The sequence below is a fragment of the Burkholderia sp. LS-044 genome, from assembly GCF_004803625.1.
GTDB classification, from domain to species: Bacteria; Pseudomonadota; Gammaproteobacteria; order Burkholderiales; family Burkholderiaceae; genus Burkholderia; species Burkholderia cepacia.
Map to the genome: position 1 here is coordinate 399,973 of NZ_SSWO01000001.1, position 57,316 is coordinate 457,288.

At 66.8% G+C, this 57,316-nt stretch carries 53 protein-coding genes (2 of these 53 running past the window's edge); 28 read left to right on the forward strand and 25 right to left on the reverse strand.

Going from position 1 to position 57,316, the window contains the following annotated elements; translation table 11 throughout:
* Positions 1-1,178, reverse strand: the 5' portion of a protein-coding gene (locus tag E9536_RS01740) for an acetyl-CoA hydrolase/transferase family protein (RefSeq protein ID WP_136469166.1). It extends 337 nt beyond the left edge of the window; the window shows 1,178 of its 1,515 coding nt (coding positions 1-1,178); the start codon lies at positions 1,176-1,178; the stop codon falls past the left edge of the window.
* A gap of 654 nt (positions 1,179-1,832) precedes the next feature.
* Between E9536_RS01740 and E9536_RS01750 the strand changes: the two genes are divergently transcribed.
* The 8 genes from E9536_RS01750 to E9536_RS01785 all read left to right on the forward strand — a co-directional run bounded on the left by E9536_RS01750 (position 1,833) and on the right by E9536_RS01785 (position 9,754).
* The gene (locus E9536_RS01750; RefSeq protein ID WP_021162080.1) at positions 1,833-2,513 is read left to right on the forward strand and encodes a CDP-alcohol phosphatidyltransferase family protein; all 681 of its coding nucleotides are present in this window, start codon (positions 1,833-1,835) and stop codon (positions 2,511-2,513) included.
* Positions 2,510-3,319: a 2OG-Fe(II) oxygenase gene (locus tag E9536_RS01755; protein WP_059485097.1), complete on the forward strand. Its 810-nt coding sequence runs from the start codon at positions 2,510-2,512 to the stop codon at positions 3,317-3,319. The genes E9536_RS01750 and E9536_RS01755 overlap by 4 nt, the downstream gene beginning before the upstream one ends.
* Complete coding sequence (locus E9536_RS01760; protein ID WP_027791323.1) at positions 3,316-4,317, forward strand: HpnL family protein; 1,002 nt, start codon at positions 3,316-3,318, stop codon at positions 4,315-4,317. Before E9536_RS01755 ends, E9536_RS01760 begins: the two co-directional genes overlap by 4 nt.
* Before the next feature lie 36 nt (positions 4,318-4,353).
* Entirely contained in the window at positions 4,354-5,121 is a 768-nt protein-coding gene (locus E9536_RS01765; protein ID WP_027791322.1) for a phosphocholine cytidylyltransferase family protein, read from the forward strand.
* Entirely contained in the window at positions 5,118-6,803 is a 1,686-nt protein-coding gene (gene aepX, locus E9536_RS01770; RefSeq protein ID WP_060315171.1) for a phosphoenolpyruvate mutase, read from the forward strand. The genes E9536_RS01765 and aepX overlap by 4 nt, the downstream gene beginning before the upstream one ends.
* Positions 6,800-7,981, forward strand: a complete 1,182-nt coding sequence (gene aepY, locus E9536_RS01775; RefSeq protein WP_136469168.1) for a phosphonopyruvate decarboxylase — start codon at positions 6,800-6,802, stop codon at positions 7,979-7,981. The genes aepX and aepY overlap by 4 nt, the downstream gene beginning before the upstream one ends.
* Positions 7,981-9,045, forward strand: coding sequence for a 2-aminoethylphosphonate aminotransferase (locus tag E9536_RS01780; RefSeq protein WP_027791320.1), 1,065 nt, complete (start codon positions 7,981-7,983; stop codon positions 9,043-9,045). The genes aepY and E9536_RS01780 overlap by 1 nt, the downstream gene beginning before the upstream one ends.
* Before the next feature lie 244 nt (positions 9,046-9,289).
* The gene (locus E9536_RS01785; protein ID WP_247873403.1) at positions 9,290-9,754 is read left to right on the forward strand and encodes a lysozyme inhibitor LprI family protein; all 465 of its coding nucleotides are present in this window, start codon (positions 9,290-9,292) and stop codon (positions 9,752-9,754) included.
* A 454-nt stretch (positions 9,755-10,208) separates the two neighbouring features.
* On the opposite strand, the gene E9536_RS01790 is transcribed toward E9536_RS01785, so the two are convergent.
* Positions 10,209-10,703 (reverse strand): GNAT family N-acetyltransferase, encoded by a 495-nt coding sequence (locus E9536_RS01790; RefSeq protein WP_168799487.1) that lies wholly within the window; start codon positions 10,701-10,703, stop codon positions 10,209-10,211.
* A gap of 216 nt (positions 10,704-10,919) precedes the next feature.
* Between E9536_RS01790 and E9536_RS01795 the strand changes: the two genes are divergently transcribed.
* Together E9536_RS01795 and E9536_RS01800 are read left to right on the forward strand one after the other, a co-directional pair.
* Entirely contained in the window at positions 10,920-11,489 is a 570-nt protein-coding gene (locus tag E9536_RS01795; RefSeq protein WP_136469170.1) for a GNAT family N-acetyltransferase, read from the forward strand.
* 131 nt (positions 11,490-11,620) lie between these two features.
* The gene (locus E9536_RS01800) at positions 11,621-12,445 is read left to right on the forward strand and encodes a multidrug ABC transporter ATPase (RefSeq protein ID WP_186468174.1); all 825 of its coding nucleotides are present in this window, start codon (positions 11,621-11,623) and stop codon (positions 12,443-12,445) included.
* A 36-nt stretch (positions 12,446-12,481) separates the two neighbouring features.
* On the opposite strand, the gene E9536_RS01805 is transcribed toward E9536_RS01800, so the two are convergent.
* The 8 genes from E9536_RS01805 to E9536_RS01840 form a co-directional block, all read right to left on the reverse strand.
* Positions 12,482-13,633 (reverse strand): acyltransferase, encoded by a 1,152-nt coding sequence (locus E9536_RS01805; RefSeq protein WP_124838321.1) that lies wholly within the window; start codon positions 13,631-13,633, stop codon positions 12,482-12,484.
* A 233-nt stretch (positions 13,634-13,866) separates the two neighbouring features.
* Positions 13,867-14,106, reverse strand: coding sequence for a hypothetical protein (locus E9536_RS01810; protein ID WP_136469171.1), 240 nt, complete (start codon positions 14,104-14,106; stop codon positions 13,867-13,869).
* Positions 14,103-14,744: a DUF2589 domain-containing protein gene (locus tag E9536_RS01815; RefSeq protein ID WP_059696478.1), complete on the reverse strand. Its 642-nt coding sequence runs from the start codon at positions 14,742-14,744 to the stop codon at positions 14,103-14,105. The genes E9536_RS01810 and E9536_RS01815 overlap by 4 nt, the downstream gene beginning before the upstream one ends.
* Before the next feature lie 4 nt (positions 14,745-14,748).
* A complete protein-coding gene (locus E9536_RS01820; protein ID WP_136469172.1) occupies positions 14,749-15,600 on the reverse strand; it encodes a hypothetical protein in 852 nt (283 codons plus the stop codon).
* Positions 15,601-15,661: 61 nt separating this feature from the next.
* Positions 15,662-16,972 carry a DUF2589 domain-containing protein gene (locus E9536_RS01825; protein WP_136469173.1) on the reverse strand — a complete coding sequence of 437 codons (1,311 nt, stop codon included), beginning with the start codon at positions 16,970-16,972 and terminating at the stop codon, positions 15,662-15,664.
* Between the two features lie 110 nt (positions 16,973-17,082).
* Positions 17,083-17,445 (reverse strand): hypothetical protein, encoded by a 363-nt coding sequence (locus E9536_RS01830; RefSeq protein ID WP_059696483.1) that lies wholly within the window; start codon positions 17,443-17,445, stop codon positions 17,083-17,085.
* A 168-nt stretch (positions 17,446-17,613) separates the two neighbouring features.
* Positions 17,614-17,769 carry a LuxR C-terminal-related transcriptional regulator gene (locus E9536_RS01835; protein WP_230942755.1) on the reverse strand — a complete coding sequence of 52 codons (156 nt, stop codon included), beginning with the start codon at positions 17,767-17,769 and terminating at the stop codon, positions 17,614-17,616.
* A gap of 7 nt (positions 17,770-17,776) precedes the next feature.
* Positions 17,777-18,025 carry a helix-turn-helix transcriptional regulator gene (locus tag E9536_RS01840; RefSeq protein ID WP_059696484.1) on the reverse strand — a complete coding sequence of 83 codons (249 nt, stop codon included), beginning with the start codon at positions 18,023-18,025 and terminating at the stop codon, positions 17,777-17,779.
* A 289-nt stretch (positions 18,026-18,314) separates the two neighbouring features.
* Here E9536_RS01840 and pip point away from each other — a divergent pair, with 289 nt between their 5' ends.
* A complete protein-coding gene (pip, locus tag E9536_RS01845; protein ID WP_136469174.1) occupies positions 18,315-19,247 on the forward strand; it encodes a prolyl aminopeptidase in 933 nt (310 codons plus the stop codon).
* Positions 19,248-19,430: 183 nt separating this feature from the next.
* On the forward strand, positions 19,431-20,318 hold the full coding sequence (locus tag E9536_RS01850) for an alpha/beta hydrolase (protein ID WP_060315302.1): 888 nt from the start codon (positions 19,431-19,433) through the stop codon (positions 20,316-20,318).
* 72 nt (positions 20,319-20,390) lie between these two features.
* On the opposite strand, the gene E9536_RS01855 is transcribed toward E9536_RS01850, so the two are convergent.
* From E9536_RS01855 to E9536_RS01885, 7 genes are all read right to left on the reverse strand, one after another.
* Entirely contained in the window at positions 20,391-20,663 is a 273-nt protein-coding gene (locus tag E9536_RS01855; protein ID WP_027791308.1) for a hypothetical protein, read from the reverse strand.
* A gap of 184 nt (positions 20,664-20,847) precedes the next feature.
* Positions 20,848-21,897: a transglutaminase family protein gene (locus E9536_RS01860; RefSeq protein ID WP_136469175.1), complete on the reverse strand. Its 1,050-nt coding sequence runs from the start codon at positions 21,895-21,897 to the stop codon at positions 20,848-20,850.
* Positions 21,891-24,497, reverse strand: coding sequence for a circularly permuted type 2 ATP-grasp protein (locus E9536_RS01865; protein WP_136469404.1), 2,607 nt, complete (start codon positions 24,495-24,497; stop codon positions 21,891-21,893). Before E9536_RS01865 ends, E9536_RS01860 begins: the two co-directional genes overlap by 7 nt.
* A gap of 214 nt (positions 24,498-24,711) precedes the next feature.
* A complete protein-coding gene (locus tag E9536_RS01870) occupies positions 24,712-28,125 on the reverse strand; it encodes a transglutaminase family protein (protein ID WP_136469176.1) in 3,414 nt (1,137 codons plus the stop codon).
* Positions 28,126-28,221: 96 nt separating this feature from the next.
* The gene (locus E9536_RS01875) at positions 28,222-29,199 is read right to left on the reverse strand and encodes a transglutaminase family protein (RefSeq protein WP_060171225.1); all 978 of its coding nucleotides are present in this window, start codon (positions 29,197-29,199) and stop codon (positions 28,222-28,224) included.
* 8 nt (positions 29,200-29,207) lie between these two features.
* The gene (locus E9536_RS01880; RefSeq protein ID WP_021162096.1) at positions 29,208-30,149 is read right to left on the reverse strand and encodes an alpha-E domain-containing protein; all 942 of its coding nucleotides are present in this window, start codon (positions 30,147-30,149) and stop codon (positions 29,208-29,210) included.
* Positions 30,150-30,213: 64 nt separating this feature from the next.
* Positions 30,214-31,629, reverse strand: a complete 1,416-nt coding sequence (locus E9536_RS01885) for a circularly permuted type 2 ATP-grasp protein (RefSeq protein WP_168799488.1) — start codon at positions 31,627-31,629, stop codon at positions 30,214-30,216.
* 587 nt (positions 31,630-32,216) lie between these two features.
* On the opposite strand from E9536_RS01885, the gene E9536_RS01895 reads away from it, so the two are divergent.
* The 9 genes from E9536_RS01895 (at position 32,217) to E9536_RS01935 (ending at position 44,751) form a co-directional block, all read left to right on the forward strand.
* Positions 32,217-33,215, forward strand: a complete 999-nt coding sequence (locus E9536_RS01895) for a LysR substrate-binding domain-containing protein (RefSeq protein ID WP_027791302.1) — start codon at positions 32,217-32,219, stop codon at positions 33,213-33,215.
* Positions 33,216-33,942: 727 nt separating this feature from the next.
* Positions 33,943-34,353 (forward strand): hypothetical protein, encoded by a 411-nt coding sequence (locus tag E9536_RS01900; RefSeq protein ID WP_027791301.1) that lies wholly within the window; start codon positions 33,943-33,945, stop codon positions 34,351-34,353.
* Positions 34,354-34,416: 63 nt separating this feature from the next.
* Positions 34,417-35,214 carry a hypothetical protein gene (locus E9536_RS01905; protein WP_136469178.1) on the forward strand — a complete coding sequence of 266 codons (798 nt, stop codon included), beginning with the start codon at positions 34,417-34,419 and terminating at the stop codon, positions 35,212-35,214.
* Between the two features lie 105 nt (positions 35,215-35,319).
* A complete protein-coding gene (pgaA, locus tag E9536_RS01910; RefSeq protein ID WP_136469179.1) occupies positions 35,320-37,698 on the forward strand; it encodes a poly-beta-1,6 N-acetyl-D-glucosamine export porin PgaA in 2,379 nt (792 codons plus the stop codon).
* A gap of 15 nt (positions 37,699-37,713) precedes the next feature.
* On the forward strand, positions 37,714-39,804 hold the full coding sequence (gene pgaB / locus E9536_RS01915) for a poly-beta-1,6-N-acetyl-D-glucosamine N-deacetylase PgaB (protein ID WP_027791298.1): 2,091 nt from the start codon (positions 37,714-37,716) through the stop codon (positions 39,802-39,804).
* A complete protein-coding gene (gene pgaC, locus E9536_RS01920) occupies positions 39,801-41,072 on the forward strand; it encodes a poly-beta-1,6-N-acetyl-D-glucosamine synthase (RefSeq protein WP_060172567.1) in 1,272 nt (423 codons plus the stop codon). Before pgaB ends, pgaC begins: the two co-directional genes overlap by 4 nt.
* Positions 41,050-41,538, forward strand: a complete 489-nt coding sequence (locus E9536_RS01925; protein ID WP_027791296.1) for a hypothetical protein — start codon at positions 41,050-41,052, stop codon at positions 41,536-41,538. Before pgaC ends, E9536_RS01925 begins: the two co-directional genes overlap by 23 nt.
* Before the next feature lie 127 nt (positions 41,539-41,665).
* Positions 41,666-43,489: a glutamine--fructose-6-phosphate transaminase (isomerizing) gene (gene glmS / locus E9536_RS01930; RefSeq protein WP_136469180.1), complete on the forward strand. Its 1,824-nt coding sequence runs from the start codon at positions 41,666-41,668 to the stop codon at positions 43,487-43,489.
* Positions 43,486-44,751, forward strand: a complete 1,266-nt coding sequence (locus E9536_RS01935) for a hypothetical protein (protein ID WP_136469181.1) — start codon at positions 43,486-43,488, stop codon at positions 44,749-44,751. The genes glmS and E9536_RS01935 overlap by 4 nt, the downstream gene beginning before the upstream one ends.
* Positions 44,752-44,797: 46 nt before the next feature.
* Here the strand turns inward: E9536_RS01935 and E9536_RS41270 are convergent, their stop codons facing one another.
* A complete protein-coding gene (locus E9536_RS41270; RefSeq protein WP_168799485.1) occupies positions 44,798-44,953 on the reverse strand; it encodes a hypothetical protein in 156 nt (51 codons plus the stop codon).
* A gap of 302 nt (positions 44,954-45,255) precedes the next feature.
* Between E9536_RS41270 and E9536_RS01940 the strand changes: the two genes are divergently transcribed.
* Both E9536_RS01940 and E9536_RS01945 read left to right on the forward strand, forming a co-directional pair.
* Complete coding sequence (locus tag E9536_RS01940) at positions 45,256-46,092, forward strand: cytochrome c (protein ID WP_124838301.1); 837 nt, start codon at positions 45,256-45,258, stop codon at positions 46,090-46,092.
* 29 nt (positions 46,093-46,121) lie between these two features.
* Positions 46,122-46,604, forward strand: a complete 483-nt coding sequence (locus tag E9536_RS01945) for a GNAT family N-acetyltransferase (RefSeq protein ID WP_136469182.1) — start codon at positions 46,122-46,124, stop codon at positions 46,602-46,604.
* 87 nt (positions 46,605-46,691) lie between these two features.
* On the opposite strand, the gene E9536_RS01950 is transcribed toward E9536_RS01945, so the two are convergent.
* From E9536_RS01950 to E9536_RS01960, 3 genes are read right to left on the reverse strand one after another with little or no spacing between them, the layout of a single operon-like run.
* The gene (locus tag E9536_RS01950; RefSeq protein WP_124838299.1) at positions 46,692-47,957 is read right to left on the reverse strand and encodes a Zn-dependent hydrolase; all 1,266 of its coding nucleotides are present in this window, start codon (positions 47,955-47,957) and stop codon (positions 46,692-46,694) included.
* Complete coding sequence (locus tag E9536_RS01955) at positions 47,950-48,474, reverse strand: L-2-amino-thiazoline-4-carboxylic acid hydrolase (protein ID WP_021160901.1); 525 nt, start codon at positions 48,472-48,474, stop codon at positions 47,950-47,952. The genes E9536_RS01950 and E9536_RS01955 overlap by 8 nt, the downstream gene beginning before the upstream one ends.
* A gap of 54 nt (positions 48,475-48,528) precedes the next feature.
* Entirely contained in the window at positions 48,529-49,695 is a 1,167-nt protein-coding gene (locus E9536_RS01960; protein ID WP_060172555.1) for a branched-chain amino acid ABC transporter substrate-binding protein, read from the reverse strand.
* Between the two features lie 177 nt (positions 49,696-49,872).
* Here E9536_RS01960 and E9536_RS01965 point away from each other — a divergent pair, with 177 nt between their 5' ends.
* From E9536_RS01965 to ahpF, 5 genes are all read left to right on the forward strand, one after another.
* Entirely contained in the window at positions 49,873-50,769 is an 897-nt protein-coding gene (locus E9536_RS01965; RefSeq protein ID WP_021160899.1) for a LysR substrate-binding domain-containing protein, read from the forward strand.
* 90 nt (positions 50,770-50,859) lie between these two features.
* A complete protein-coding gene (locus E9536_RS01970) occupies positions 50,860-51,078 on the forward strand; it encodes a hypothetical protein (protein ID WP_021160898.1) in 219 nt (72 codons plus the stop codon).
* Positions 51,072-51,437, forward strand: coding sequence for a type II toxin-antitoxin system VapC family toxin (locus tag E9536_RS01975; protein ID WP_021160897.1), 366 nt, complete (start codon positions 51,072-51,074; stop codon positions 51,435-51,437). The genes E9536_RS01970 and E9536_RS01975 overlap by 7 nt, the downstream gene beginning before the upstream one ends.
* Before the next feature lie 327 nt (positions 51,438-51,764).
* Positions 51,765-52,328, forward strand: coding sequence for an alkyl hydroperoxide reductase subunit C (ahpC, locus tag E9536_RS01980; protein ID WP_006488685.1), 564 nt, complete (start codon positions 51,765-51,767; stop codon positions 52,326-52,328).
* A 128-nt stretch (positions 52,329-52,456) separates the two neighbouring features.
* Complete coding sequence (ahpF, locus tag E9536_RS01985) at positions 52,457-54,055, forward strand: alkyl hydroperoxide reductase subunit F (RefSeq protein ID WP_136469183.1); 1,599 nt, start codon at positions 52,457-52,459, stop codon at positions 54,053-54,055.
* Between the two features lie 94 nt (positions 54,056-54,149).
* On the opposite strand, the gene E9536_RS01990 is transcribed toward ahpF, so the two are convergent.
* From E9536_RS01990 to E9536_RS02005, 4 genes are all read right to left on the reverse strand, one after another.
* Entirely contained in the window at positions 54,150-54,935 is a 786-nt protein-coding gene (locus E9536_RS01990) for an extensin (protein ID WP_136469184.1), read from the reverse strand.
* Positions 54,936-55,095: 160 nt separating this feature from the next.
* Complete coding sequence (locus E9536_RS01995) at positions 55,096-55,650, reverse strand: carboxymuconolactone decarboxylase family protein (RefSeq protein WP_060315218.1); 555 nt, start codon at positions 55,648-55,650, stop codon at positions 55,096-55,098.
* Between the two features lie 29 nt (positions 55,651-55,679).
* Positions 55,680-57,014: an aspartate aminotransferase family protein gene (locus tag E9536_RS02000; protein WP_136469185.1), complete on the reverse strand. Its 1,335-nt coding sequence runs from the start codon at positions 57,012-57,014 to the stop codon at positions 55,680-55,682.
* 15 nt (positions 57,015-57,029) lie between these two features.
* Positions 57,030-57,316, reverse strand: the 3' portion of a protein-coding gene (locus E9536_RS02005; protein ID WP_136469405.1) for a C45 family peptidase. It continues 763 nt past the right edge of the window; the window shows 287 of its 1,050 coding nt (coding positions 764-1,050); the start codon falls outside the window, past its right edge; its stop codon occupies positions 57,030-57,032.

Consider the following 57,316-nt stretch of genomic DNA (forward strand, 5'->3'; position numbering starts at 1 on the left):
GCGAAGTCGCCCGAGCCGCCGATGCCGTTCTGGATCTTCGTGCCCATCACGTGCGTCGAGTTCACGTTGCCGTAGATGTCGGCCTCGATCATCCCGTTCATCGCGATGCAGCCGAGACGGCGCACGAGTTCCGGATGGTTGCTGATCTCCTGCGGGCGCAGCACGATCTTCTCGCGGAACGTCGCGATTTCGTCGGCGAAGCGCTGCACGGCGGCCGGGCTCAGCGACAGCGCGGTGGCCGATGCGAAGCTCAGCGTGCCGTCCTGGAGCAGGTCGAGCATGCCGTCCTGGATCACTTCGGTGTACGCGGTCAGGTTCGAGAAGCCGGCCGAGCTGAGCTCCGCGAGCACCGCGTTCGTGATGTTGCCGACGCCCGACTGCAGCGGCAGCAGGTTTTCCGGCAGGCGGCCGCGCTTCACTTCATGGCGCAGGAAATCGATCAGCTGGTGCGCGATCTGCTTCGACGTCACGTCCGGCGCGGAGAACGCGTTGCTGCGATCCGGTGCATCCGTCTCGACGATCGCAACGATCTTGTCGGCCGGGCAGCGCAGGTACGGCTCGCCGATCCGGTCGTCGCTTTTCGTCAGCGGAATCGGCTTGCGGTGCGGCGGCAGCGCGGTGCCGTAATAGACGTCGTGCATCCCGTCGAGGCCGAGCGGCTGGCGCGAGTTGACTTCGAGGATCACGTGCTTCGCGCGTTCGAGCCACGTCTTGTTGTTGCCGATCGAGGCGGACGGAATCAGCAGCCCGTCCTCGCGGATGCCCGCGACTTCGACGATCGCGACATCGAGATCGCCGTACAGCCCGAACCATGCGTATTGCGCGACGTGGCTCAGGTGGACGTCCTGGTAGTCGACTTCGCCGCCGTTGATCTTGTCGCGCAGCGTCGGGTCGGACTGGTACGGCAGGCGCATCGAGATGCCGTTGGTGCGGGCGAGCGCGCCGTCGAGTTCCGGTGCGGTCGACGCGCCCGTCAGCACGTTGATCCGGAAGTCCTCGCCGCGCGCGTGCGCCGCGTCGATGTGGGCGGCGAGCGCGGCCGGAACGGCCTTCGGATAGCCCGACCCCGTGAAGCCGCTCATGGCGACGGTCATGCCGGGACGGATCAGCGCGGCGGCTTCGTCGGCGGTGCGGACGAGCGAACGCAGGGCGGGAGCGAGGATGCGTGATGAAGACATGGCTGGATTCTGATGCTTTGGTCTGTCGTTGACGTCGCTGGGGGTGTCTCCTGAGCGACATGAAGCCCTTGTGGCCGCGACGGGCGGCCGGCACCACAGGCATGGTCGGAGTATCTCAGAGGCGGTCGCCGCGAAATGTCCGCCGTATGAAAAAGATCGTTGCCGGATTTGCCGCGTATCGAACGGCCGTTCTGTGACAGGCGCCCCGTTCAATTCGAATGCACGTGAAAGGTGCACGAAAGCATCGAACACAACGACCGGTCGACGATCACCAATCCGCACACATCAATCGACGGATTTTCATTGCGATTCATCGCCTGTCGATCGGCAATGGTCGATGCCGCATCCGGCGCGGCCAATTGTCACCCGATGCCGGTTGTGCCGGCCTGACGCACGTCAAGCTCGCACGCGCCGCGCGTCTCCCGCCGGGAAGCGCGAAAAACACCGCCGCACCGGCCTGTGAGGCCCGTCCGCCCTTGACAGGCGCGCGACGCGAACCACACTGGAATACGGATCCCGCAGCCCCGTTCGGCCGCCCTTTCGCGCACGCGCTTTTCGGTCGGCCGATCGTTGCAAGACGCGGTAACACTCGCTCATGTCAGGACATTGATCGAATAAAAAGCAACAAATTACAATTCCGTATATATTTCGCCGATGGACCAAAGAAAAACCGCCACACGTTCCGAACCGCCCCTGCCACGCACCTGGGATGCGCGGCTCGCGCGCTCGCTTGTCCGACCGCTCGTCGACACGCCCGTCACCCCGAATCACCTCACCACCGTTCGTCTGCTGATCGGCCTCGCCGGCGCCTGGTGCCTCGCGCACGGCGGCTTCGGCTGGAGCAATGCCGGCGCGTTCCTGATCGTGCTGTCGAACTTCGTCGACCACACCGACGGCGAGCTCGCCCGCATCAGCGGGAAATCCAGCAAGATCGGTCATTTTTACGACCTCGCGGCGGACGCGCTCGTCACGATCGCGCTGTTCGTCAGCATGGGCCTCGGCATCGTCGCCCAGGGCGGCCAGATGGCCGCGTCGCCGGTGCTGCTCGGCGCGGTGGCCGGCGCCGCCGTCGCGCTGATCTTCTTCCTGCGCATGCGGATCGAATCGATCGCCGGCAAGGCCGGCACCAAGCAGGCGTTCGCCGGCGGCTTCGAAACCGAAGACGTGCTGTACCTGCTGCCGCTCGTGACGCTCTTCGACGGCGTCGAACCGTTCCTGCTCGCGGCGTCGATCGGCGCCCCGCTCTTCGCCGCATGGGTCGTGATCGACTGGTGGCGCATCGTCCGGCGCGGCAACGTCGCGCAGAATCCAACTGAAATCCAGGCTTCCAAATGACTCCTAGCACGCGCGACGACTCCGTGCTGAGCCCGGCACGCCCCGCGCCTGCGCGCGCGGCGGCCGCCGATCCCGATCGCACCGTGGCCGACTGCGTCGGTTCGCTCGACCTCGACCGCCTGCGCGGCGACTACACCCGCCAGGGCTCGTTCCTGTACCTCGACGCCTTCCTGCCAGCCGACGCGCACGCGAAGCTCGCGGCGGCCGCCCGCGCGATGCAGGCCGGCCTGAACCGCAATTACCTGCCCGGCCACAAGCAGGGCGGCAGCGTCAGCCGCCATACGATCGACGAGCAGGCGCCGTACATCGCCGAACTGTATCGCTCGAAGGCTCTCATCTCCTTCCTGGAGAAGGTCACGGGCGACAAGCTGATGCTGTCGCCGGACGACGATCCGCACGCGTATGCGCTGTATTACTACACGAAGCCTGGCGACCACATCGGCTGGCATTACGACACGTCGTACTACGACGGCCGCCGCTATACGCTGCTGATCGGCGTGATCGACGAATCGTCGTGCCGGCTCGACTACGAGCTGCACACGCGCAATCCGGACGTCGCCGACGAACCGGGCTCCGTCCAGATTGCCGACGGCGGCATCGTGCTGTTCGACGGCGACAAGCTGCGCCACCGCATCACGCCGCTGGGCCAGAACGAGATGCGCGTGTCGCTCACCTTCGAATACGTGACGAACCCCGGCATGCGCCCGTGGAAGCGCTTCATCTCGAACATGAAGGACGCGATCGCGTATTTCGGCTTCCGCCAGGTGTTCAAGCAACTGGCGACGCGACGCCCGACCGGGTCATGACACGCGCCGGCCTGATCCTGCTGTCCCTCGGGACCGCACTCTTCGTCGCACTCCTCGCCTGGCAGGGCGTCGGCGCGGTCGCGTCCACGTTCCTCGCGGCCGGCTGGGGGCTCGCGCTCGTCGCGGCGTTCCACGTCGTGCCGCTCGTGATCGACGCGATGGCGATCTCCGTGATGTTCCGCCACGGCCAGCCCGGCGCCGAACTCCGCAACGCGCTGCGCGCGCGCTGGGTCGGCGAATCGGTGAACAGCCTGCTGCCCGCCGGGCAGATCGGAGGCCCCGTGCTGATGGTGCGCCACCTCGCGCAGCGCGGCACGCGGATGGCCGACGCGGCGGCCGCCGTCACTGTCAGCACGACGATGCAGGCGCTCTCGCAAATGGCGTTCGCGCTGATCGGCATCGCCGCGTTCAGCCTGTACGCCACGCACGAATCGGTCGCGCACCTGCGCACGCCCGCGCTGATCGCCACCGGCGTGCTCGGCGCCCTCGCCGCGCTGTTCTACGTCGCGCAGCGGCGCGGGCTGTTCGGCCGTGGCCTGCGCCTCGCGTCGAAGCTGCTCGGCCCGCGCGACTGGTCGTCGCTGGCGACCCGCGCCGACGCGATCGACGACGCGGTCGGCGCGCTGTACCGCGATCGTGCGAAGGTCGCGAAGACGTTCGCATTGAGTCTCGTCGGCTGGATCGTCGGCACCGCGGAAGTGTGGCTCGCGCTGCACTTCCTCGGGCACCCGGTGAGCTGGCTCGACGCGCTGCTGCTCGAGAGCGTCGGCCAGGCCATTCGTGGCGCGGCCTTCGCGATCCCGGGCTCGCTCGGCGCGCAGGAAGGCGGCTACCTGCTGCTCGCGCCGCTGGTCGGACTGCCGCCCGACGCGGCGCTCGCGCTGTCGCTCGCGAAGCGCGCGCGCGAACTCGCGCTCGGCCTGCCCGGCCTGCTCTATCTGCATTTCAGTGAAAGAAACTGGCAGCGGCGCCGTGCGCCGCAGCCGCTCGCCGACTGATCGTTCAGATCCGCCGGCTTTTTGGTTGGAGAACCCATGCGAGCCATCATTCTTGCGGCAGGCCTCGGCTTGCGCCTGCAACAACCGCCCGAGGCACAGTTCCCGAAGTGCCTGCTGCGCTTCGACGACGTGTCGCTGCTCGAGCGCCATCTGCGCGTGCTCGATGCCGCGGGCGTCGACGAAATCGTGCTCGGGCTCGGCTTCCAGGCCGGGAAGGTCGAGCAGGAATTGAAGCGCCTCGGCCGCCAGGCCGAGATCGTGATCAACGAACGCTACGACCTCGGCAGCGTGCTGACCGTGCATACCGTCGCCGATGCAATGACGCGCGGCGGCGACGTGCTGCTGATGGACGCCGACGTGCTGTATGACGAGAACATCCTGCACGCGCTGGTGGCCGATGCCGACAAGGCGGTCGATCGCCTGTTGATCGACCGCGACTTCGAGGCCGGCGACGAACCCGTCAAGCTGTGCCTGAAGAACGGCGTGCCGGTCGAGCTGCGCAAGCAGCTCGCGGTCGACCTCGAATACGACACGATCGGCGAATCGGTCGGCTTCTTCCGCTTCACCGAAGGCACCGCGCGCCGCCTCGCGACGATCGTCGCGGGCTACGTCGACAGCGGCCGCGCGAACATGCCGCACGAGGAAGCCGTGCGCGACCTGCTGCTCGAAGGCGGTCATTCGTTCGACGTCGCCGACGTCACCGGCTCGCCGTGGATCGAGATCGACTTCCCGAACGACGTCGCCCGCGCCACCCAAGAAATCCTCCCCCTGATTCAACGCACCACCGCAGGAGTCGCACGATGAACGCACGCGAACCCAACTTCACCGAATCGCGCAGCGCCCGCCTGCGCCGCATGCTCGTCAGCAGCGACCTCGAATTCCTGATGGAAGCGCACAACGGCCTGTCCGCACGGATCGTCCGCGAGGCCGGCTTCAAGGGCATCTGGGCATCGGGCCTCGCGATCTCCGCGCAGTTCGGCGTGCGCGACAACAACGAAGCGAGCTGGACGCAGGTCGTCGACGTGCTCGAATTCATGGCCGACGCGAGCGACCTGCCGATCCTGCTCGACGGCGACACCGGCTACGGCAACTTCAACAACGTGCGCCGCCTCGTGAAGAAGCTCGAGCAGCGCGGCATCGCCGGCGTCTGTATCGAGGACAAGCAGTTCCCGAAGACCAACAGCTTCATCGGCGGCGAGCGCCAGCCGCTCGCGGAAATCGACGAGTTCTGCGGCAAGATCAAGGCCGGCAAGGATTCTCAGACCGATCCCGACTTCTCGATCGTCGCGCGTGTCGAAGCGCTGATCGCAGGCTGGGGGATGGACGAGGCACTGCGTCGCGCGAACGCGTACGCGGAAGCCGGCGCCGACGCGATCCTGATCCACAGCAAGCTGTCGCGCCCGGACGAGATCCTGCAGTTCGCGCGCGAATGGAGCGGCAAGGCGCCGCTCGTGATCGTGCCGACCAAGTACTACAGCACGCCGACCGACGTGTTCCGCCAGGCCGGCATCAGCACCGTGATCTGGGCGAACCACCTGATCCGCGCGTCGGCATCCGCGATGCAGGCGACCGCGCGCGAGATCCACGAGAGCGAAACGCTGATCAACGTCGAGGACCGCGTGGCATCGGTCAACGAGATCTTCCGCCTGCAGGATGCCGACGAATACTCGGCGGCCGAGCGCATCTACCTGTCGTCGTCGTCGCGCGCGTCGAACGCGGCGATCGTGCTCGCCGCGAGCCGCGGCAAGGGCCTCGAAGCCGTGACCGAAGACAAGCCGAAGGTCATGCTGCCGGTCGCCGGCAAGCCGCTGCTGCGCTGGCTCGTCGACGGCTTCAAGACGCACGGCGTGAACGACATCACCGTGGTCGGCGGCTATCGCGCCGACGCGATCGACACGTCGGGCATCAAGCTCGTGGTCAACGAACGCCATGCGCAGACGGGCGAACTCGCATCGCTCGCATGTGCGGCCGAACGCCTGACCGGCGACACCGTGATCTCGTACGGCGACCTGCTGTTCCGCAGCTACATCGTGCGCGACCTCGCGGAGAGCGAGGCCGAGTTCAGCGTGGTGGTCGATTCGTCGTTGACGGAAACCAACCAGAGCGTGCGCGATTTCGCGCTGTGCTCGGCGGCGGACGATCGCGGCCTGTTCGGCCAGAAGACCTACCTGCAACGTGTATCGAGCGACGTCGCCACGGGTACGCCGCACGGCCGCTGGATCGGCCTGCTGAACGTGCGCGGTGCCGGTGTCGAGCGCCTGAAGACGATGCTCGCGACGCTGCAGGCGCGCGACGATTTCGACACGCTCGACATCCCGTCGCTGCTCAACGAACTGATCGCCGCCGGCGAGAAGATCGAGGTGCAGTACGTGCACGGCCACTGGCGCGGTGTGAACGATCTCGAAGACTTCCGCCGCGCGGGCGACTTCGCGCACGGCCAGACGCCGCTGTCCGAACCGGGCACCGGCAACGGGGGCGCGCAATGATCGAAGCGGCACAGTTCGTCGAAGCCGCGCGCGAGCGCGGTTTCGACTGGTACGCGGGTGTGCCCTGCTCGTACCTGACGCCGTTCATCAATTACGTGCTGCAGGACCCGACGCTGAATTACGTGTCGGCCGCGAACGAAGGCGACGCGGTCGCGCTGATCGCGGGCGCGACGCTCGGCGGCAAGCGCGGCATCGCGATGATGCAGAACTCGGGGCTCGGCAACGCGGTGAGCCCGCTCACGTCGCTGACCTGGACGTTCCGCCTGCCGCAGCTGCTGATCGTCACGTGGCGCGGCCAGCCGGGCGTATCCGACGAGCCGCAGCACGCGCTGATGGGCCCGATCACGCCCGCGATGCTCGACACGATGGAGATCCCGTGGGAGACGTTCCCGACCGACCCCGAACAGGTCGGCCCGGCACTCGACCGCGCGATCGCGCATATGGACGCGACGGGCCGCCCGTACGCGCTCGTGATGCAGAAAGGCAGCGTCGCGCCGTATGAGCTGAAGGCGAACCCGGCAGCCAGGCCGCGCACGCATGTCGCCGCGCAATCGTCGTCGCGCGCCGCGTCGGCCGAAGCCTGGCCGACCCGCCAGGACGCGCTGCAGCGCGTGATCGCGCACACGCCGGTCGATTCGACCGTCGTGCTCGCATCGACCGGCTTCTGCGGCCGCGAACTCTACGCGATCGACGATCGCCCGAACCAGTTGTACATGGTCGGTTCGATGGGCTGCGTGACGCCGCTCGCGCTCGGCCTCGCGCTCGCGCGACCCGACCTGAAGGTCGTTGCGGTCGACGGCGACGGCGCCGCGCTGATGCGCATGGGCGCGTTCGCGACGCTCGGCACCTACGGCCCGGCGAACCTCACGCACGTGCTGCTCGACAACGGCGCGCACGAATCGACGGGCGGCCAGGCAACGGTGTCGCAGCACGTGTCGTTCGCGGGTGTCGCGGCGGCGTGCGGCTACGCGTCGGCGGTCGAAGGCGACACGCTCGACGTGCTCGACACGGCGCTGGCCGGGTCAAGCGACGGTGCGCAGTTCGTGCGCCTGGCGATCCGCACCGGCGTGCCCGACGGCCTGCCCCGCCCGACCGTCACGCCGGTCGAGGTCAAGACCCGTCTGATGCGGCACATCGGCGCCGCGCAGACCGAAGCCCACGTTGAAGGAGCCCATTGATGCTGCTGCTGAACCCCGGCCCGGTCACGCTCACCGAACGCGTACGCCGCAGCCTGCTGCAACCCGACCTGTGCCATCGCGAAAGCGAATTCTTCGATCTGCAGGACGAAGCTCGTGCGCGCCTCGTTGCCGCGTACGAGCTCGATCCGGCCGAATGGACCGCCGCGCTGATGACGGGTTCGGGCACGGCCGCCGTGGAAAGCATGATCGCGGCCCTCGTGCCGCAGGACGGCAAGCTGCTGGTGATCGAGAACGGCGTGTACGGCGAGCGGATCACGCAGATCGCGACGCAGTACGGGATCGCGCATGACGTGCTGAAGCATGAGTGGATGCAGGCGCCGGATCTCGCGCAGATCGCCGCACGGCTCGATGCGGGCGGGTACTCGCATGTCGCCGTGATTCATCACGAGACGACGACGGGCCGGCTGAACGATCTCGGTGCGATTGCCGGGGTGTGCCGTGCGCGTGGTGTGAAGATGCTCGTCGATGGCGTCAGCAGCTTCGGCGCGGAAGCGATCGACTTCGCCGGCGGCGACATCGACGCGGTTGCCGCCACCGCGAACAAGTGCCTGCACGGCGTGCCGGGCGCGGCGTTCGTGATCGTGCGCCGCAGCGCGCTCGCGAAGGCTGCAAGCCGCACTTACTACCTCGATCTCGGTCGCCTGGCAAAGCTGCAGGATCAGCGGAATACGCCGTTCACGCCTTCCGTGCACGCGTATTACGCGCTCGTCGAGGCGCTGCGCGAGTTTGATGAGGCTGGCGGCTGGCGCGCGCGTCATGCGCATTACAAGGCGCTCGCCGATCAGGCGCAGGCCGGACTGGCGGCGCGCGGGATGCCGCTCGTGCTGCCGGAAGGTGAATCGTCGGTCGTGCTGCGCGCGTATCGGCTGCCGCAGGGTGTGACGTACGAGACGTTGCATGACGGCTTGAAGGCGCGTGGTTTCGTGATCTACGCGGGGCAAGGCGGGCTGTCGAAGGAACTGTTCCGGATTTCGACGATGGGCGCGATTCAGGCGGCTGATGTCGATCGGTTGCTGGAAGGGTTTACGGCGCTGACGCGGTAAGTGTCGCTCGTACCTTCGTCCATGAAAGGCCCTTCTCGGAAGGGCCTTTTTTATTCTTTGCGGATTTTTCGGAAACTCTGGGTGGCTGAGTCCGCCACCACTCTCAGTCACTCGACATGATCGAGTCGTTCGTTGACAATCGGCTTTTACAAAATTGGCCGCGCTTGTTTAAAGCAAGCCAACGATATGTGCTTCAGTCGGTGCTGTCGACCACGATCGACGCCCGAATTACTCCGATCGCCACATGAATGCAAAAACAGCAGTGGGAGCAAGAATGCATATCCACGCATCGGCATCCGGCCGTCGTTGCGCAGCGCTCGGGGTCGCCATGGCGCTGACATTTTCGTGGTTCACCTCTGCACAGGCACAGAGTTGCGCACCTGACAGCGTGGCGCCCGAGTGCTTGCTGCAGCGTAGTCAAGACGAATTTCAGCAAGCGGATGACGAGTTGAACCGCACTTACCAAAAGGTTTTGAAGTCGATGTCTCGGCCGCGTGACGAGTACGTCAACTATCCGGCACTCAAGGTGAAATTCGTCGAGGCTCAGCGTCAATGGGTCCGTTTTCTCGATAAAGAGTGTGCCGCTTGGTATCTGATAAACGAGGCAGGCGCGGATCGTAATCTTGATCTACTGACTTGCGAAATCGACAGAACACGTGATCGGACGCGTGAATTGAACGCGTGGCTCAAGCAATTGAGCCATGATTAGCGCAGCGCCAGATGACGACGGCATCACCAGGTCGGCGGATATTAGAGAGAGGGTTTCGCTTAACGAACAAAAAAGCGCCGTCCGCGACGCCCCGAAAGCGATGCATCTGCCGTCGCCACCTCGTTGATTGGACAGGATCGTTAATTCGATGAGTTTTTTGCAAAATCGAGAACTTGTGGATGCCCTGACCTCGCTTCCGGAGCGGCAGCTGGTCGAAGTGATCACGTTGGCGTTGGAGGCACGCGAAGCCCAAGTGGGACGTCCGGAATGGCAGTCGGCCAAACTCGTGCTCGCGGAGGTTCACCGATTCAATGAGACGTCCGCGACGCCCTCGCCCTGGGCGCTTCTTGTCAGCTACTCCGCCGGGCATATCGGGCAGTTTCCGGTCAGGAGCGGCCGCCAATTTCCGCCTGTACTGCATCAAACCACCGCCAGTTTGAGCCATTCGACGCAGCTACGGAATGGGTCGCTCCATGACGATCAGCTCGCCGAGAAATCGCTGATTGGTCGTCCGTCTGATTTCCTCGAATCCCTCGCGCTGCCAAAATGCGAACGCACGCGGATTCGTTGAAACGACCGCGAGTTGCGCCCTGCGGAAGCCCCACTCACGCGCCATAGCATCGAGCAACGCCAACGCAGTCTTTCCGTAACCATGACGCTGGTACGCATCGGAAAATAACAGCAGTCCGATCCAGATGCAGTCGTCAGTTGGATATGCGCGAATCACGTCGGCACAGCCAACCATGTCTGGCCCGACGTAAAAGCCGAAGACTGATTTATCTCCCCCATCTTTGCCTGCAGGCTTGCCGTAGAAGAAATCATCAACATCTTCTTTGGAGGGTGACCGTCCTTCGACCAGTTGAGTATAAGAGGCAGCTTCGATAAAGACGCGCGATACGTTCGCGTAATCGTTATCCGAATCGCCGCTGAGTGCGCGGACTGTGACCATCAGGCGCTCTTTCGAAGTGTGAGGCGTAATTCTAAGTCGATTTACCCATGAACACACGCAGCGCAACATGGCGCTAGCGTCCGCTTCATGGGAAGTTGAGTGTCTCTTCCGGTCGGGTTCGGCCGACCGCATCAGGTGGCGGTCGGCCATTTTGAGATGCTCGACGCCGCCGATTAAACTGTTGGCAATCATCTTCCCAGACACGCACCGATCAGCATGAGCGCAATCAAACTGTTGAGACCTACGACCGCCTTGCTGCCGAGCTACGTTGCGGCGCTTGAGGCAGGATGGTCGCCCGACAACGTCCGTAAGGAGATCGCTGCGCGCGAACAATTGGACGCTATTGACGTAGATGCTGAGCGATTCGTGGACGGACTGGACGATCCAACTGCATCGGGCGGTCCGATTCCCTTACCCGATGGCTCGACTGTCGCGCGGCTCCCGAGCATTGTCCGCTGGATATGGGACGGTGATTTCAGCGGCGCAATCGGATTTCGTTGGCAGGCCGGAACTGCCGAATTGCCGTCGTACGTACTCGGACATATCGGCTTCTCGGTCGTGCCGTGGAAGAGGGGCAACGGCTACGCCACGCAGGCGCTCGATTTGATGCTGGGCGAAGCAAAGGGAAAAGGCCTGCCCTATGTCGAACTAACAGTTGATCCGGAGAATATCGCCTCGCAGAGGGTAATCGCTGCGTGCAATGGCGTATTGATCGAGCGCTTCAGAAAGCCGGCAGCCTACGGATTCGCCGAGACGCTCCGCTATCGCATTGAATTGAACGACTGAGCAAGCTGTCAGACCTTATTCGGCCGCTTTCTGCCGCTCGTCTGAGCCATGTAGTGATTCGTTGCATCGACGGTTTGAATCCGCCGTCGGTAAGCGACATCCTCGACATCCATGAAGAACCTCTTTCCATCATGACCGTGAGAATCCTCCATTTCGCCCCGTTGCTGGCGCTCGCCGCCTCCCCCATCGTTCACGCCGCCGACAGCCAGCCTTGCGACGACGACACTGTCACTGCCGTCGCCCGCTGGGCCGGCATCGCGAGCGCCCGCATCGCCACACGTGACGCGGACCGGCTCGTCGTCGCGGCGGCCTGCAAGGTCATGCCGAATGCGCCCGAAACGACGATCGCGGCCGTCGCGTTCGATTCGCTGCCGAAGAGCAAGAATCCCGACGATAGCGAAAAGCTGCAGGTCGTCGCGCTCGTCGAAGGGGGCAAGGTCGTGGCGGCCGAGCGTTCGGTGATTCAGGAGGACGCGGCGATACAGATCGGCGAGAACAGTTATCGCATCGATACTGCGCCGTACCGGCTGTCGCCCGATGTACGGGCATTCGGCGTCGTGTTCAGCAGCACCGCGCACGGACCGAGCTGCCCAGATGCCTACATGGAGAACGAACTGACACTGTGGATTCGCGAAGGCACCCGTATCCGCCCCGTGTTTGGTACCAATCTCAATGGCTGGGTCGCCACCACAGGCACCGCGTGCGGCCCCGATACCAGTGACCTGCGCAGCGAGTCCGCCCGCATGACGATTGCGGTCGAGAAGACGTCGCACAACGGCTTTGCGGACCTGTCGATTACGGCACACGTGATGAACGCGGAAAGCAACGACGATAAGCAACCGGACGCGGGAAAACGCACCGTGCGCACGGTCGTCAAATACGACGGCAAATCATACGGGAGCGATATGTACCGGGACTTCTGGTATTCGCCTGCCTCAAAGAAGCGGTTCAAATAACGGTAAGCGGGGCCGCAGTAACACCGCCCCACCCATCTACTCCACCACCTTCGCCCCGATCGCCTCGCCCGACGCCGGCCTGAGCCGCGCTTCCTCCCGCCCCCGTCGCATCTCGCGCGCCGTATACCGATCCTTCAGCCGCAGGAACGGTTTCTCGACAAGGAAATAACTGGCCGTCGCCGCCATCAGCGCCCACACGATCCCAAGCGGAAACGCATGCGCAACCGGCAGATCCGGATTCGCGAACGGCTGCTGCCACAGATAGAGGCTGAACGAGATCGTGCCGACGAACACGACAGGCTGCGCACGCAACCATCTCGCACACCAGAATTCGCTGTGGAAATTCAGCACGACGATCACGATCGCGATCAGCGCCGCCTCGAGCGTCACGCCGTACGTCGCGTTCCAGAAGCCACCGAACCGGTGTTCGGCGAGCGGGCCGCCGATCAGCACGACCACGATGATCGCCGTCACGATGCGCGTCCCGCCGCGCCACGAGCGAATCCACGCTTCGAGCCGTTCGCGGTTGAGCGACGCATAACAACCGATCAGGATCGGATCGACGCCCGTGTGAAGCATCATCCCGAGCTGCCCGCGCAGCGCGGGCGCCACGAAGTACGTGACCGCGCGCACGAGCGGCACGACCAGGATCAGCGCGGCCAGCCAGCGCGTTCCGCCGCGGCGCATGCCGTACACGAACAGCAGCGGCCAGAACCAGTAGAACTGTTCCTCGAGCGCGAGCGACCAGAAATGGCCGAGATACCACGCACCGTCGGGATGCAACGTGTTGTCGCCGGTCAGCCCGAACCACGCCGAGTAGTTCCACAGGTGCAGCGCCGCATACAGCCACTGCCGCCGGTCGACGTCGAACCAGCCGGCGAAAGCCACGATCGCGACCGCCGCGAGATAGACGTAGCAGGCCGGCCAGATCCGCAGCGCGCGACGCACGTAGAACGACGTCAGCGCGATGCCGCCCGTGCGCGCGAATTCGGCGCGCAACACGTTGGTGATCAGGAAGCCGCTGAGGACGAAGAAGATCAGCACGCCGAGCCGGCCGTCGGCGATCAGCCGCAACGGCGCGTACCAGCCTGTGTAGCCGCCGGGCAGCACGTGCTCGGCGTGTCCGACCACGACCATCGCCACCGCGACGGCGCGCAATCCGGTCAACTGCGTGACGCGATGGTTCATCGGCTGGTTTCCGTCGGCACGGTGGATGGGCAGCAGACCGGCGCCGCCCCCGCTTCGGCACGCCGATATGCCGCCGGGATTTTGTATGAAAAATATCCGAATGAAATTACTTCAAAAATCCCGCCCCCCCAATGCAAGCCGCCCCGGCTGGACGTCCGGGGCGGGCTGCGCAGCGCCGGCCGCCTGCTGCGGCGCAACGATCAACGGGACGCGGCAAGATCGCGGCGGCGCGTTCACCGGTCGACTTTCTTCTCCAGCAACCGGACGTTCTGCTGCGCGACCTGGAGATCCTGCAGCCGATCCACCAGTTCCGCGCAGCCCGTCTTGTCCATCTGGAACGGCGTGCCGCACATCGGGCAGCGGACCTCGCTGTTGCCGAGAAAATCCGCCAGCGACAACTTCACCCGCCCGCGCATGCAGACCGGGCACATGAAACCCGGTGCGTCGTTCAGCATCTTCTCGCTCGTCTTCATGACTCCCTCCTGGAGTGATCGCCACCTTCGCCGGTGGCCTGGGTGCCCGCGCCGCCGACCTGGGTATTCATGCCCAGCAGCGCCAGCAGGTTGCCGATACCGGCGGGGATGCCGGCCTGCCCGACCTCGACCTTCGCGCCGATGTTCGCCTCGAGAAACGGCGACACGTCCTCGCGCGTCTGGCCGCCGGCCTCGGGCCGGCCGCGTGCGAGCATGGCGCTCCAGCGATACTGGCGCGGCGCGGCATCGTCCGCATCGCCGGGCAGCAGCGGGATCGCGCACGACGCCTTCACGCGCTCGGCAAGCAGCAGGCGCACGCCGAAATCGAATGTCGCGGTCTTCACTTCGAGCAGCGGCAGCGGGATCAATGACAGCACCGGAACCTGCACGCGGCGCCATTCGGTCTTGTCCTTGCCGAGCACCTGTTCGTAGAAGAACGTGATCATCCGCAGTTCGCCGAAGTCGCTGTCGTCCAGCTCCCTCGGCTCGCAGCCGGTGGACGGCTTCCGCACGAAGCCGAACTCGCGGACGTACCGGACGAACTGGCGCGCGGCCATGAAGTCCGCCTCGATCACGGCCTCGATCGGTGCGGCGAACAGGTACTGCAGATCGACGACGGGGCTGATGGAATCGGTCATGGCATCACTCCGTGACAACCAGTTCGTCGCGCTCGCGGCCGCCTTCGCCGACGAGCACCCACTTGTAGTTGCGCAGCTTCGCGCGCAGCGTCAGCGTCTGCACGAATTCGGATGGAATACCCTGCAGCGCGGCCGGGTCCAGCGTCACCGCGAGCGACGGCACGCGCGCGGTCTCCGCCTGGATCCCGCGCTGCCGCTCGGCCGCCGCTTCGATCAGCCCGCGCAGTGCATCCCAGTTCGCGTCGACTGTCCCCTCGAACGACGTGTGTCCCGCATCCGCGCGCTCGTGCGCGTCGAACACGTCCGCCAGGCCGTCGTCCAGCGATGCGTGAAGCACGTCGAGCAGGCCCGCACGCAGCGCATCGCGCGTCGGCGGCGTGCCGCGCATGGCCCGCGTCAGTGCGTCGCCGAGCAACGCGTGCAGGTTGCCGCCCAGCTCGCGCACGACGCGGGACGAACGCAACGCGTCGATCCGGTCGTGCGCCGGGTCGGCGCCCCCACCGGCCGCACCGCGCGCGCCGCGCACGCGGCCGAGCGCGCCGGCGAGATCGCGCAGCAGCAGTGCGCCTGCCTCCGTCGCCAGGTCGGCGACGGCGACCTGCGACGGCAGCGCATCGGCCGCCAGCGTGTCCGTGTCGAGCCGCGATGCCCGTTCATCGCCATCGGCGCCCGGCGGCACCGCGAAGCGCAGCGTCACGTCCGCTTCGTCGAGCAGGCCGTTCGGCACCGGAAAATACTTGAGCAACGGATCCTCGCGATACTTCACGGCGAGGCGCTTCGAATACAGGTTCGCTTCGTGCTGCGCGCCCGCGAGACTGTCGAGGAACGCGGCGGCGATATCCCGCAGATTGGTCATCGGTGTTCTCCTCTAACCCGCGCCGGCAGGCCGGCGCGGGCGGGTTGTCACATCGGACGGATCAGGGCTTGGCCTGCAGCGTGAGGCTCGTCGACACGCCCGCGCCGTCGATCGTCGCGCTGACGGTCACGACCGACTTGCTGGTGTCGTCGAGCGCCTTGCAATCGATCTCGACCTTGCCGTTGGCGTCGGTCTTCGGCGGCGGATCGGCTTTCACGCTGTCGCCGTTCGCGGTGACCTCGAACCCCGCACCGCCGGCGTCGAACGCGAACTTCAGCTCGACACCCACTGCCGGCGTGCCGTCCGGTTTAAGCGCGGTCAGCACGTCCTTGCCGGAGTCTCCCTTGGCAATCGAGAGCGTCGCCTGCGCGCTCTTGAGTGACGGCGCCGACGGCGGCGGCAGCCGGTGCAGCACGCGCACCGGCACGACAACCGACTTCGCATCGACCTTGCCGCTGTCCGGCGCGGGGATCGACGCGGACACCGTCAGGTCGATCGCCTGCGCGTCGACCTCGCCTTCCGCCCAGAACAGGACGGACAACGAACCGTCGCCGTCGGTCTTGAACGACGTGACCTTGCCGGCTGCATCGAACGGGATGGTCGAACCGAACGGCGCGCGGCTCATCCGGAACTTGTCCGCGAGCGCGGGATCGATCTGGAACGTGACTTCCGTATTGCCGGCGAACAGCCCGCTCGAATTCTGCAGGCGCACCTGCAGCATCTGCTGCTGTGACGGATCGCCCGACATCACGGTCGACAGCGCCGGACTGACCTGCATGTCACCGTTGCGGCTCGCGCCGGTCGCGGCGCTCGACAGGATGTTGAGCACGGTCGCGAGCCCGGCCGGCACGCCGGCCTGCGACGCATGCACGAACACGTCCTGCGTGTACTCGACCGAATAGCGCGAGTCCTGCGTCGCCTTCGAATCCTTCTTGCTCGAATAGCTGGCCTTCATCTGCGCCGACAGGCTGAACGGCCCCCAGCCGATCTTGCCCTGCGCCGAGAGTTCGCCCGCGATCGCTTCGGACTTCGACTCTTCCGACGTCGACGACGCCGCCGCGTTGATGTTCGCCTTGAACTGGATCGTCACTTCGTCGACCAGGATCAGCGGCACCGGCACGATCGTCAGCAGCGGCACGATCAGCTTCACCATCTGCCCGTCCTTCTGGTACAGGAAGGTGACGTTGACGGCCTGCTTCACGCCGTCGGTGTCGGTCGTGAGGCCGACCTTGTCGATGAACTCGTAGGTGGATTTCGCGGCCATCGCCTGCGCGGTGATCGCGGCCTGCAACGGGCCGCCGATCAGGGCGCTGTAGTCGATCCCGTTCAACAGACTCCGGGCGGACTCGGCCGCCGAATTGTCAACTGGCATGATTGATCTCCTGTGATTTCGGTTCCGCACGCGCCGCCGTGCTGTCTCGCCGGCGCGTGCGGTACGTCATGCGGCCGCCGGCCCTCGGCGGGCGGCGGCCGGGCCGGCGGTTACGGGCGCGGCGGCGGGCGCAGGCGGAAACGCATGCGGTTTGCGGAAAGCTCCGCATCCACGCTGTAGCGCCGCCAGATCGCGAAACCGGTCAGCAACGCGAACGTGCTGACGGTCGTGACCACCACGCCGCCGTAGATCGCGGCGTTCGGCACGGGACGAAACGGCCAGGTGAACAGCGCGGTGTCCCCTTCCGCGTGATCGTCGGCGGCCCGAGGTTCGAGCAGCTTCGTCCACTCCTTGACCTGCTGTGCGTCGGTGACGTCGACCAGGATCTCCCCGGCGAATCGATTGACGAGTTGCGCCACTTCGACCTGTGTGGCGCGATCGTCCTTCCAGACAATCACATTTTCGCTTTCCATTTTTCACTCCTTTTCATTAAGAAAACCGGGTGAATTCGCCCTCGGAATATCGCGCATTCTCCCGTCCGCGGGCGAATGCAACGCAATATCCGCCCGCCATTCAAATTGCGCCGAATGCGAATGCTGCTCAATACCTCCGATTGCGTAGTGAAAAGCGAATCGCCGGAATCACAATTCGCGGCCGATTTTCATCAGGCGGGCAAGTTCGTGAATGGACAATTTGTGCATGATGTTTTCACGATGCTTGCTGACCGTGCGCGGGCTGACATCGAGCAACCTTGCGATTTCCTTGCTCGCGAGACCGGCACCGATCAGGCGCAGCACATCCCGCTCACGCGGCCCGAGCGCGGCGATCTTCGCAAGGAGAGAGGTCGTCCGCGAGCGGCGGCGCATGTTCGACCGCATACGCGACGAGTTGCGCGGTGCCCGTCAGCCCGAGCTTGCGCACGATGTTCGAGCGATGCTTGCGCACCGTCATCGGCGCGGCCCCCAATGCCTCGGCAATTTCCGTACAGCGCATCCCCCGCGCGATCAACGACACGATCTCGCGCTCCTTCCTCGTCAGAGAATCGCTAACCATTCACAATCCCCGGAATTATTTTGATTTCTCGTTGATTCGCAACGCATGGCCAGTGTCATGAGTGCATTTCATGCGTGGCACGCGCATGAAACACAACGACATATTGAATCGGAATGCGTGAATGATGCGATGCGTTTTTTTACGGATTTTTCAATGCCGATCGACAGGAACGACAGCCGTGCGGCATGCCGGAACCGAAGCGCGCCATTTCGGCGAGTTGGGCATAATGGCGTACTGCTTTCGGCACCGGTTGCCCGGCACCCCACCGACCTTTCAATCAGGAAACGTCATGTACCCACCGATCGAACCCTACGCCCACGGCCATCTCGACACCGGCGACGGCCACCGCATCTACTGGGAGCGCTGCGGCAACCCCGCCGGCAAGCCCGCCGTGTTCCTGCACGGCGGCCCCGGCGCCGGCTGCAGCGCCGACCATCGCCGCCTGTTCGATCCGGAGCGCTACGACATCCTGCTGTTCGACCAGCGCGGCTGCGGACGTTCGACGCCGCATGCGAGCCTCGAGAACAACACGACGTGGCATCTGGTTGCCGACATCGAGCGCCTGCGCGAGATGGTCGGCGCGGAAAAGTGGCTCGTGTTCGGCGGCTCGTGGGGCAGCACGCTGTCGATCGCGTATGCGGAAACGCACCCGGAGCGCGTGAGCGCGCTGGTCGTGCGCGGCATCTTCACGATACGCCGCACGGAAGTGCTGTGGTACTACCAGGAAGGCGCGTCGTGGCTGTTCCCCGACCTGTGGGAAGCCTTCCTTGCACCGATTCCCGAAGCCGAGCGCGGCGACCTGATCGCCGCCTACCATCGCCGGCTGACCGGCAACGACGAAGCCGCGAAGCTCGAAGCGGCGCGCGCGTGGAGCATCTGGGAAGGCCGCACGATCACGCTGCTGCCCGACCCCGCACTCGCGGCGCACTTCGCGGACGGCCACTACGCACTCGCGTTCGCGCGGATCGAGAATCATTACTTCGTGAACCAGGGTTTCGTCGAGGAAGGCCAGCTGCTGCGTGACGCGCATCGCCTCGCCGGCATTCCGGGCGTGATCGTGCAGGGCCGCTATGACGTCGCGACGCCTGCTCGCACCGCATGGGAGCTGTCGAAGGCCTGGCCGGATGCGACGTTCGAGATCGTGCCCGGCGCCGGGCATGCGTACAACGAACCGGGGATCCTGGAGGCGCTGATCGCGGCCACGGACCGGTTCGCGAACTAAGGCGCGCCATCGGGCAACGCCGCGCGCGCGCCGATTGATCCGCGTCGAGCCTCCAACCATTGCGCGGGCCAGATGTCTGCCGGCCGGGAAGTTGGAGGCCGTTCCGTCATCGCGAGTCGCTGCGGTTTGCCGGATGGCACGCACACCGGCCACTCTTTCCACTTCGAAGGCTGATTCATGGCATTGACCCCGACCGAACCCCGTTCCGAGCGTCTCGACCGCCCTGCGGTCAAGTCGCTTGCCGTCCGCGTGAACGGCTTGCGCATTCACACGAAAGTGGCCGGAGCCGGCCGGGCCGTCGTGCTGCTGCACGGCTGGCCGCAAACGTCGCATGCGTGGCGAAAGCTCGTGCCGTTGCTTTCGCCTCACTGCATGGTCATCGCCCCCGACCTGCGCGGATTCGGGCACTCCAGCAAGCCCGCGGCAGGCTATGACAAGAAGACCGTCGCAGGCGACATCGCCGCGTTGCTGCATGCGCTGCAGATCGAAAAGGCCTGCATCGTCGGACACGACATGGGCGGCCAGGTGGGCTACGCGTTCGCGGCGCTGTATCCGCAACTCACGGAGCGGTTCGTGTTCATCGAGAGCGGCTTGCCGGGCTTCGGCCAGGAAAAGGCGATGAACGTGGCCACGGGCGGCAGCTGGCACTTCGGCTTCAATATGGCGGGGGACATTTCGGAAGAGCTGGTCCGCGGCCGTGAAGCACTGTTCGTGCGTCACTTCATCCGGCGCGACACGGTAGGCACCGTCGATCCCGAGTCCATCACCGAAGCGGACATCGACGTCTACGCGACCGCGCTCACGCAGCCCGGCGCCCTTCGTGCGAGCTTCAGCTACTACCGCACCCTGTTCGTTGATCTCGACGACAACAAGACGTTCGGCGCGAAGAAACTCGACATGCCTGTCCTCGCCATCGGATGCGAATTCGGGTACGGAGAAGGATCGAAGGCCACCATGGCGCAGGTCGCATCCGACGTGCACGGGATCGTGCTGCGCGACTCCGGCCACTATCCCGCCGAAGAGCAGCCGGAACAGCTTGCGTCCGTCCTTCTCGACTTTCTCGCGCGATGATGTCCGCCGGTTGCCGACGATCGCCGCAAGCCGCCGGGATGTGCCGTCAGCAGCTTGATCCTGCCCTGGGGTTCACAGCGCGGTTTCGACGATCGCCCTGCCGCTGATCGCCCGCTCGACCAACTGCTCGTCGCCGACCTTGCGGATCGCGTCGTCGAGCAGCCCCTCCGGCGCTTCGGTCGCCACCTTCAGCAAGCCCGACAGGCCGCGCGCGTCGAGCACCACCAGCGTCTCCATCGAATCCGCACGGCTCACGAGCACGCGGCGCCACGCCGGCCCCGCGCCGAAGCTCGCACAAAGCGCAATCGTCTCGCTGCCGAGCGTGTAGTCGAAGGTCTTGATCATGATCCGCCGCCGTTGCAAGGGAATGGCGATGCGCGTCGGTGCGGCGCCGTGACGTCGACGCACCCGCGCGTGCCGCCGGCGTCCGAATCAAGCCAGATCCGTTCGCCGGCATGGCCATGCTAGGCGTGCAGTATTAACGAAGACTTAAACCGCAATGCGCGCGGGCACGCGGCATCGCGCGACATTACGGCGTGTCGAGCGGCTCCACCGTCACACCGACCTTCAGCTCCTGATCCGCACCGCCGCCGCGGATCACTCCGCGCAACGGCGTCACGTCCGCGTAGTCGCGGCCGATCGACAGCATCACGTAGTCGTCGCCCGGCGCGCGATCGTTGGTCGGATCGAGCTGCAGCCAGCCGTTGTCCTCGGGCCATGCCGGGTCGTACACCTCGACCCACGCATGCGACGCATCGGCGCCGATCAGCCGCGGCTGCCCGGGGGGCGGCTGCGTCAGCAGGTAGCCGCTCACGTAACGCGCGGCCAGCCCGAGCGAGCGCAGCCCGCCGATCATCACGTGCGCGAAATCCTGGCACACGCCCTTGCGCAAGCGCAGCGCATCGAGCGCCGACGTCGTGATGTCGGTGCTGTTCGGCGTATAGGCGAAATCGGCATGCACGCGCCGCATCAGGTCCCAGGCAGCCTGCACGAGCGGCCGTTGCGGCGTGAAGCTCGCGGCCGCATACGCGGCGAGTTCGGCATCACACGCGACATGCGGCGACGTGAACACGAATTCGCTCGCGGCATCGTAAGGCTGCCCTGCGCGAAACCGCAGGCGGTCGCGCACGGCTTCCCACGCAGTCGCCTGTTTCGCGTCGGGATGCGCGATGGCGGGCGGCGGCGCGCCGCGCGCACCGCGCGACCACACGGGCGGCGTCACGCGTACCGTGCTGCGGCTGCGCACGAGCAGCGCGTCATGTGGCAGGTTCAACGCGAACGATGCGCGCGCGTTGCCGAATGCATCGATCTCGGTACAGACCGATTCCGGCTCGGGATCGATGTCGAGCGCGAACGACAGCACTTGCTGGCGCGGCGTCTCGAGCGGTTGCAGCCGTGCCTGGTGCTGCGCCGATTCGACGCGCGCCGCGTAACGGTATTCGGTGTCGTGCGTGACGCGCAGCAAGCGGCCCGGCGCGACGTCGGCGGTCGCTGCTTTCGCGGCCGATGCCGATGCCGATGCGTTCCGTGCATCGCCGGAACCCGGCGGGACCTTCCCCGCGCCTTTCGTCGTCACCATAACGTCCTGCCCGCCTCGCGTACGTGGCTGAAATATCGCTCGCCGATCCGGTTCGACAGTTCCCAGACCGCCTTCGCCGTCGTGTCGAGCGCTTCGAGCAGCGCGCCGTGCCGGCCACCGTCGGTGGTTTCGCACAGCTCGTGCAGCGACCACGCGGGCACGTCCGGAATCGTCTCGGCCAGTTCGGACAGCGCATAACCTTCGCTGCGCTCGACCTTCGTCAGCCGGCCCCGCAGCGCCTGCACGACCCAGCCGAGCGAGCGCGGATTGTCGGTATCGAGCACGACGAGCGACAGCAGCGGCGCGACATCGAAGCCGCGCTGGAAACGCGAACGGAACGTGATCGTGCTGTCGAACAGCTCCAGCACGAGCTCGAAGCCGTCCTGCCGGTGCACCGCGCCTTCGTCGAACGCGCACTTCAGCACGCTGCACAGGAAGTCCAGCCGGTCGATCTGCCGGCCGATCGACAGCAGCCGCCAGCCGTCGTCGCGCGTCATGTTGTCGGTCTGCGCGCCCGTGATCGCGCCGAGCAGCAGGCCGAGGCGCTCCAGCAACTGCAGCGCGTCGTTGCCGATCTGTTCCTCGGCTTCCGGCTGGCCCGCGCTGTCCGCGAACAGCTGGGTCGCGTCGTCGATCAGGCGCCACTGGTCGCTCGACAGGCGTTCGCGGATCGCGGCAGCCGCGCCACGCATCCCGAACAGGCACGACGCAATGCCCGACGTGCGATCCGCGCCGCGCGTGAGCGACGTCGCGAGCGCGTGCTGGAACGCACGCGGCGCATCGACGGCGTTCGGTGCATCGGCCGCGATCAGGCCCGTGTCGCGGCACAGCGTGTCGAGCAGCTCCAGGTGCGCGGGGCTGTCGACGTCGTCCTCGCCGCGCAGCCGTTCGAGCGCCGCGCGCGCGAGCCGCATCAGGTTGGTCGCGCGCTCGGTGTAACGGCCGAGCCAGAACAGGTTCTCGGCCGCGCGGCTCGCGATCGCGCGCGGCCGTTCGACGAGGTCGTCGGGGCCGAGATGCGTCTGCAGCAGCGTCGTCGAATCGACGATGCCTTCGGTCATCACCCATGTATCGACGGTGCTGCCGCCGCGCGGCATCGGCGCATTGAACAGCGTGTCGCGCGTGCCGACCCGTGACAGCCCGCCCGGCAGGAGCCGCCAGCGCTGCGCACCGTCGGCGAGCGCGAAGACACGCAGCAGCACCGGCTTCGGCACGATGCGCGCGCCGCCGTGGCCGTCGGGCGCGTCCTGACGCGGCCAGGTCGGCGCCTGCGACAGCGGCAGGTCGGCCTGCACCGTGTAGTGTTCGGGCCGCGCGAGAATCCGCGCGCGCCATTCGGCCAGCTGCGCCTGCGTGAGCCGCGCGCCGATCACCGGCTCGAGCGGGCCGCCGGGCTGCACGTCGGGTGGATAGGATGCCTTCACGATACTGCGCGCGAGTTGCGGCAACGCGTCGTCGCAGGCCGCCGCCTCGCCGCACCACCACGAATGCACGGCCGGCAGCGTCAGCGTTTCGCCGAGCAGCCCTTCCGCGAGACGCGGCATGAAGCCGAGCATCGCCGGCGATTCGAGGAAGCCCGAGCCCGGCGCGTTCGCGAGCAGCACGTTGCCCGCGCGCACGGCCTGCAGCAGCCCCGGCACGCCGAGCATCGAATCGGGCCGCAGTTCGAGCGGATCGAGCCACGCGTCGTCGACACGCCGCAGGATGCCGTGCACAGGTTCGAGGCCGCTCAGCGTCTTCAGGAACACGCGGTTGTCGCGCGCGGTCAGGTCGCCGCCTTCGACGAGCGTGAGGCCGAGATAGCGCGCGAGATACGCGTGCTCGAAATACGTCGCGCTGTGCGGCCCCGGCGTCAGCAGCACGATCCGCGAGTTCTTGCGGGCCGGGCTGAGCGCCTGCATGCTCTGCAGCAGCGCGCGATACGCGGACGCGAGCCGCTGCACGCGCAGCCCGCGAAATCCGCGCGGAAAGAGCCGCGACACGATCAGCCGGTTTTCGAGCAGGTAACCGAGGCCGGCCGCGCCCTGCGTGTGCTGCGCGACGATCCGCCACTGCCCGTCCGGGCCACGCGCGAGATCGAACGCGACCACGTGCAGCCAGGTGTCGCCCGGCACGCTCGCGCCGCGCATCGCGCGCAGGTAGCCGGGGTGCCCGGTGACGAGCGCGGGCGGCAGCAGCCCGCGCTCGAGGATCGTCTGCGGCCCGTACAGGTCGGCCAGCGTCGCGTTGAGCAGCCGCACGCGCTGGAGCACGCCGCGCTCGATCGCGACCCAGTCCTCGGGCGTGACGATCAGCGGCAGCAGGTCGAGCGACCACGGGCCGGCCGCGCCGTCGCCGGCGCGCTGCTCGTGCAGCTGGTAGAACAGGCCGTTCTCGCGCATGCGCCGGTGCAGCGCGTCGGCGCGGCGATCGAGATCGGCCACGCCGTCGCTGCCGATCGATGTGAAGAAACTGCGCCACGCGGGCGCGAGCGCAGGCGCGTTCAGGCCGGCCGCGCTGCCGCGCAGTTCGTCGTAGCGGCCGGCGGCCGCCGGCGCCGCGAGCGCGGCGGCCAGTTCCGCGGCATCCGGCTGCGCGCCGGTATCGAAAAGCGTGGGCATCGCGTCGAGGGCGGCGAGATGGTCGATGTTTATGGGCGGCACGGTGTCGTTCCGTCGTCAGGGCGCGGCCGCGCACGCGCGCCGCCGCGCCGGCGGCGATACGCGGCGTGCGGCCGCAATCTGCCCGCATCCTAGCACTCCGGCGGGACCGCCATCACCCCATTCGCCAGGAGACCGCCCACCGCGCATCGTCGTCCGCCTCGTCATCGTCCGGTCACGGCCGCCGCAGGTCGAGCGTGAACGGGAATTCACGGCTCGGCGCGGCGGGCGCGACCTCCATCCGCCCCGGCGTATGCCCCATCTCGACGAAGCGTGCGAGCCGGCGGCTCTCCGCTTCGTAGGCATTGACCGGGAACGTCGCGTAGTTGCGCCCGCCCGGATGCGCGACGTGGTAGCGGCAGCCGCCGAGCGAGCGCTGCAGCCACGTATCGACGATGTCGAACGTGAGCGGCGCGTGCACGCCGATGGTCGGATGCAGCGCGGACGGCGGCGACCACGCCTTGTAGCGCACCCCCGCGACATATTCGCCGACGGTGCCGGTCGGCTGCAGCGGCAACGCGCGGCCGTTGACGGTCACGACGTGGCGGTTGTCGTTCAGCCCCGTCACGCGCACTTCGAGCCGTTCGACCGACGAATCGACGTAGCGCACCGTGCCGCCGGGCGCGCCCTCCTCGCCCATCACGTGCCACGGTTCCAGCGCCCCGCGCAGCGACAGCTGCATGCCGTTCACCGCGATCTGGCCGAACAGCGGGAAGCGGAATTCGAAGTGCGGCGCGAACCACGCCGGATCGAACGCGAAACCGGCGTCGCGCAGCTCGGCCAGCACGTCGTCGAAATCCATCTGAAGAAACTCGGGCAGCATGAAGCGGTCGTGCAGCGCGGTGCCCCAGCGCGTGAGCGGCGTCGTGTACGGCGCGGCCCAGAAACGCGCGACCAGCGCGCGCAGCAGCAGTTGCTGCACGATGCTCATCCGTGCATGCGGCGGCATCTCGAACGCACGCAGTTCGAGCAGGCCGAGCCGGCCGGTCGACGAGTCGGGCGAATACAGCTTGTCGATACAGAATTCGCTGCGGTGCGTGTTGCCCGTCACGTCGATCAGCAGGTTGCGCAGCACGCGGTCGACCAGCCACGGCGGCATGTCCTGCCCGAACAGCAGCTTGTTGCGCTGGATCTCGGCGAACGCGATGTCGAGCTCGTAGAGCTGGTCGTTGCGCGCCTCGTCGACGCGCGGTGCCTGGCTCGTCGGCCCGATGAACAGCCCGGAGAACAGGTAGGACAGCGACGGATGGTTGTGCCAGTACGCGATCAGGCTCGCGAGCAGGTCCGGGCGGCGCAGGAACGGGCTGTCGGCCGGCGTCGCGCCGCCCAGCACGAAGTGGTTGCCGCCGCCGGTGCCGACGTGGCGGCCGTCGACCATGAATTTCTCGCTGCACAGCCGCGACTGCCATGCGGCGTCGTACAGGAATTCGGTGTGGTCGACGAGCTCGTCGAAGTTGGCGGCCGGATGGATGTTCACCTCGATCACGCCGGGATCGGGCGTCACCTGCAGCAGCTTCAGCCGCGCGTCGCGCGGCGGCGGATAGCCTTCCAGCACGAGCTTCACGCCCAGCGCGTGCGCGGTCAGCTCGATCGCGCCGAGCAGGTCGAGATAATCCTCGAGCGCGGCAAGCGGCGGCATGAACAGGTACAGGATGCCGTTGCGCACTTCGACGCACAGCGCGGTGCGCGTGATCCACGCGGCCGATTCGAAGCGCTCGGGAACGCGACCCGGGTCGCGCGCGGCAGGCCGACCGTTCCCGGCCGGGCCGTCGTTACGCCACTGCATCACGGTCTGCGCGGACGCCTCGCGATGCACGCCTGACAGGTAGCGCGGCGCATCGGCCGGGCCCGCGTAGCGCGCACGGATCGCGGCGGCTTCCGGCAGCGCGTCGCGCGGCGCGAACGGATCGCGCTCGACGAGATACGGATAGTCGGCACGGCTGGCCCACGGCAGCGAATCGAGCGGCAGCCGATAACCCATCGGCGAATCGCCGGGCACGAGGTACATCCGCTCGTCGCGGAAGAACCACGGCCCCGTCTGCCAGCGCGGCCCGTCGAGGCCCGGCGCAGTGTCCACGCGCTTGACCGGCAGCACGTAGCCGACCACGCTGTCGAGCTGCTGCTCGAACACCTTGCGCAGCCGCGCGCGTTCGAGTTCGTCGTCGAGGCGCGAGTCGAACGGGTCGACGTTGACCGGCAGCCGGCGCTCGCGCCACAGGTAGTACCAGACGTCTTCGTAGCCGGGCCGGATGAATTCGCCGGTCAGGTTCAGCCGCGCGGCCAGCGCATCGATGAAGCGCTTCGCGTCGTCGGTCGTATACGCGGACGGCTCGCGCTCGTCGGCGAACAGCGACGGGTCGTGCCACACGGGCTGGCCGTCGGCACGCCAGAAGATCGACAGCGCCCAGCGCGGCAGCTGCTCGCCCGGATACCACTTGCCCTGCCCGAAATGCAGGAAGCCGCCGTCGCCGTACTCGGCGCGCAGCCGCTGCACGAGTTCGGTCGCGTAGCCGCGCTTGGTCGGGCCGAGCGCGTCGGTGTTCCACTCGGCACCGTCGCGATCGTCGATCGACACGAAGGTCGGCTCGCCGCCCTGCGTGAGCCGCACGTCGCCGGCCGCGAGTGCGCCGTCGACCTGCGAACCGAGCGTCAGCACGGCGTCCCATTGCGAATCCGTATACGGCTTCGTCACGCGCGGCGATTCGTACACGCGCGTCACGGTCATCTCGTGCTCGAACGACACCTCGCACTCGTCGATCAGCCCCTCGACCGGCGCGGCGCTCGTCGGCTGCGGCGTGCAGGCCAGCGGAATGTGGCCCTCGCCCGCGAGCAGGCCCGAAGTCGGGTCGAAGCCGATCCAGCCGGCGCCCGGCAGGTACACCTCGCACCATGCGTGGAGGTCGGTGAAGTCGACCGACGTGCCGCTCGGGCCGTCGAGCGACTTCACGTCGGGCGTGAGCTGGATCAGGTAGCCCGACACGAAACGCGCGGCGATGCCGAGATGGCGGCACAGCTGCACGAGCAGCCACGCGCTGTCGCGGCACGAGCCGGACGCCAGCTCGAGCGTCTGCTCGGGCGTCTGCACGCCCGGCTCCATCCGCACGAGATAGCCGATGTCGCGCTGCAGTTGCTGGTTCAGCGCGACGAGGAAGTTCACGGTGCCGGCCGGCGTGCGATCGACGCCGTCGACGTACGCGCGGAACAGCGGCGCCGCGCTCGTCTGCGGGTCGCACACGAGATACGGCGCGAGCTCGGTCTTCAGCGCATCGTCATAGCTGAACGGGTATTGCTCCGCGCTCGCCTCCAGAAAGAAGTCGAACGGGTTGTACACCGACATCTCGGCGACGAGATCGATCGTGATTTCGAAGTGCTCGGTGCGCTCCGGAAACACGAGCCGCGCGAGATAGTTCGAGAACGGGTCCTGCTGCCAGTTGATGAAGTGCTGCGCGGGCTCGACCGTCATCGAATACGCGAGGATCGGCGTCCGGCAGTGCGGCGCGGGCCGCAGCCGCACGACCTGCGGGCCGAGGTTGACGAGCCGGTCGTAGCGATAGCGGGTGGTGTGATGCAGCGCGACGTGGATGGACATGGGAGCTCGGTTCGGGTTGGGCCGGCCGCGCGCCGCGTCGCGTTGAACGCGACGCGGCGGCCCGGCCTGGCGGATTCGGCGAAAACGCGCGTCGGGTCAGACGAGCTCGGGTGTCTGCACGACGCTGATCTCGACGCCGACGGTCGTCGCGCCGAGCCCCGTCACCGGCTGCGCGTCGCGATAGTCGAGGCCGACCGCGATGCGCACGTAGCGCTCGTCCGGGCAGCGATTCATGAACGGATCGAACCCGACCCAGCCGAGCCCTTCGACATAGGCCTCGGCCCACGCATGGCCGGCCGGCTGCTGCATCAGCCCGGCCGCTTGCGGCTGCACACCGAGCGCCGGCTGCGGCAGCCCCTGCGATTGCGCGGCGTGCGACGCGCCGAGCACCTGCTGCATGCCCTCGCCGCTCTGCAGCGCGAGCGCTTCTTCCTGCTCGTCGTCACCCACGTTCTGTTTCGCGTCGGCGATGCGCTGCATCGCGCTGTCCGCGAGCACGTAGCCCGAGATATAGCGGGCGGGAATCTTCAGCACGCGCGCGGCCGCGATGAACGCATGCGCATGGTCGCGGCTCGTGCCCTCGCCGCTTTGCAGCGCGGTTTCCGCGTCGACGGGCGCGTCGGCGGCCAGGTTCGGCGCATACGCGATGCGGTCGTGCACTTCCGTCATCAGCCAGTGCAATGCGTCGAGGCCGCGCGGGTCGATGGGCAGCGCGTCCGTGAGCTCGCGCACGGTGTCGCCGGCCTTCGTGAGCGCGGTCTCGCGTTCGAAGATCCACGGCGGCGCATAGCCCTCAGGATTACCGAGAATGCCGGCGCGGTCCTGCGTCTCGACGACGCCGGCCGCGATGACGACGATCTCGGCCTTCGCGCCGCGCTCGTGCCGCACGAGGTCGATGCGGTTGCCGAGCCCGTCGGCGTACGACAGCGACGGCTCGACGCCGTCGATCGTGACCTGCCACGCGCGCACCGTCTGCCCGGGGCCTGATTGCGGGCGCAGCCGCAGCCGTTGCAGCGCATGGGTGGCTTGATCGTCGAACTGATAACGCGAGATGTGTCGAATGGCGAGTCGCATGGCAAGTCTCAGTCGAAGTTGTAGGCCTGGGCGATTTCGATCCCGAGGCTGTTGTTGCGGCCGATGAAGTCGGTCAGGAATTCGTGCAGGCCGCTCTTGAAGATCCGCTCGACCGACGTATCGGACAGCATCTGCAGGATCTTCGTGGCCGTGTCGTGACACGGGTGTGTCACGCCGTAATCCTTTGCGAGCAGGTTCAGGCTCGACACGACGCGCCCGTAGCAATAGCGCAGCGAGCGCGGCATGCGGCCGTTCAGGATCAGGTAGTCGGCGATGTTCATCGGCTTGTACTGCACGTCGTACACCCAGCGGTACGAACGATGCGCGGCAACGCAGCGCAGGATCGTCTCCCACTGGTAGTTGTCGAGGATCGTGCCGACGTGCGACACCGACGGCAGCAGCAGGTGGTATTTCACGTCGATGATCCGCGCGGTGTTGTCGGCGCGCTCGACGAACGCGCCGATCTGCGCGAAATCGAAGATCTCGTTGCGCAGCATCGTGCTGTAGAAGCTGCCGAGGATCAGCGCGGTTTCGCGCTTCACCTGGTCGAGCACGGCCGGCAGCTCGCTTTCCGGCACCGGCTGCGCGAGCGCGCGGCGCAGCGCGAGCCAAGCGCCGTTCACGCTCTCCCACGCCTCGCGCGTGAGCGCCGTGCGCACCATCCGCGCATTCGAGCGCGCGGCCTCGATGCACGACAGCACGCTCGACGGGTTGTCGCGGTCGCGCAGCAGGTAGTCGGTCACGGTATCGGCCGCATACGCGTCGTATTTCTGCCGGTAACCTTCATCCGTGCCCGAGCTGACGAGCACCGACGACCATTCGGCCGGCGCGTCGGACGTGCGCGTGAGCGCCATCCGCAGCCCGGCATCGACGATGCGCGCGATATTCTCCGCGCGCTCGATATAGCGGTACATCCAGTAGAGACCGCTTGCAGTACGTCCCAGAAGCATCTCGTGTCCACTCCGTCTTCGTTCGGTTCGCGCGCCGGCTCCGGCGCGCGCGGTAGCATCCGGCTCAGTCGGCCAGCACCCAGGTGTCCTTGGTGCCGCCGCCCTGGCTCGAGTTGACGACGAGCGATCCCTCCTTCAGCGCGACCCGCGTGAGCCCGCCCGGGGTGATGCGGATCCGGTCCGACACCAGCACGAACGGCCGCAGGTCGACGTGGCGCGGCGCAAGGCCGGCGTCGGTCAGGATCGGCGTCGTGGACAGCGCGAGCGTCGGTTGCGCGATGTAGTTCGCGGGGCGTGCGCGCAGCTTCGCGGCGAACGCCTCGATCTCCGCTTTCGACGCGGCCGGCCCGACCAGCATCCCGTAGCCGCCCGAGCCGTGCACTTCCTTCACGACCAGTTCGTCGAGATGGTCGAGCACGTACTTCAGGCTGTCGGCCTCGCCGCAGCGCCAGGTCGGCACGTTCTCCAGCAGCGCCTTGCGGCCCGTGTAGAACTCGACGATCTCCGGCATGTACGAGTAGATCGCCTTGTCGTCGGCGATGCCGGTGCCGGGCGCGTTCGCGATCGTGATGTTGCCCGCGCGGTAGACGTCCATGATCCCTGCGACGCCGAGCACCGAATCGGGGCGGAACGTGAGCGGATCCAGGAACGCGTCGTCGACGCGGCGGTACAGCACGTCGATCGGCTGGAAACCTTCGGTCGTGCGCATCGCGACGCGGCCGTCGATCACCTGCAGGTCGCTGCCTTCGACGAGATGCACGCCCATCTGGTCGGCGAGGAACGAATGTTCGTAGTAAGCGGAGTTGTGGATGCCCGGCGTGAGCACCGCGACGGTCGGGTTGTCGGCGTTGCCGCCCGGCGGGCATACGGCCGCGAGCGACTGGCGCAGCATCTGCGGATAGGTTTCGACCGGGCGCACCTTCACCTGCTGGAACAGCTCCGGGAAGAGCTGCATCATCGTCTCGCGGTTTTCCAGCATGTACGACACGCCGGACGGCGTGCGCGCGTTGTCTTCCAGCACGTAGAACTCGTTCTCGCCGGTGCGCACGATGTCGACGCCGATGATGTGCGTGTAAACGTTGCCGGGCGGCCGGAAGTCGATCATCTCCGGGATGAACGCTTCGTTGTGCGCGATCAGGTGCTTCGGCACGATGCCGGCGCGCACGATTTCCTGACGATGGTAGATGTCGTCGAGGAACGCGTTGAGCGCCATCACGCGCTGCTCGATGCCGAGCGACAGCCGGCTCCATTCCGTGCCCGAGATGATGCGCGGGACGATGTCGAACGGAATCAGCCGCTCGGCGGCCTCCGCGTCGCCGTAGACGGCGAACGTGATGCCCGTCTTGCGGAACACGCCTTCCGCGTCGTGGGCTTTCTGGGCGAGGCTCGCGGGATCCTGCGTGTCGAGCCACTGCTTCAGGCGCGCGTAAGGCGCCCTTACCATGTCGCCGGATTGCAGCATTTCATCGAATGGCTTCATCGATCTTTTCTCCATCGATCGTTTTCCCCGGCATTGCGCATGCCGGACCGGCGTAACGACTGCGTTGCAAGGAACGTGCCTTGCGGGCTCCCTCGATAATCCCCCCTTTTTGCGCCGCGCCAGGCACGCCCGGGCGATATTGCGCACCACAGTGGTGCAGCCCCCGACGCGACGTGCGACGACGGTGCGTCGCAGGCGCGCACGGCCGATGCTGCGCCGCGTCTTCCGAACATAGTTCCCCCGCGTGTCACGAATGTGCAATCTGCACTGCACAAAAAAAACGGCGCGACCGGGCACCGGGCCGCCACAATGGAGGCGGGCCGGCACGCACACGGCGCAACCGGCCCTGGGGGAAGTACCGTCTGCGGCGCGCCGGCAGTTCGATGCTGTGAACTGTCCGGTTAGCCGGATCCGGCACCTCAACGCTATGCAGCCGTAATCCCGCCGACAACGCCCATGCATATTTCGACTGACACCAATCGAAAAAAAACATCGGGCCGACCCACGCGAGGCGCGGTACGCTAGAAAATTAGTGCAGCACGGGGTGCCGCCCTTCAGGCGCCCGACTATAAAAAGCGAAGATCGAAATGGAAGCAAAGTGGCTGGAAGATTTCCTGAGCCTTGCGGATACCAAGAGTTTTTCCCGGGCCGCACGTCACCGGCACCTCACGCAGTCGGCATTCAGCAGACGAATTGCCGCACTCGAAACCTGGATGGACGCGAAGCTGGTCGACCGGAGCATCAACCCGATCACGCTGACGCCGGCCGGCCAGATGTTCCGCGGGCTCGCCGCTGACATCCTGCGCAGCATGTATGCGGCGCGCAATCTCGTGAACGGCTACGACCAGTTCGCGGCCAGCGATCAGGTCGTGCGTTTCGCGGTCGCCCATACGCTCGTCTTCACGCTGTTCCCCGAATGGCTCAAGCAGCTCAACGGCGAAGTCGGCCACGTGACCGCGCGCGTGAACGCGGTGAACGTGCCGGAAGGCGTGCAGCAGCTCGTCGAAGGTGAATGCGACCTGCTGCTCGGCTATCACCATCCGCAGTTGCCGATCGTGCTCGACCCGAACCACTTCCCGTTCGTCAGCCTCGGCGTCGAACGGATCCTGCCCGTATCGACGCCCGATGCGCGCGGCAAGCCCGTGTTCCAGCTGCCGGGCACACCCGACGCACCGCTGCCGCTGCTCGCGTATTCGTCGGGCGCGTTCCTCGGCAACATCGTCGAGATGCTGCTGCTGAACGCAACCGAACCGTACGTGGTGCACCGGTGCTTCGAGACGCACATGTCCGAGGCGTTGAAGGGCATGGTCGTGGCCGGGCACGGGATCGGCTGGCTGCCGGAAAGCTGCGTCGCGAAGGAACTCGCGGAAGGCACGCTCGTATGCGCGGGTTCCGGCGACTGGATCACCGAACTCGAAATCCGCCTGTATCGGTCGGCCCGCAAGCGCGGGCTCGCGGCCGAGCAACTGTGGACGTACATCATGAACCGGCCGCGCGCAGCGGTCGAAGGTGCCGTCGGCGCGGACGAACAGGCATCCGCGCCGGCGACGCGCATCGCGCGGCGCAGCGCGGGCGCCGGCCGCTGATCTTCGCGATTGTGTTTGCGTTCGCGTTCGCGTCGTGTCCGGCGACGACGCGAACGCAACCGCGAATTTCAGCCATGCGGTGTGCGCATGCATCCGCGTCGCTTCCCGGCGAACGCGACCCGCTTTTCCGACAGCAAACCGCGATCCCGACGTCGCCTGAAAAATAACGCGCCAGACCGGTAATCGTTATCAGCGGAATCGCAAACGTTTGCAATTCACGGCTTGATTTTTTTACATCCGACACGATACCCGGATATATTCCGTCTTATTATCAGGACAGAAATAACCTGTTACAGAACAAATTAAAAGTTTCGATTCACCCGTAACAATCTAAAATACCAGCAACGTCACACCGCCCTTTTATTTCGCTCGACCTGTACCCGAATCGACCTCGATTCGCCGCAAACACAGTCGCAAATATTCCTTTTATCAGTCGTTATTTTTCGGCACGAATGCCGATACGACAGACGTGATTCAATGCGTGCGGGATCGTTGCTACCGAATAGCAATATTCATATTCGGCAATATCGACTTTCTTCAGTATTAAGAGAGTCATGCAAATCCGCCCTTATCCTATGTAAATAGGATATTTCACTGCCGTCCCATTCGGGCCACACGCGATTGTTGGTTCGTAATCCATCGTGTATCAATAGCGTGTCGCAAAAAGAACGCTGGCAAATTTGACTCGGAATAAATACTCGTCATTGATTCCGGAACGGAGGTTGCAATGCCTTCCTCGATTCGACAGCACGCTCGCCCCTTCCTGAGCGCCGCCCTCTCCGCGCTCTGCATGAATGCAACGGCCCAGACGCCTGCGTCGGGTCCCGGCGACGGACGCTACGTGATCTCGTATATCTGCGGCGACGCGCGGATCGACGGCACGGCGCCGCTGCCTCCCGACGGCCGGCCGTACAACCTGGGCGTGTCGTTTGCTTCGGCCAGCACCGGGCAGCCGCTTGCCAATGTGCAGGTGCGCCTGCGGCGCCATGGACGCGTGCTCGTCGAATTCAACGCGTCCGGGTCGCGCTGCCTGTTCAGCGTGCCCGACGCAAGTTACCGGGTGGAAGGGACGTACCAGGGCGCCACCCAGTTCGCGATCGTGGAAACGGGGGCACTCTCCACGCAGTTGCGATGGTAAGTCCCGCCTGACCCCGCCCCGATCACGCCCTTCACCGCCGCGCATCGAATCAAGGAGCATTGCATGCCTCCTGCCGAACGACCGGACCGCTCGCCCGCCTCCCAGCCGAAACCCTCCTGGGGCCCGGGAAAGAACGCAGCACTCAGCTTCGTCGCGTTTGCCACGATCTTCGGCATCTTCGCGTATGCCGAGCGAGACACGACAGTCGGCCACCCGAGCGTGGCGCACGACATCTCCAGCGCAATCGGAACCGCGGTCGGGAAGTATCGCAACGCGATCGTGACCCTGGCCTCCCGCGCGAGCACGTCGTCCGGCACATCCGTCGCGCCCGTGCCGGCGTCGACACGCGCGCAGGCCGTACCACCCGCGCCGCCATGGCAGGCAGCGTCGGCGTCGGCCGCCCCCGAGGTATCGACCGTGCCGCCCGTCACGCTCGCGGTCGCACCGGAAACCGCGCCGCACCCCGCTTCCCGCGCCGTCGCGACGCACCGGCGGCCGTCGCATGCGCCACCCGTGACACTCGCGGCCGGTACGCAGCCGGCAGCCGCCTCCGGTCGCGCCGCCACGCGGCACGGCGCCACGCATCGGCCGCCGCATGCGGACACGCTGGCAGGCACGGACAAGCGGATGAACTTCGCGCCCAAACCCCGGGCGTACGGCACCGACCCCACGCGCATGCAGACGGCGAGCGTCACGCGCGCGGAACTGGACAGCGCGCGTGCGCTGGCGAAGGCGCGCTCGTGCGCGGTGATCGACGAATGGAACTGTGTCGAGCAAAACGCGAGCCGGGCGCTCGCGATCGACCCGACGAACAGCGAATCGCGTGCCTTGCTCGGCCAGGCGATCCGTAACCGGCTGTGAGCCGGCGCCGCATTGCCGGGCACTCGCAGCCCGGCCGCGCGACACGCGACGACGTGCCTCGTCACGCGTGTCACCGATGTGATCGTTTCGAAAGGAGGACACCTCGTGGCCAACAATCATCAACAATCCTGCACGGCCGTCGCTCCGTCCAACCGGCGGATCCTCCTGCATGCGCCACTGGTATTGCTGCTCGTCGCGTCCGGCCCCTGCTTCTCCGCCGAAGGCGATACGGAGTCGGGCCGCATCAGTGAAATCGCCGGGTCCGCCGGCGCACCGGACCGAAGGCCGCCCGACGTGTCGGCACAGGGTTCGCCCGCGCCGGATGTGCAACCGCCGAATGCGCGGACGCTGATCGCGCAGGCATCGAGTGCGCAGATGTCCGACACGGCGACTCCTGCCGGTTCGCAGCCCACTTCTCAGCCCGCTTCGCCGACCGGTCAGCCCCCCGGTCCGCAAACACCGGGAGCGCCGACGTCGAGCCCGTCGACACCGGGCATGCCGGCGCCGAACGCGCAGGCCCCCGGCGCGCAGCCGCCAGCCTCCCAGGTACCCGAAGCCCAGGCGCCGAACGCGCAGATACCCGACCTCCGCACCGCCGATCCGGCCACGGTCCGCAACGACGTGTTCGGTCTCGCATCGAGCGGCGGCGCGGTCAAGGCGCTGGAGGAAGCGAAAGCGCGCCCCGACGTGTTCTCCGCGGTCGATCTCGCGCGGCTCGAGGAACTGTCGATCCGCCAGCAGGTGCGCGGCGGACGCGACAAGTCGCGCTCGATGACGAGCCCCGACCGCTTCGACGGGATCGACAACGCGCTCGCCGCCGCGAACGACCTCGACAAGCGGATGCCGTCCACGCCCGAGTATTCGCCGGTCAGGACGGCGCTCGCCGGCGACCGGACGGTAGCGCTGGCGGCACGCGGCGAGATGAAGCAGGCCGTCGCGACGTTCGAGACGATCCCGCCGGACGCGGAGATCTCGATCGACGCACTGGCGGCCGTCGGCGACGCGTACCTGTACCTGAGCGAACCGGGCAAGGCCAACGCGGTGTACCAGCGCGCGCTGAAGCAGGCGACCGCGCCGCAGGCCGACATCGCGACGCGCGGCTTCCAGTACGGCGCACGCACGCGCCCGATCGAATTGCGCGAGGGGCTGTTCTGGTCGTACGTCGACCAGGGACGCGCGGCCGATGCGAACCTGGCGCTCGAGGACATGGGCAAATCGCTGCCGCCGGCCAAGGACGTGCGCACCTGGGGGCCGGAAAACGACGACTACCTGCGCTACTACCGGCTGCGCGCGCAATACCTGATCTACACGGGCCGGGTGGACGAAGGGATCGCCTCGCTGGAAAAACTCGAGAAGGAAGTGCCGTTCAACGCGGAAGTCCGCGCCGCGCATGCCGACGCCGTCTCGGGCCAGTCGCACCCGCGCCAGGCGATCGCGATGTATCGCGCGTCGCTGACCGACCACCCGGACAGCGTCGAGATGCTCGCGGGGCTCGGCCGCGCATCGCTGACGGCAGACGATTATGCGAGCGCGAGGAACGTCGACCAGACCCTGGGCAACACGTTCCCGGACAGCGGCGCCGTGCGCGGGTTCAAGCGCGACTACAAGGCGTATCGCAGCCCCGTGTTCACGACCGACCTGAGCTTCGAGCACGGCAACAGCGCACTGGCCGACAACAGCTTCACGTCGGACAGCTATGTGTATTCGCAACCGTTCGGCGACAACTGGCGGGTCTTCTCGCATACGTTCTTCGGCCATGCCCAAACCGACGGCGGCAACATCAGCCGCACGCGCACGGGCGTCGGCGGCGACTACCGGCACGGGCCGCTCACCGTGCTGGGCGAAGTCACGCGCTCGTTCGGCGCGGACGGCCGAACCGGCGGCCGCGGGTCGATCGCGTACGCGCTGAACGACTACTGGACGGTGGGGGCCGGGCTCGACACCAACGACAACTCGCTGCCGTGGAAGGCGTATGCCGCGCACATCTGGGGCCGCTCCGCGAACGTCTCGGTCGTGTATCGCCAGAGCGACCGCCGCGAAGTCAAGCTGAACTACGGCGTGAGCCGCTACAGCGATTCGAACCTGCACCAGGAGATTTCCGCGACCGCCACGCAGCGCGTGTACACGTCCGCCACCCAGCTCGTCAACGTATCGCTGGACCTCGGCACCGACAGCAACACGCGGCAGGACGCCCCCTACTTCAACCCGGGCCGCGACTATGCGGCCGCGGCGACCGTCATGCACCAGCTGACGCTGTGGAAGAAGGGCGACATGTCGCTGCAGCAGCGCCTGTCGGCGTCAGGCGGTGTTTACAACGAGCGCGGCTTCGGCACGAGCCCGCTGTGGACCGCGCGCCTCGAGCACGCGTGGACGTTCAAGCACGACATCACGCTGACCTACGGCGTCGAAATCAGCAGTCATGCGTACGACGGCCAGCGCGAGCGCTCCGAAACCGGCTTCCTGTCGGTCAACCTGCCGTTCTAGCAAGGAGATCGGACAATGCAATCCAGACGGACCTTCATGTGCGGATGCCTCGGTACGTTTGCGGCCTGTTCGTTGTTCCCCGGCGTGTCGAACGCCAGGATGATCGACCTGCTGCCGCCGTCCGATCCGGTCGACGGCAAGACGTTCCGCGTGATCTGCATGCATGACGTGCGCGACAACCTGCTCGCGACGTTCTCGTCGTCGACGATGGTCGATCCGTACGCGGTCGATACCGGCACGCTGACGGCCATCTTCTCGTGGCTGCAGACCAACAACTACCACACCGTGACGGTCAGGCAGATCGAAGCGTCACGACACGGCGGCAAGCCGCTGCCGCCGCGCGCGGTGCTGCTCACGTTCGACGACGGCTACAGCAGCCACTACACGAAAGTCCTGCCGCTGCTCGAGCGCTTCAAGTATCCGGCCGTGATGGGCATCGTCACCGCCTGGATCGACGCGCCGCTGGATACGCCGATCAAGATCAGCGACAAGGTCCAGATGCCGCGCGACTACTTCATGACGTGGGACCAGGTGAAGAAGGTCGGCCAGTCGGAATTCGTCGAGCTCGGGTGCCACACGCACAACCTTCATCACGGCGCGGTCGCGAATCCGCAAGGCAACGAACTGCCGGCGACCACGTCGCACCTCTACCTGCAGGACCAGAAACGCTATGAAACCGACGCCGAATTCGAAGCGCGCGTGCACGACGACCTGCAGACATGCGTGCGGCAGATCCGCGAACGCACCGGCATCGTCGCACGCTCGATGGTCTGGCCGTACGGCGCGGAAAACCAGCCCGTGCGCAAGATCTCGACGTCGCTCGGCATGGACATCCAGTTCAGCCTCGATGCCGGCCCGAATACGCCGGACGTGCCGCTCGACCGGTTGCGGCGGATCCTGATGATGTACGACGTCGACATCGGCGGGTTCGAGCGGTCGATGCGCGAGCCGGCCTCCAACCGCGGCGACGTCGACATTCCCGAGCGCGTCGTGCAGGTCGATCTCGACCAGGTCTACGATCCCGATCCGGCGCGCCAGGAAGCGAATCTCGGCAAGCTGATCGAGCGCATCTACCGGATGCAGCCGAAATCGGTGTACCTGCAGGCGTACGCCGACCCGAAGGGCACGGGTGTCGCGGAATCGCTGTATTTTCCGAACCGGCACCTGCCGATGCGCGGCGACCTGTTCTCGCGCGCCGCCTGGCAGCTCAGCACGCGCTCGAACGTGCAGGTGTATGCGTGGATGCCGGTGCTCGCGTTCCGGCCGCGGGCGGACAAGCATCGCGGCCTGGAAGCCGTCAGCGCATACGGCGGCGCGCCGGCGCGCGAGAACGGTTCGCGCGTGTACCGCCTGAGCCCGTTCGACCCCGAAGCGCGGCTGTTCATCGAGCAGATCTACGAGGATCTCGGCAAGTACGCGTCGTTCAGCGGCATCCTGTTCAGCGACGACGCGGTGCTCGACGATTACGAAGACGCCGGCCGGCACGCGCTGAGCACGTACGCGCAATGGGGCCTGCCGGCCGACATCGGCAAGATCCGCGCGACACCCGACCTGATGAAGCGCTGGACGCGGCAGAAAAGCCGCTACCTGATCGACCTGACGCGCCAGCTGGAACAGATCGTGCTCGCGAACCAGAACGCCGGCGACGTGCTGACGGCGCGCAACATCTTCGCGCTGCCGGTGCTGAAGCCGGAATCGGAAGCGTGGTTCGCGCAAAACTACGACGATTTCCTCGCCACCTACGACTTCGTCGCGCTGATGGCGATGCCGTACATGGAACAGGCGCAGGACCCCGAGCGCTGGATGGACCAGCTCGTCGACGCCGTCCGCGCGAAACAGCTCGGCACCAGGCGCACCGTGTTCGAACTGCAGTCGTACGACTGGCACGCGCGCAAGGACATCGGCGGCACCGCGCTGCTCGCGCAGATGCGGCGCCTGCGCAGCAAGGGCGCGGTGAACTTCGGCTACTACCCGGACAACTTCCTGAACAACCAGCCGGACCTCGACACGATGCGCGACGTGATGTCGCTGAAGTCGCGCCTCGATCCGACCTCCATCAACGCGCTGATGCAGATGCAGAAAACACAGGGGACGAAGACGCCATGACCAGCCACAGCATCATCCAGCGCCTGCAGGATTTCGTCTTCTACTACCCGTTCTTCATGTCGTACCTGTGGATGATCGGCGGTGTCGTCCATTACTTCCTCCTCGAGGAAGGGCGCGTGCTGTCGACGCGCACGATCGCGGCGAGCGGGATCCCGAAGATCTCGATCGTCGTGCCGTGCTTCAACGAGGCGGCGAACGCGCAGAGCGTGATCCGGCACCTGAACGCGATGGACTACCCGAACTACGACATCATCGCGGTCAACGACGGCAGCCAGGATCGCACCGGCGAGATCCTCAACGAGCTGGCCGTCGAGATCCCGCGGCTGCTCGTGATCCATCACGCGCGCAACGAAGGCAAGGCGGTCGGGCTCACGACCGCGGCCGCGATGTCGAACGCGGAATACCTGCTGTGCATCGACGGCGATTCGCTGCTCGCGCACGATGCGATCGGCTGGATGCTCGAGCACTTCCTGACCGACCCGGGCGTCGGCGCCGTGACCGGCAACCCGCGCATCCGCACGCGCACCTCGCTGCTCGGCCGCATGCAGGTCGGCGAATTCTCGTCGATCGTCGGGCTGATCAAGCGCACGCAGCAGGTGTACGGCCGCATCTTCACGGTGTCCGGCGTCGTCACGATGTTCCGCAAGACCGCGCTCGCCGACGTCGGCTACTGGAGCGCGGACATGCTGACCGAGGACATCGACATCAGCTGGAAGCTGCAATGCCGCGACTGGCGCGTCGTATACGAACCGCACGCGCTCAGCTGGATCCTGATGCCCGAGACGCTGATGGGGCTCTACCGGCAGCGGCTGCGCTGGTCGAAAGGCGGCATCCAGGTGCTGCTGAAATATGCGGGCACGCTCGCGCGGCCGACGCAGATGATGATGTGGCCGCTGTTCGCCGAGTACCTGATCGGGATCGCGTGGGCCTATTCGATGTCGTTCATCCTGCTGCTCGCGCTGGTGGACGTCGTCTATCCGCTGCCGCTGAGCTGGCACGTATCGGTCGTGCCGCACTGGCACGGGATGTTGCTGGTTGCGACCTGCATCCTGCAACTGATCATCGGCAGCATGATCGATCGTCAGTATGACGAAAAACTCCTGATGTACTTCCTGGACACCATCTGGTACCCCGTTGCTTTCTGGCTGATCAGCATGATCACCACCGTCGTCGCCCTGCCGGCCGTCGTGCTGCGGGGCCGCGGCAAGCGGGCCGTGTGGGTCAGCCCCGACCGAGGCATTCAACATGAAGAACGCGCCGATTATTGACCTCTCCCTGCGCACGCCGCGCGAAATGATCACCGAACGCGGCCGCGTCGCCGGGCTCGCGCAGGTCGTCTGGTTCCGTCTCGTGCGGCCCGCGCTGGTGGGCGCCGTATGGGCGTCGATCTGCATCTATACGTATCGCTACCTGCTGCCGTTCAACCCGGCCGAGATGCCGATCGAACAGATGGTGTTTTACGCGACCAGCATCGCGATCATCGCGGGCGCCATCGTCATGTGGCTGATCGCCGGGCGCGTCGTGCATCCGCTGGCCTTCCGGCTGCGCGTGTCGAAGATGCTGCGGCGTTCGGCCAGCGCAAAGGTGCGCTCGGTGCCGCCGACCGTACTGGCCAGCGCCCGTCGGCGCGGCGCGCGCCGCACGACGCGCATTCTCGTCGCGTCGCACGACGCGAACGGCTCGATTTCAGGCATCGAATGGGTCGCCCACGCGGGGCCGCCGCCCCGCGAGTAGGTCAGCGGAGCCGCGCCGCCGCGCACGGGGCCGCATCGGTGCCGCGCGGCGCCACTCCTGAAGCCGCACTGCCGCGCTGTGCCGGCAGGCCGGCAACCTTTTGCAGTTTTTGCAGACGAGGTGAATCATGTGCGGAATCGTCGGAGCAAGCGGCCTGAACAATCAGGTGCCGCAACTGGTCAATGCGCTGAGCCGGCTCGAGTATCGCGGCTACGATTCGTGCGGCATCGCCGTGCAGGACGACGGCCGCCTGCGCAGCGAGCGCACGCTGCGGCGCGTGACCGACCTGCAGGCCCGCGTGCTGACGCTGGGCCTCGAGGCGCAGACCTGCATCGCGCATACGCGCTGGGCGACACACGGCGCACCGTCGGAAATGAACGCACATCCGATCATGTCCGGCGACACGATCGCGGTCGTGCACAACGGCATCATCGAGAACCACGACGCGCTGCGCGTGGAGTTGCGCGAGCGCGGCTACACGTTTCGCGGCCAGACCGATACCGAGGTGATCGCGCACCTGATCCACAGCCTCTATCGCGACGACCTGTTCGACGCGGTCGTGCGCGCGGTGAAGCGGCTGCACGGCGCGTACGCGATCGCCGTGCTGTGCGCGCGCGAGCCGCAGCGCCTCGTCGCCGCACGCGCGGGCTCGCCGCTCGTGATCGGCATCGGTGCCGAACAGAACTACCTCGCGTCGGATTGCGCGGCGCTCGGCGACCTGACCGACCGCTTCGTTTACCTGGAGGACGGCGACGTCGCGCTGATCACGCCGGAGCGCATCGCCGTGGTCGACTCGGGCGGGCACGACGCCCAGCGCCCGCTGTGCCAGGTGAAGGCGCGCGAAGGCGACGCCGCGCTCGGCCCGTACCAGCACTTCATGCAGAAGGAGATCTTCGAGCAGCCGAAGGCGATCGACAACACGCTCGACGGCATCGACACGATCTCGCCGGCGCTGTTCGACGCGACCGACGCCGCGCGCGCGCGACTGTCGAGAGTCAGGAGCGTGCTGCTGCTCGGCTGCGGCACCAGCTACTACGCGGGCCTGACCGCGAAATACTGGCTCGAGTCGATCGCGGGCGTGCCCGCCCAGGTCGAGATCGCCAGCGAATTCCGCTACCGCGACACGGTGGCCGATCCGCGCACGCTCGTCGTCGGCATCTCGCAATCGGGCGAAACCGCCGACACGATCGGCGCGATCGAACGGGCACGCGACATGGGCCAGGAAATGTCGATGGCGATCTGCAACGTGGCGACCAGCACGATCGCACGCAACGCGCCGCTGCGGTTCCTGACACGGGCCGGCATCGAGCTCGGCGTCGCGTCGACGAAGGCGTTCACGACGCAGCTCGTCGCGCTGTTCGTGCTGACGCTGACGCTCGCGCAGCTGCGCGGCCGGCTCGACGCGGCGCAGGTCGCGCAGCACCTGAAGCAGTTGCGTGCGCTGCCCGAACGCATCGGCCACGCGCTCGCGCTCGAAACGCAGATCATGGGCTGGGCCGCGAAGTTCGCGCGTACCGAAAACGCGCTGTTCCTCGGGCGCGGCATTCATTTTCCGATCGCGCTGGAAGGCGCACTGAAGCTCAAGGAGGTGTCGTACATCCACGCCGAAGGTTATGCGGCCGGCGAACTGAAGCACGGCCCGCTCGCGCTCGTCACGAGCGCGATGCCGGTCGTCACGATCGCGCCGGACGACCGCCTGTTCCAGAAGCTGAAGTCCAACATGGCCGAGGTGCGCGCGCGCGGCGGGCGGCTCTACGTGCTGGCGGGCAGCGCACTCGACATCGACGCAGACCGCGACACGCACCTGATCCGCGTGCGCGAATCGAGCGACCTGCTGTCGCCGATCGTCAACGTGATCCCGCTGCAACTGCTCGCGTATCACGTCGGCTGCGCGCGCGGCGCCGACGTCGACAAGCCGCGCAACCTCGCGAAATCGGTGACCGTCGAATGAGGTGGCGAGCGCGCCCGACGCAGGCGGTCGCGCGGTGCGTCGCGGCCGCGCTGTGCGGCGCATGCGGCATCGTCACGGCGCCGCCGGCCTTCGCCGCCACGCCGGCCGTGCATACGGTCACCGTGCCGGCCGCCCCGTCCCCCCACCCGGCCGCCGATCCGCGCAGCTTCATGCACGGCATCGGCGTGGCCGACGCCGGCAACGGCAAGCGCTGGGTGTTCTTCAGCAGCTCGGGCATCGTGCCGCGCGGCGCGATGCGCAGCGGCAACTGGCCGCATGACGTGTACGTCGGCGAATGGCTGCCCGGCGCGGCGCACCTGCTGCACGTCCATACGTTCATCAGCCGCCCCGAGGCGCAGGAACCCGTGTCGATCGCGCAGAACGCGCGCGGCGACATCTTCGTGACGTTCGAGGACGGCTGGAACGCGCCGCAGGAAGTCAGCCAGCGCTACGGCGTGTACCGCCGCGACCTGAAGCCGGTCAAGCCCTACCCGAACGACGTCGAATCGGGCGGCCACTCGGGGCACGTCGCCACGGCTGCCGACCGCTTCGTCGTGTTCTATTCCGCCGACTGGATCGACGGCGGCGGCGTCGACAACCTCGGCAGCGGCAACGGCGTTTACGTGAAGACCTACGACGCGGCCGGGCGCGTGCTGAACCACGTCGCGGTCGCGCCGCACCGCCGCGAGTGGTGGCCCGTGGTCGCGGGCTCGCCGCATGCCGCGCTGCTCGTGTGGCAGAAGTTCATCGAAGGCAGCACGAGCGCGACGCTCGAATACGCGATGTTCGACCCGATCACCGCGAAGCTCGACAAGCTGGGGACGCTGAACGACGCGATCCAGTACTACGTTTACGCGTCGGCGTATGTGCCGGAGATCGACCGCTTCATCGTCGTCACGACGACGGCGGACGATCGCGGCGTCGCGATGCTGATCGCGCCGGACGGCCGCCGCACGGCGACGCTCGACTGCCTGCCGGCGTCGGTGCGCGAATCCGGCATCGGGGTGTCCGGCACGCATGCGTACGTGCCGATCCGCGACGGGCGGCTGCTGACGCTGGCGCTCGGGCCGGCGGAGATCGCGGTCGGTGGTGTGCAGCGTTCGCCGATTCCGTGGGGCATGACGGGCATCGCCGGTTTCCCGGCGCGCGGCAGCGCGATGCATTTCGTGTCGCTGACACCGTCGGGCACGCGCGAAGCCGATTTCGAACCGGCGCATGACACGCCGATGCCGAAACGCGAAGCGCCTTGCTCGAGTCATTGAAGCGACGGCGCGCCGGTATCGCGCGGCTCATGCCGGATGGGTGCGGTCAGTCCGCGTTTTCGCGCTCCAGTCCGAACCGCGCCATGCAATGCCACACCCATTTGGCCGTCTGATAGTCGAGTGTGCCGTCGCACGCGCGGCCGAGCACGGCTGGCGTCACGATGCGGTCGACGGCGATGCGTTCGATCGCGCCGGCGGCCACGATCGTCGGATATGGGCAAGCGCCCGCTCTGCCGGGGAGTCCATGCGTGTTGTCCGGTCTCGTCGAATGCCGCCGGGCCGCGCGGCGCCGACGGTATCCTCGCGCCCGCGGCCCGGTGTCGGTTGCGGCTGGCCGCACCCGGTGCGTGACGAAGCACGATACACCGTCGCGCGGAACCGGTCACCCGTCCCGCGCCGCAGTCGCCAGCGCCGCGCGTACCGGATAGACTGTCGCCCGATTCCTTCCATCGGCCGCGGCGCCCGCCTCCTGCCGCCGCCGGAACGCCCCTTCCCGGAGAACGAATGCTGAAGCGCCAGTGGTTTTCGCTCGTGCTGCTGACGGTTTGCCTGCTCGGACAACGCGCGTCGGCCCAGTCCACGCTCGAACTCGACACCGACGGCACGGCCCGCACCCTCACCCGGCAGACGCTGCTCGCACGCCCCGACGCGACGGACATCCGGGTGCCGCGCGACATCGCGTACGGCCGGCCGATGACGTTCCGCGCGGTGCCGTTCGCCGCGCTGCTCGGCGACACGCCGCTGCCCGCCGACGGCGTGCTCGAAACGCGCGCCGCCGACGGCTTCGCCGCGCAACTGCCGCTGGACCTCGTGCGCCGCCGTGCGCCGGCCGGCGCCGTTCCGTGGCTCGCGATCGAGGACCCGGCCCATCCGTGGCCGAAGCTGCCCGGCAAGCAGGTCAGCGCGGGGCCGTTTTATCTGGTGTGGCTCGGGCCGGACGCCGCGTCGGTGCGCGGCGAGCAGTGGCCGTACCAGATCGTGCGCGTCACGATCGAATCGTCGCCGCTCGCGCGCTGGCCGTCGCTTGCCGTGGATGCCGCGTTGCCTGCCGACAATCCGGCCCGCGCGGGGCAGCACCTGTTCGTCACGCAATGCCTCGCGTGCCACCGGCTCGACGGCGCGGGCAGCAGCCATGCCGGCCCCGACCTGAACACGCCGATGAACCCGGTCGACTACTTCCAGCCGGCCGCGCTGCGCCGCTACATCCGCAACCCGGCATCGGTGCGCGACTGGCCGGGCCGCGTCATGCCTGCGTTTCCGCCCGACCAGTTGAGCGACCGGGAACTCGAACAGATCGTTGCGTATCTCGCGTATATGGCGCGGCGCAAGGCCGCTCGATAACGCGCGGCCCGATTGCACGAGGAACGTTGATGACTTCAGGCGACACGCTGTTCACCATCGCATCGATCGACGCCGCGCAGACGCACCCGCTCCGGGCAGCGATCCTGCTGAACGGCGACCTGAACGCCTGCGAACTGGCTGGCGACCATGCGGCGACGACGCTGCATGTCGGCATGCGCGACGACCGGTCGAACATCGTGGCGGTCGCCTCGCTCTGCGAGGAGCCGCGCGATGACGATCCGGCACGGCCCGCGTGGCGGCTTCGCGGAATGGCCGTTCATCCTGCCGTGCGCGGCATGGGCTTCGGGCGCGTGCTGGTGCAGGTATGCGTGCGGCATGCGCAAGCGCACGGGGCCGCGCTCGTGTGGTGTACGGCACGTGAAGTGGCGTACCGGTTCTATGAAAAGCTCGGGTTTGCGGCCGATGGTGCCTTGGTCACGATGCCGGGGCGCACCGATACTGCGTTTTACGTGATGCGCCGATACATCGATCGGCATTCGCCGGCGGCCTGACGCGAATTTCGCGTTCGCGGCGCCAGGCCGAAACCAGCGCGGCCCGGCGCACACCCTGCCGCCGGGCCGCTGCCGTCACGCTCGGGCTCAGGCCTCTTGCGCGCTCCGCAACACCGCACGCAACAGCACATCCGCCCCCGCCGCCGCCCACTCGGGCGTAATCGCTTCGGCCTCGTTGTGGCTCAGCCCGTCGACGCACGGCACGAAGATCATCCCGGTCGGCGCAACGCGCGCGACATAACACGCGTCATGACCCGCGCCGGACACGATGTCCATGTGCGACAGCCCGAGCGCCCGTGCCGCGTCACGCACCGCGTCGATGCAGCGCGGCGCGAACGGGATCGGCGCATACGTGAAAATCTGCTCGATCTGCGCACCGAGGCCCGTTTCATCGGCCACACGCGCAAGTTCGGCACGCAGCGCCGCGTCCAGTTCGTCGAGCACCGCATCGTCCGGATGACGAAACTCGACCGTGAAGAAGCAGCCGCCCGGCACCGTGTTGCGCGAGTTCGGCCGCGCCTCGATCATCCCGACCGTCGCGCGTGCGTCCGGCGCGTAACGGCGGCCGAGCACCTCGATGAACGAGATCATCCGCGCGGCGCCGACCAGCGCATCACGGCGGACCTCCATCGGCGTCGTGCCCGCGTGCGCGTCGACGCCGGTGAGCGTCACTTCGTACCAGCGCTGCCCCTGCCCGCCCGTCACGACGCCGATCGTCTTGCCGGCCCGTTCGAGAATCGGGCCCTGCTCGATATGCAGTTCATACGCCGCGTGCACCGGATAGCCGCCGACGGGCTCGGTGCCCGCGTAGCCGATCCGCGCCAGTTCCTCGCCGATCGTCCTGCCCGCGCCGTCGGTGCGCGACAGCCCGTATTCGAGCGTATAGACACCCGAGAACACGCCGGCCGACACCATCGCCGGTGCAAAACGCGAGCCTTCCTCGTTGGTCCAGATCACGACGTCGATCGGGCGCTCGGTCTCGACGCCCGCGTCGTTCAGCGCACGCACGACCTCGAGCCCGCCGAGCACGCCGTAGATGCCGTCGTAGCGGCCGCCCGTCGGCTGCGAATCGGCGTGCGAGCCCGTCATGACCGGCGCGGCGTCGGGATTGCGCCCCGGGCGGCGTGCGAACACGTTGCCCATCCGGTCCACGCGCACCGTGCAGCCGGCGTCCTGCGCCCATTGCACGAACAGGTCGCGCGACTCGCGATCGAGGTCGGTCAGCGCAAGACGGCAGACGCCGCCCTTCGGCGTCGCGCCGATCTGCGCCATCCGCTCGAGCGACGCCCACAGGCGGTCGCCGTCGACGCGCGGCGCGCTCGCGTTATCCACGCTGCCATGATCGTCACGCATCGCCGTTCTCCGGCGCGGATTGCAGTGCGTAACGGAAATCGCAGCGCTTGCCGCCCTGCATGATCGTGCTCGTGCGCGTGAGCGCGATGTCCGGCGCATAACCCTGGATGAAATGGCTGTCGCGCGCGCAGCTCAGCAGATGCCCGATCTCGCCGAGCCCCATCGCGTGATACATCTCCGCGTAGCTGCAGCGATGCACGTCGTAGTCGTAGTGCGCGTCGTCCGCGCGCCGCACCTCGACGTCGAGCGCATCGTCCTTCTCCCACAGCACCTGCAGCGCGATGAACGACTTCACGCTCGTGCCGCCCGGCTCCTGCGCGGCGAACGTGCGGCCGGCGTCGACGGCCGCGCCGCGCACGGCTTCCGCGATCACGGCCTGTGCGCGCTCGGCGCCGAACTCGCGCTTCATGATCTCGTAGATCGGCTTGATGATTTCCGCTTCGATGCGGCGCCGCGCGAGGATCCCGAGGCGCGTGTCCTCGGGTGCGGCGGCGGATGTCTGGGTCGCTTCGGTCATGGGGATCGTCCGGGTCGTTTTATCGATGTGTCGCGCTGTGTTGCGCCGTCTTGTTTACTTGGTCGCGGTGCGCGAGCCGCCGAGCACGTCGACGACGGTCCACTTGCCGCCGCGCACCTGGTAGATCGTGAAGGCCGGGTCCTTCAGGTTGCCCTCGCCGTCGAACGCGATCCGCCCCGTCACGCCGGGACGGTCGATCGCACGCACCGCCGCGACCAGCTTCGCCGGCTGCGTCGTGCCGGCCTTCTGCGCGGCCGCGATCAGCGTGGCCGCCGCGTCGTACGCGAACGGCGCATGCAGTTCGATCGGCGCACGGAAGCGCGCCTGGTATTGCGTGTCGAATGCCTTGCCGCCCGGCATCCGGTCGAGCGGCAGGCCCGGTTCGAGCGCCGTCACGCCGTCGCCGTCCTTGCCCGCGAGCGACAGGAAGGTCTGGCTCACGAAGCCGCCCGCGCCGAGCAGCGGCGCGTTCACGCCGAGCTGGTGCATCCTGCGCGCGATCGGCGCGGCTTGTGCATCGAGGCCGCCGAAGAACACGAGATCCGCGCGCTTGCCCTTGATCGCGGTCAGCACGCCGCTGAAATCGGTCGTTTTGTCGTTCACGTACTGGCGATCGACGATCGCCCCGCCGTTCGCCTGCACGCCCTTGATGAACTGGTCGGCGAGCCCCGCGCCGAACGAAGTGCGATCGTCGATCACCGCGATACGCTTCGCCTTCAGCGTCTTCACCGCATACGCACCCGTGAAGTTGCCGCCCGCATCGTCGTGACCCATGATGCGGAACGCCGTCGCATAACCCTGCTGCGTGTATTGATGGCCGGTGGACGCCGGCGCGATCTGCGGGATGCCCGCATCGCGGTAGACGCGCGATGCCGGCACGCTGCAGCCCGTGTTCCAGTGGCCGACGACGCCGATCACGTGCTGGTCGACGAGCTGCTGCGCGACCGCGACGGCCGTGCGCGGATCCGATTGATCGTCGGCCGCGACGAGCTTGTAGACGACCGGCTTGCCGCCGATGGTCGGATGCTTCGCGTTCGCATCGTCGATTGCGAGTTGCGCGCCGTTCTGCAGGTCCTTGCCGATCCGCGCGGACGGGCCGGTGAGCGGCGCGGCGAGACCGATCAGGACCGTCTGCGGCGCGGATTGCGCGAAGGCGGGAACCGAGGCGACCAGAGCGGCCGCCGAGAATGCGAGGCTGGCGTGGAGGAAAGCGATTTTCATGTGCGGGGATCGGTGGATCGAATCAAAACATGAAAAATATTAAATATTTAGCACCCAAACCCCAAATATCCAATTGTTGGATGCTTATACCGCTGGCGACACATTAACCTATATCACTGTAAATGCAGGATATTTTTGTGTTGTCGCTTACCCTGATTTTTCGATAAAATTCGACACATGAAAAATATCGAACAATTGCCGCACGATCCACCGCTGCGCGCGGTGCGTGCGTTCGAAGCCTTCGCGCGCCTCGGGTCGGTGACCGCCGCCGCGGGCGAGCTCGACATCACGCCGTCGGCGGTCAGCCATCAGCTGCAGCTGCTCGAGGCGTTCATCCAGACGCCGCTGACGGTGCGCGAGGGCCGGCTGCTCGCGCTCACCGACGAAGGCCGCGATTACTACCGCTCGATCAGCGCCGCGTTCTCGGTGCTGCGCAGCGCGACGCGCTTCGTGCGCGACCGCTCGTCGCTGCGGCAGATCACCGTCAGCCTGATTCCGTTGCTCGGCATCGGCTGGTTCATTCCGCGGCTGCATGCGTTCCTGGCCGACAACACGGACGTCGACGTCACGGTGTTGTACGCGCATCACCGCAACTACCGCAGCGATGCGTCGGACCTGTCGATCCGCTTCGGCACCGGCGACTGGCCCGGCTATCGCTGCGAACGCCTGCTGCCGGGCGCGATGGTGCCGATGTGCAGCCCGTCGTTCCTGAAGCGCCACGGGCCGTTCCGCACGCCGGCCGATCTCGCGCGCGCCCCGCTCGTGCACGACGAGGATCGCAGCACGTGGGTCAACTGGCTGCAGGGCGCCGGGGTGCGGCATGTGTCGCATGCGGTGGGCCCGATGTTCGAGGACGGCCAGTTGACGCTGAGCGCCGCGCGCGCGGATCTCGGCGCGGCATTGCTGCGCGCGCCGCTGGTCGAACGCGAACTGGCGAATGGCGAGCTCGTGAAACTGTTCGATCACGCGCTCGACGACGGGCGCGATTACTACCTGTGCACGCGCGAGGACGCGGACATGCCGGACGGGGCGCGGCGGCTGGCGGAGTGGTTGAGGAAGATGGCGGGGATTTGAGCGGGGTACGCTGCGCCGATTCGCTTGCTACCGTCTTGCGGCCGAAAAATCTGGTATATATGATATGCATATCATATATCGGAGGCTATCATGAGCCGAATTCTGGTCGATCTGTCGGACGGCCAACTCGACGAGTTGGCCGTCATCGTCGAGACTCAACATCGTCCCCGCGCCGCAATCATCCGCGACGCGATCGATGCCTATATTGCCTTGCACAAGCACCGGCTTGCCGACGACGTCTTCGGTCTCTGGAAAGATCGCAAGGTCGACGGGCTCACCTATCAGGAAGAACTGCGCTCGGAATGGTAAAAGCTCTCTTCGATACCAACATCCTGATCGACTATCTGGGCGGCGTGGAATCCGCTCGTGCGGAACTGGGCCGCTACGACTATCGGGCGATCAGCACGATCTCGTGGATGGAGGTCCTGGTCGGCACGTCCGCACAGGACGAGGCACCCATCCGCGCGTGGCTGTCGTCGTTCGATGTCATCGCACTGGACAGCCCGGTTGCGAATCGTGCCGTGACAATCCGCAAGGAACGCCGCATACGCCTTCCCGATGCAATCGTCTGGGCATCGGCACAAGTGAACGGTCTACTGCTCGTGTCGCGCAACACGAAGGACTTCCCTGCCACCGAACCCGGCGTTCGCGTGCCCTACAAGCTCTGAGTCAGCGCCAAGTCACCTCCGAGTCCGAGCCCGTTGTATGCGCCGGAACTCGGCCCTCCCGCAGCACCTGATACGAACGCGCGAGACGACCATCCTGCGCACGCAATGTGCCAGCTACTCGCGCCGGCACATCACGCCAAACTGCCCCGCTGTCAACCCGCATTCATCGGCTATCCGCCCACCGCCTCACAAGCCCCATCCAATCAAGGGCCGGAAGCAGATAGAAATTCCCGATGCCCCGGATTGAAACAAGCAATTTCACAAGCTCAGGGTGAACCCGGATACTGGCAACACTCCACTCACCACTGAAGCAAAGGAACTCACCAGATGCCGATCATCAACACCCAAATCAAGCCGTTCAAGGCAACCGCTTACCACAACGGCGACTTCGTGCCCGTCTCGGAAGAGAACTTCAAGGGCAAGTGGTCCGTCGTCGTGTTCTACCCGGCCGACTTCACGTTCGTCTGCCCGACCGAGCTGGGCGACCTCGCCGACCGTTACGCGGAATTCCAGAAGCTGGGTGTCGAAATCTACGGCGTGTCGACCGACACGCACTTCACGCACAAGGCATGGCACGACACGTCGGACACGATCGGCAAGATCAAGTACCCGATGATCGGCGACCCGACCCTCACGCTGTCGCGCAACTTCGACGTGCTGATCGAGGAAGAAGGGATGGCACTGCGCGGCACGTTCGTGATCAACCCGGAAGGCGAGATCAAGCTGTGCGAAATCCACGACAACGGCATCGGCCGCGACGCAGGCGAACTGCTGCGCAAGGTGCAGGCTGCGCAATACATCGCGGCGCACCCGGGTGAAGTGTGCCCGGCCAAGTGGACGCCGGGCGCGGAAACGCTGACCCCGTCGCTCGACCTGATCGGCAAGATCTGACGATCGCTCCGCGCGCCTCGCCCGAGGCGCGCGAGACACACGAAGACGGGCCGCCGCCGCATGCGGCCCGCGCCCTCCTCCGGCACGACGTGCCCGACCAGAATCATCAATACGGAATCCGAAACGCCATGCTCGACGCCAATCTCAAGAACCAACTGAAAGCGTACCTCGAAAAAATCACGCGCCCGATCGAACTCGTCGCTTCGCTCGACGACGGCGCGAAATCGCAGGAACTGCTGGCGCTGCTGAACGAGATTGCGTCGCTGACGGATCGCGTGACCGTGACCGAACGCCGCGACGACGCCGAGCGCAAACCGTCGTTCTCGATCGGCGAGCCCGGCAAGCCGGCCGGCATCCGCTTCGCCGGCATCCCGATGGGCCATGAATTCACGTCGCTCGTGCTCGCGCTGCTGCAGACCGGCGGCCACCCGATCAAGCTCGACGACGACGTGGTCGAACAGATCCGCGCGCTCGACGGCGACTACGCGTTCGAAACGTATTTCTCGCTGTCGTGCCAGAACTGCCCGGAAGTCGTGCAGGCGCTGAACGTGATGTCGCTGATCAACCCGCGCATCCACCACGTCGCGATCGACGGCGCGCTGTTCCAGGATGAAGTCGAGTCGCGCCAGATCATGGCCGTGCCGACGATGTTCCTGAACGGCGCGTCGTTCGGCCAGGGCCGCAGCAGCGTGAAGGAAATCCTCGCGAAACTCGATACAGGCGCCAGCGCACGTGCCGCGAAGTCGCTCGAGAACAAGCCGGTGTTCGATACGCTGATCGTCGGCGGCGGCCCGGCAGGCGCGGCAGCCGCCATCTACTCGGCACGCAAGGGCATTGCGACGGGCGTCGTCGCCGAGCGTTTCGGCGGCCAGGTGCTCGACACGATGGCAATCGAAAACTTCGTGTCGGTGCAGGAAACCGAAGGGCCGAAGTTCGCGACCGCGCTCGAGCAGCACGTGAAGCAGTACGACGTCGACATCATGGACGTGCAGCGTGCCGATGCGCTGATTCCGGGCGACGTGCACCAGATCCGCCTCGCGAACGGCGCGGTGCTGAAGGCGAAGACGATCGTCCTCGCGACCGGCGCGCGCTGGCGCGAAATCAACGTGCCCGGCGAGCGCGAATACCGCAACCGTGGTGTCGCGTACTGCCCGCACTGCGACGGCCCGCTGTTCAAGGGCAAGCGTGTCGCGGTGGTCGGCGGCGGCAACTCGGGCGTCGAGGCCGCGATCGACCTCGCCGGCATCGTGAAGGCCGTCACGCTGATCGAATACGGCGCGCAACTGCGCGCGGACGAAGTGCTGCAGCGCAAGCTGCGCAGCCTGCCGAACGTCACGATCGTCACGCAGGCGCAAACGATCGAGCTGACCGGCGACGGCAGCAAGCTGAACGGCCTCGTCTACAAGGATCTGCGCTCGGGCGACACGCAGCGCATCGATCTGGAAGGCGTGTTCGTGCAGATCGGCCTCGTGCCGAACACCGAATGGCTGAAAGGTACGGTCGAACTGTCGAAGCACGGCGAGATCGTCGTCGATGCGCGCGGCGCGACGTCGGTGCCGGGCGTGTTCGCGGCCGGCGACGTGACGACGGTGCCGTTCAAGCAGATCGTGATCGCGGTGGGTGAAGGTGCGAAGGCATCGCTCGGCGCGTTCGACCACCTGATCCGGCAGGACGTTGCACCGGTTGCCGCCGCGCAACCGCAGGTCGAGGAAGCGGTCGCCGCGTAACGCGCGTCGCACATCGGCGCAACAGTTTGTCTCTCTTGGCCCCGCATGCTTTGGTCGGCGTGCGGGGCCCTTTTTATTCCAGGTGCGATCGCGGTTACTTGGTCGTGGTCGGGGCGTCGTTCACCGGCGCCGGTGACGGCGCCTTGACACTGCTCGACTGCCTGACCAGTTGCTCGGTCATCGCAGCGGCAACCGGATTCGCGCCCGACGACGAACCGCCCTGCCGGTACGAACCGGCGCTCGACGAGATCGATGATGTCGACGACATCGACGACGCCGGCGGCGGCGGCAACGACGGATCGAGCTTCGCCGACTCCCTCACGAGCGCGGCCGTCTCCGGCGTTTCGGATTTCGTGGCGGAAGGCGCGGCGGCCGCGTGGCGTTCGAGACCGTCGCGCTTGCGCGGCGCGCGTTGCGTGACCTGCGCGGGGGCAACCGCCCGGGCAGGTTTTGCAGCCGGCGCTGCGGCCGGCGGGGTCGAATCCTGCGCATCGACGGTCACGACGTTGACCTTCGGCGGCGGCGCGCTCGGCTGCGCTTTCTCGCTGACGACAGGAACGGCGGGGACGGATGCGGGTGCGGCACTGACACGCGCGGGTGCAGGTGCGGGTGCTGGGGTTGCCGGGGCGGGTGGCTGCGGGGAAACGGCTGCCTGCTTCGATGCGGTATCGGCCCGGGCCGCCGGGGCCGGCGGCGCGATGGCGCCCTGCACCGCGTGATCGTTGTTCGCGGGTGCCACGGCCGCCGGTGCGGCCGAATCGCCGATGCCGGCGTCTTCGATCGCACGGTGGTCCGCGCGCAGGAGCATCACGTAGGCAGTGCCGGCCGCGGCTACCAGGAGCCCACCGGCGATCATCAAGGTCTTGCGGGTACTCGTCATGCTTGCTCACCGATCATGTCGACGTGAACAAGCCATCATACGCGGCGATCGGCCGCCGATCCCGCATGAATACATTTGGTTGCATTGTGCCGGCAGCAGGTCGTCACGATGTTCGTCAGACGTATCGCCACCCCGCTCCGGCACGGCCGGAACGCCGCCCTTACTCCGGAAACGGCAATTCGGTCTGCCCGTCCGCACGCATGCCGAACGTGTTCAGCGTCATCGCGACGAGCGCGTAGTAGCCGAGCAATGCAACGAGATTCACGACGGTTTCGTGGCCGAAGCGTGCTTGCGCCCGCGCGAACGTCGCGTCGCTCACGCGCCGCGTGTCGTACAACTCGCTCGCGAACGCGTGGATCAGCGCATCGTCGTCCGATTCGAATGCGGGCGCGACGCCGAGCCGAATGGCGTCGGCCGTCGCGGCCGGCACCCCCGCTTCGAGCGCGATCGGATGGTGGATGTGCCACTCGGCCTGCGAGCGCCAGCGCGCGGCCGTCACGAGAATCGCGAGTTCCGACAACCGCAGCGGCAGGCCCGTGCGATAACGGCAGAACGCGCCGAGCTTCTGCGCGTGCTGGGCCAGCTCGGGGCTCGCGATCCAGCCGAGAAACGGCCCGTTCAGGTTGCCGCGCGGGCCGCTGAGGATGTCGGCCAGCACGGCCTTCTGTGCGTCGGTGGCCGACGCGGGATCGAACGGCGGCAGTCTGTCTGTCATGGTCATGTCCCGATGAGGTGCGGATGCGTTCACGCGCCGGCCGACGCGAGCGCCGCGTCGATCGCGCCCGACAGCCGCTCGACGATCGCGTCGATCTGCTGCGCGGTGCAAATGAAAGGCGGCGCAACGAGGATGTGATCGCCGTGAACGCCGTCGATCGTCCCGCCCATCGGATACACCATCAACCCGCGCTGCATCGCTTCGCGCTTGACCGCCGCGTGCAGCTTCAGCGCGGGATCGAACGTCGCCTTGGTGTCGCGATCGCGCACGAGCTCGACGCCGACGAACAGCCCGCGGCCGCGCACGTCACCCACATGCGGATGCGCGCCGTAATGCTCGCGCAGCGACGCGCGCAACTGCTCGCCGCGCGCCCTCACGTTGTCGAGCAGCTTCTCTTCGGCAATCACGCGCTGCACTTCGAGCGCGGCCGCGCACGCGGTCGCATGACCGAGGTACGTGTGGCCGTGCTGGAAGAAACCCGAGCCGTCGACGATCGTCCGGTAGATGCGGTCGCTCACCAGCGTCGCGCCGATCGGCTGGTAGCCGGCGCCGAGCCCTTTCGCGATCGTCAGCAGATCGGGCGCGACGCCGTCTTCGTCGCACGCGTACAGGTAGCCCGTGCGGCCCATCCCCGACATGATCTCGTCGAGGATCAGCAGCACGCCGTACTTGTCGCACACCGCGCGAATCTTCTTCAGGTACGTGCGCACCGGCGGCACCGCGCCGGCCGTTGCGCCCACCACCGTCTCCGCGACGAACGCCGCGACATTGTCCGCGCCGAGCTCGACGATCTTCTGCTCGAGCTCGTCCGCGAGGCGCTGCGCATACGCTTCGTCGGTTTCGCCCGCCAGCTGGTCGCGATAGGCAAAACACGGGCTCACGTGGTGCGCCTCGATCAGCAGCGGCAGGAACGGCTCGCGCCGCCACGCATTTCCGCCGATCGCGAGCGCGCCGAGGGTGTTGCCGTGATAGCTCTGGCGTCGCGCGATGAAATGGCGGCGCTGCGGCTCGCCCTTCTCGACGAAATACTGGCGCGCGAGCTTCAGCGCGGCCTCGACCGCCTCGGAGCCGCCCGACACGAAATACACGTGTTCGAGGCCGGCCGGCGCGGCTTCGACGAGCCGGTCGGCGAGTTCCTCGGCCACGTCGGTCGTGAAGAACGACGTGTGCGCGTAGGCCAGTTGCTGCGCCTGCTGCTTGATCGCGTCGATCACGCGCTGGTTGCTGTGGCCGAGACACGAAACGGCCGCGCCGCCGCACGCGTCGATATAGCGTTTGCCGGTCGAATCGATGATCTCGATGCCGTCGCCTGCGACGGCGACGGGCAAGGTGGCGCGCGGAGCGCGATGGAAAACGGTCGTCATGCGTTGCCTCATGGATCAGGATGCGTCGCGCGCGCGTCCGGACGGCACGATGCGCGTCGCGAAACGCTGCGTGCCTTGTTGGTGAATGGTGACGTCGATCGACGCCGCGCCGATCGTGAACACGGCCGTGGCCAGCGTATTTTCGTCGTCGGGGTCCGCAGGATCGTCGCGGTAGATCGGCAGCCCTTCCGGTGCACGATCGCCGAGCACGCGCAGCAGCGCGGCTTCATCGATCGCGTCGATACCGGGAACAAGCGCGTCGACGCGGCGCTGGCGGTCGGCCGACGATTGCGTGACGATCT

Coding starts and splice junctions, on each gene's coding strand:
- E9536_RS01965 (WP_021160899.1), top strand. CDS start 49,873: ATGAAAAATATCGAACAATTGCCGCACGATCCACCGCTGCGCGCGGTG.
- E9536_RS01800 (WP_186468174.1), top strand. CDS start 11,621: ATGACCGTGAGAATCCTCCATTTCGCCCCGTTGCTGGCGCTCGCCGCC.
- E9536_RS01875 (WP_060171225.1), bottom strand. CDS start 29,199: ATGCGACTCGCCATTCGACACATCTCGCGTTATCAGTTCGACGATCAA.
- E9536_RS01840 (WP_059696484.1), bottom strand. CDS start 18,025: ATGGTTAGCGATTCTCTGACGAGGAAGGAGCGCGAGATCGTGTCGTTG.
- ahpC (WP_006488685.1), top strand. CDS start 51,765: ATGCCGATCATCAACACCCAAATCAAGCCGTTCAAGGCAACCGCTTAC.
- E9536_RS01830 (WP_059696483.1), bottom strand. CDS start 17,445: ATGGAAAGCGAAAATGTGATTGTCTGGAAGGACGATCGCGCCACACAG.
- aepX (WP_060315171.1), top strand. CDS start 5,118: ATGAACGCACGCGAACCCAACTTCACCGAATCGCGCAGCGCCCGCCTG.
- E9536_RS01990 (WP_136469184.1), bottom strand. CDS start 54,935: ATGACGAGTACCCGCAAGACCTTGATGATCGCCGGTGGGCTCCTGGTA.
- E9536_RS01975 (WP_021160897.1), top strand. CDS start 51,072: ATGGTAAAAGCTCTCTTCGATACCAACATCCTGATCGACTATCTGGGC.
- E9536_RS01940 (WP_124838301.1), top strand. CDS start 45,256: ATGCTGAAGCGCCAGTGGTTTTCGCTCGTGCTGCTGACGGTTTGCCTG.
- E9536_RS01900 (WP_027791301.1), top strand. CDS start 33,943: ATGCCTTCCTCGATTCGACAGCACGCTCGCCCCTTCCTGAGCGCCGCC.
- E9536_RS01950 (WP_124838299.1), bottom strand. CDS start 47,957: ATGCGTGACGATCATGGCAGCGTGGATAACGCGAGCGCGCCGCGCGTC.
- E9536_RS01855 (WP_027791308.1), bottom strand. CDS start 20,663: ATGATCAAGACCTTCGACTACACGCTCGGCAGCGAGACGATTGCGCTT.
- E9536_RS02000 (WP_136469185.1), bottom strand. CDS start 57,014: ATGACGACCGTTTTCCATCGCGCTCCGCGCGCCACCTTGCCCGTCGCC.
- E9536_RS01825 (WP_136469173.1), bottom strand. CDS start 16,972: ATGCCAGTTGACAATTCGGCGGCCGAGTCCGCCCGGAGTCTGTTGAAC.
- pgaB (WP_027791298.1), top strand. CDS start 37,714: ATGCAATCCAGACGGACCTTCATGTGCGGATGCCTCGGTACGTTTGCG.
- E9536_RS01880 (WP_021162096.1), bottom strand. CDS start 30,149: ATGCTTCTGGGACGTACTGCAAGCGGTCTCTACTGGATGTACCGCTAT.
- E9536_RS01795 (WP_136469170.1), top strand. CDS start 10,920: ATGAGCGCAATCAAACTGTTGAGACCTACGACCGCCTTGCTGCCGAGC.
- E9536_RS01945 (WP_136469182.1), top strand. CDS start 46,122: ATGACTTCAGGCGACACGCTGTTCACCATCGCATCGATCGACGCCGCG.
- E9536_RS01785 (WP_247873403.1), top strand. CDS start 9,290: ATGAATGCAAAAACAGCAGTGGGAGCAAGAATGCATATCCACGCATCG.
- E9536_RS01970 (WP_021160898.1), top strand. CDS start 50,860: ATGAGCCGAATTCTGGTCGATCTGTCGGACGGCCAACTCGACGAGTTG.
- pgaC (WP_060172567.1), top strand. CDS start 39,801: ATGACCAGCCACAGCATCATCCAGCGCCTGCAGGATTTCGTCTTCTAC.
- E9536_RS01820 (WP_136469172.1), bottom strand. CDS start 15,600: ATGACCAATCTGCGGGATATCGCCGCCGCGTTCCTCGACAGTCTCGCG.
- E9536_RS01995 (WP_060315218.1), bottom strand. CDS start 55,650: ATGACAGACAGACTGCCGCCGTTCGATCCCGCGTCGGCCACCGACGCA.
- E9536_RS01780 (WP_027791320.1), top strand. CDS start 7,981: ATGCTGCTGCTGAACCCCGGCCCGGTCACGCTCACCGAACGCGTACGC.
- E9536_RS01755 (WP_059485097.1), top strand. CDS start 2,510: ATGACTCCTAGCACGCGCGACGACTCCGTGCTGAGCCCGGCACGCCCC.
- ahpF (WP_136469183.1), top strand. CDS start 52,457: ATGCTCGACGCCAATCTCAAGAACCAACTGAAAGCGTACCTCGAAAAA.
- E9536_RS01895 (WP_027791302.1), top strand. CDS start 32,217: ATGGAAGCAAAGTGGCTGGAAGATTTCCTGAGCCTTGCGGATACCAAG.
- E9536_RS01765 (WP_027791322.1), top strand. CDS start 4,354: ATGCGAGCCATCATTCTTGCGGCAGGCCTCGGCTTGCGCCTGCAACAA.
- pip (WP_136469174.1), top strand. CDS start 18,315: ATGTACCCACCGATCGAACCCTACGCCCACGGCCATCTCGACACCGGC.
- E9536_RS01870 (WP_136469176.1), bottom strand. CDS start 28,125: ATGTCCATCCACGTCGCGCTGCATCACACCACCCGCTATCGCTACGAC.
- E9536_RS01805 (WP_124838321.1), bottom strand. CDS start 13,633: ATGAACCATCGCGTCACGCAGTTGACCGGATTGCGCGCCGTCGCGGTG.
- E9536_RS01960 (WP_060172555.1), bottom strand. CDS start 49,695: ATGAAAATCGCTTTCCTCCACGCCAGCCTCGCATTCTCGGCGGCCGCT.
- aepY (WP_136469168.1), top strand. CDS start 6,800: ATGATCGAAGCGGCACAGTTCGTCGAAGCCGCGCGCGAGCGCGGTTTC.
- E9536_RS01885 (WP_168799488.1), bottom strand. CDS start 31,629: ATGAAGCCATTCGATGAAATGCTGCAATCCGGCGACATGGTAAGGGCG.
- E9536_RS01760 (WP_027791323.1), top strand. CDS start 3,316: ATGACACGCGCCGGCCTGATCCTGCTGTCCCTCGGGACCGCACTCTTC.
- E9536_RS01865 (WP_136469404.1), bottom strand. CDS start 24,497: ATGCCCACGCTTTTCGATACCGGCGCGCAGCCGGATGCCGCGGAACTG.
- E9536_RS01925 (WP_027791296.1), top strand. CDS start 41,050: ATGAAGAACGCGCCGATTATTGACCTCTCCCTGCGCACGCCGCGCGAA.
- E9536_RS01905 (WP_136469178.1), top strand. CDS start 34,417: ATGCCTCCTGCCGAACGACCGGACCGCTCGCCCGCCTCCCAGCCGAAA.
- E9536_RS01815 (WP_059696478.1), bottom strand. CDS start 14,744: ATGACCGATTCCATCAGCCCCGTCGTCGATCTGCAGTACCTGTTCGCC.
- E9536_RS01790 (WP_168799487.1), bottom strand. CDS start 10,703: ATGGTCACAGTCCGCGCACTCAGCGGCGATTCGGATAACGATTACGCG.
- E9536_RS01935 (WP_136469181.1), top strand. CDS start 43,486: ATGAGGTGGCGAGCGCGCCCGACGCAGGCGGTCGCGCGGTGCGTCGCG.
- E9536_RS01750 (WP_021162080.1), top strand. CDS start 1,833: ATGGACCAAAGAAAAACCGCCACACGTTCCGAACCGCCCCTGCCACGC.
- E9536_RS01860 (WP_136469175.1), bottom strand. CDS start 21,897: ATGGTGACGACGAAAGGCGCGGGGAAGGTCCCGCCGGGTTCCGGCGAT.
- glmS (WP_136469180.1), top strand. CDS start 41,666: ATGTGCGGAATCGTCGGAGCAAGCGGCCTGAACAATCAGGTGCCGCAA.
- E9536_RS01810 (WP_136469171.1), bottom strand. CDS start 14,106: ATGAAGACGAGCGAGAAGATGCTGAACGACGCACCGGGTTTCATGTGC.
- E9536_RS01955 (WP_021160901.1), bottom strand. CDS start 48,474: ATGACCGAAGCGACCCAGACATCCGCCGCCGCACCCGAGGACACGCGC.